Source organism: Acidilutibacter cellobiosedens (assembly GCF_004103715.1).
GTDB lineage: Bacteria > Bacillota > Clostridia > Tissierellales > Acidilutibacteraceae > Acidilutibacter > Acidilutibacter cellobiosedens.
In genome coordinates, this window is sequence record NZ_CP035282.1 from 865,074 (window position 1) to 922,744 (window position 57,671).

Genomic DNA, 57,671 nt, shown 5'->3' on the forward strand with positions numbered 1-57,671 from the left:
AGGCAGTAAACGGAGGATTTGGATTGGTACTTGATGGAAGTTATAGAGTAGATGAAGTGATCAAGTCAGCTATATTGTGGGATGTTATGAGCGGAGTTGCAAGACGATCTTGGGCAAGAAATGAACATTCCATGGAAACAGCCGCTAAATTTAATAAAGATAATGAAGGTAAAGGCCATATTACAATTCCTTATTTGACAGATGAAAAAATGATTAAAAATGCTGTAGAAGATATATTTGAAAAGTTAAAATAATGAATAGGACTTTACATCATACTTAATGTATGGTGTAAGGTCCTATTTTAAACTATAATTGGTAGGTGAAAAGATGAAAAAAGGAAATATTTTGATAAAAAATGCTTCCCAAATTGTTACATGCAGTGGGAACAAGGCTAAATTCGGGAAGGACATGTCCGATATTCACATAATTGAGAACGGAAGCGTGGTAATAGAAGAAGGGCTAATTAAAGCAGCAGGAAAGACAGAGGACATTCTGAGCAAATATGATGAAAATAATTATGAGGTTTTAAATCTGGAAAACAAATGTGTATTGCCGGGTTTTGTGGATTCCCATACCCATTTTGTATTCGGAGGATACAGAGAAGAAGAATTCTCCTGGAGGCTTAAGGGTGACAGCTATATGGATATAATGAACAGAGGAGGAGGCATTGCCAATACTGTCAAAGCTACAAGAGAAGCTTCAAGAGGAGAACTTATAGGCTTAGGAAAGAAAAGATTGGATTCCATGCTGCATTTTGGAGTAACGACGGTGGAAGGGAAAAGCGGATACGGATTGGATTATGATACGGAAATAAAACAGTTGGAAGTTATGAAGGAACTTAATGATATCCATCCGGTGGATGTAGTATCAACGTTTTTGGGTGCCCATGCTGTTCCCGCTGAATATAAAGGAAAGCAGAATGATTATATAGATTTTATGATAGAGAAAGTAATGCCCTATGTAGCGGAAAACGAATTAGCGGAATTCTGTGATGTTTTCTGTGAAGAAGGAGTTTTCTCCGTAGAAGAATCAAGAAAAATTCTTTTAGAGGCAAAAGAGTTGGGAATGAAATTAAAAATTCATGCAGATGAAATAGCTTCTCTTGGAGGAGCAGAGCTGGGTGCAGAATTGGGAACCGTCTCTGCAGATCATCTTCTCCATGCTTCCGATAAGGGAATAAAAGATATGGCTGAAAGAAAAGTTGTAAGTACACTGCTTCCGACGACGGCTTTTTGTTTAAGGGAGCCGTTTGCCAAGGGTAGATATATGATAGATAATGGCTGTGGAGTAGCATTGGCAACTGATTTCAACCCGGGAAGCGGTTTTACCAATTCGATACCCCTTATCTTTGCTTTATCTGCCATATACATGAATATGACAATAGAAGAAACAATTACAGCCATGACTATAAACGGAGCGGCAGCCTTAGACAGGGCAGATACCATAGGCAGCATAGATGTTGGCAAAAAAGGAGATTTGGTTGTATTGGAATATCCTTCTTATAAATTTCTTCCTTATAACACAGGAGTTAATATAGTGGAGAAAGTTATAAAGAATGGAGTATTGGTTTATAGTAATGGAATAAAGTAATATAAAAAGATATTATTAGTTTATTTACCATAATGTTTATTTTTATCCTTTAAAATGATATAATTATTTTAAGGGATAAAATTTTTTGTTAGAAGGAGAATGAAAATGAAAGCGTTAATTGTTTATTCATCTTTTCATCATTTTAACACAAAAAAGGTTGCCGAAAGGATATCCGCCGCATTGGATGGAAAGCTGATAAAGGATGTTGATTTTGACAACGGTATGATAGGGGATTACGATTTAATCGGCTTTGGCTCAGGAATATATGCGGGAAAATATCATAAAAACATGAGAAATATAATTGAGAATGCGGACTTGAAGGGCAAAAATGTTTTTGTATTTTCCACGAGAGGAGGAGGAAATACTAACTGCAACGATCCTGCTATAAAATCTTTAAAGGAAAAGGGAGCAAATGTCTTAGGCGAATTTAGCTGTACCGGGTATGATACATTTTTTATATTTAAATTGTGGGGAGGATTTGCCAAGGGACATCCTGATGAAGAAGATTTAAAAAACGCAGAAAAATTTGCTCATACCATTTCAGACAAATTCAATAATATAAACTAATTTTAAAAAGGGATTTTCAATAAGGAAAATCCCTTTTTCCTATGGAAAAGTCTTTTTTAACTAATATGTTAAGAAAGATAATATATGATATAATAATTTAGAAAAATAATTTCCGAGATATTTTAGGGAAAGGTGGAAATGATGTGGATTATCTACAGGGACTTAATGAAAAACAAAAGGAAGGGGTTCTTCACACGGAAGGCCCATTGTTAATATTGGCGGGAGCCGGTTCCGGGAAAACCAGAGTTATCACTCATAAAATTGCTTATCTGATTGAGGAAAAGAGAGTATTTCCGAGCAATATCCTGGCCATAACCTTTACGAATAAAGCAGCAAAAGAGATGAAAGAAAGGGTGGAGGGTTTGCTTAAGGGGAGAGTGGAAGATATATGGATGGGAACTTTTCATTCCATGTGTGTAAGAATATTGAGGAGAGAAATTGAATCAATTGGTTATAAAAGAAACTTTTCCATATATGACTCTCTTGATCAAAAGACTTTAGTAAAGGAATGTATAACAGAAAAAAATTTAAATAAGGAAACTTTTCAGGAAAAGCCTATAATTAACATTATCAGTTCTCTAAAGGATGACATGATTGATCCCGATGACTACATAAATGAAAATTATAAGGATTATTATAGGAGAAATGTGGGAGAAATATATGGCCTTTATGAGGAAAAACTTAAGAAGAACAATGCATTGGATTTTGACGATTTGATCTTGAAAACTGTTTTTCTTCTTAAATCCGATGAAAGAATTCGTGAGAAATATCAAAGCAAATTTGAGTATATATTTGTTGATGAATATCAGGATACTAATAAATCCCAATATGAACTTATAAAATATCTTTCAGGGAAGCACGGAAATATTTGTGTCGTTGGAGATGAAGATCAATCTGTATATGGCTGGAGAGGTGCCGATATAAGAAATATTTTAAACTTTGAAAGAGATTTCAAAGGCGCGGAAGTAATCAAACTTGAACAAAATTATCGTTCCACGGGAAATATTCTTGATGTTGCCAATTCCATCATTAAGAACAATACGGAGAGAAAAGGCAAAAAACTGTGGACTGCCAAAGAAAGAGGGCAATATGCTACTCTTAAAATTAATTTCGATGAAAAGGAAGAAGCAAATTTTGTTACTCAAAAGGTTATTGATCTGATAGAGGAAGGGAAATATAAATATGGTGATTTTGTTATACTATATAGGACTAATGCTCAATCCCGAAGTTTTGAAGAAACATTTATAAGAAACAACATACCTTACAAAATTGTAGGAGGATTAAAGTTTTATGATAGAAAGGAAGTAAAGGATTTAATTGCTTATTTGAGGCTTATTCAAAACCCTTTAGATGATATTTCTCTCAGAAGGATTATAAATGTGCCTAAAAGAGGGATAGGGGCGTCTACGCTGGGGAAAATAGAAAAGTATACTTCTCAAACCGGAGAAAGCATATATGGTGCTTTACTTGATTTAGATAAAATACAAGGATTAAGTGGGAGAGCAAGAAATGTCATTAAATCTTTTACTGCTATGATAAACAAATTTTTGGCTATGAAGGAGATAATGGGAGTAAGAGATTTTATAGAAGAAGTTGTATATTCGACGGGTTATATAAAAGAATTGGAAGAAGAAAATTCTGTTGAATCCCAAAGCAGAATAGAAAATTTAAAAGAATTTATATCTGTGGCAGTGGATTTTGAGACTAATTATGAAGGGGGAACTTTAGAGGACTTTCTTGCAAATGTGTCATTGCTCTCCGACGTTGATAAGACGGATGAAAGAAAAGACGTGGTAACCATGATGACCGTCCATGGTGCAAAAGGACTGGAGTTTCCGGTGGTATTTTTAGTCGGAATGGAAGAAGGGCTTTTTCCGATAAGCAGAGCTTTGGATAGTATTCATGATATGGAAGAGGAAAGAAGGCTTTGCTATGTAGCAGTGACAAGAGCTGAAGAACTTTTATATATTTCCTATGCAAACTTAAGAACTATATATGGAAATACGACCTACAGCTTGCCTTCCAGGTTCTTAAAAGAGATTCCCGATGATATGCTAAAAATATGCAAGAATGATCAGAGAAAAGAAAAACAGGAAGATGAAATTGAATATGAGGAAAGGACAGATATTAAAAATAGATTTGAAAAGAAAGTGAATCTTAAAGAGGACATTCAAATCGGAAGTAAGGTTAATCACAAAATGTGGGGAATGGGTACTGTAGTGCAGATAAAAAAAGTAGGTGAAGATAAAGAAATAGTTGTTGCTTTTGAAAATAAGGGATTAAAAAAATTGCTTCTTTCAATTGCTCCTATAGAGTTTGTAAGGGAGGTTAGATAATGGAAAGCATAGATAGAATGAGAGAATTAATAGATATAATAGATGATTTGGATTATTATTATTATACTTTGGATAATCCTAAAGTAAGCGATAAGGAATATGACGAATATTATAGTCAATTGATAAAACTCGAGAAGGAAACGGGAATTACACTTCCATCATCACCTACTCAAAGAGTAGGCGGAGAAATACTTGAAAAATTTGAAAAGCATGTTCATCTTGGAAAACTGTGGAGTTTGGACAAAAGCCGCAGTACAGGGGAACTGATAAATTGGGATGAAAGGATTAGAAGGATAATCAACGACTACAATGAAAAAAATAACGAAAAATTGCCTCCCTTAGAATATGTTACAGAATATAAATTTGACGGACTTACAATTAACCTTACTTATAACAACGGAGAATTGGTTCAAGGGGCTACAAGGGGAAACGGCTCTGTAGGAGAGGCCATACTTCCTCAATTGAAAACTATAAAATCGATTCCACTGAAAATTCCCTTCAAAGGACTGGTCGAAATTCAAGGGGAAGGGCTTATGCCTTTATCTGCTTTAGAGGAATATAACAAGACAGCCTTAGAACCCTTGAAAAATGCGAGAAATGCTGCGGCAGGAGCATTAAGAAACTTAGATCCCAATGAAACGAGGAAGAGAAAGCTAATAGGTTATTTTTACAATGTAGGATATATTGAAGGGAAAACATTCCATGACTATGTGGAAATGATTGATTTTTTAAAGGAAAACAGGCTTCCCGTAAGTAATTATTTGAAGGTATTTACAAGTATAGATCAGGTTATTGAAGAAATAGAAAGAGTGAAAAGCGAAAGGGAAAGATTAGATATTCTTACGGATGGAGTTGTAATAAAAATTAATGATACAAAGACAAAGGATATCTTGGGATATACTTTAAAATTTCCCAGATGGGCAATTGCATATAAGTATGAAGCGGAAGAGACTACGACTAAATTGCTGGAGGTCAAATGGAATGTCGGAAGAACGGGGAAGGTAACCCCTACGGCAATATTGGAACCTGTTGAAATCGGCGGAGTGACGGTTAAGAGAGCTACGCTTAATAATTGGGATGATATTCAGAGAAAAAAGGTTAAAATAGGTTCGAAAGTACTTATAAGGAGATCCAATGATGTAATTCCCGAAATAATGGGAGTCATGGAGCCTAACGAGGAAGAGATAACAATTGAAAAACCTGTTAAATGCCCTTACTGTGGAAGTGAGTTGATTCAAATGGGGGTTCATATGTTTTGCCCTAATTCATTGACCTGTAAGCCTCAACTTGTTTCCAGAATAGTCCATTTTTCCGGAAGAGACGGTATGAATATTGAGGGCTTTAATGATAAAACTGCGGAAAAGCTCTTTGAAGTATTGAACCTAAAAGATATCCCTCAGATATACGAATTGAAATATGAGGATTTAATAAAACTGGACGGATTTAAAGACAAAAGGGTAAACAACCTTCTTCAGTCAATAAAAAGCAGTAAAAAAGCAAACTTAAGTTCATTTATTTTTGCTTTGGGAATTCCTAATGTGGGAAAAAGAACGGCAAGCGATTTGGCAAATCATTTTAAATCCTTAGACGGAGTGATGAATGCATCCTATGAAGAATTAATATCCATACCTGATATAGGAGATATAGTGGCCAAAAGCATAATAGAATTTTTCCATGATGAAAAAATCCGTCAGGGAATCGAAAAATTATTAAGAGAAGGGATAGTTCTTTCATTTGAGGAAAGGAAGGAAAAAGAGTCTATATTCAATGGGAAAACTGTGGTAATAACCGGAGCTTTGAAAAAATACACGCGAAGAGAGGCACAAGATATGGTTGAAAGCCTAGGGGGTAAGGTATCAAGCAGTGTAAGCAAAAAGACGGATTATGTAATAGCGGGAGAAAATCCGGGTTCTAAATATGAGAAGGCAGTTGAACTGGGAATAAAAATATTGAATGAAGAGGAATTATATAAATGATTAATACGGATGAATTATTGATTTTTTGTATAATATAATATATAGTTATATTTAGTTATAACACATATAAAAGTCAAAATTGGGAGGAATAAAAATGAAGAAAGCAGTTGTTTTAGTTATGGTATTGGTGCTGGCCTTGTCATTTACCGGCTGCACGGGAGCCGAGAAAAATCTTTATAATGCTTTACAAAAATCTAACGAAGTATCATCGATGGAAGGTGACACAAAACTTGTATTCAGCTTAGAAGGAGAAAATTTACCAAAAGAGCAGCAAGAAGAAATTCAGCAGGCGATCAATATGATGAATGGTGCGGAAATCAATATGTACCAGAAAACAATTCAAAATGAAGAAAAGACAGCATCAAAATCATATGTAAAGACAGACATTAAGATGGGGAACATACTAAACACAAATACAGAAGTGTGGGCTGAAGCGGATTTATCCTCCGATACACCTAAATTGAAGGAAATTATAAAAATGCCGTCTGAGGTTATGAATTCAATAGCCCAGGGAAATAAGGACAAGAAATTTATAGTTTATGATATCGGAGATGTGTTAAATACAGGAGATGAAAATGTAGATCTTAATAAATTAATAAATTTCGGTAAAGAAATTCAGCCTGAATTATTGAATTCATTACAGAAATACTATGATGAATTTGATCCTGATGTTGAATTGGCAACTTTTAAAGGGACAAGAACTGTTAACGGAAAATCTTTATATATTTATAATGTAAAATTAGACGATGCATCATTTAAAAAACTTGTAAGATATATAGGAAACAGCTATTTGGACAATGAAGAGATGGTAGAATTTACCCAAAAATATATTGAAGGAATAAATAAAGCCGTAGGCGTACAGGATAAGGCATTAAGCAAAGAAAAACTTAATATGGAGGTTATTGGGAAAGCAGATGGCCCCACTGAAATAACTGTTAAAGAGAATGTTCCTGAGATAAAAAAACAATTTAATGATTTTATGGATAAAATTGAGAATCTGAAGATCTTAGGCGATAATGGATTAGTTGTTGAATATGGCGTAAACAGCCAAGGTTATATTGTACATCAGGTTGGAAAATTGGATTTGAATATTGACATAGGGGCTATAGAGAAAATTGCAAATAATGGTGAAGCTTCACAAGCTATTCCTTCCGACCAAAATTCACCTGTATTAAAATTAAGAGTTGATTTTAGTACAAAGACATATAATATCAATAAGGATATGGAAATTAATATTCCTGATGTCAATAGTGACAATTCTTTAACCTTCAAGGATTTAATTCAAAACAGCACAACGGTTGAGACTGTTCCTGCTAAAGAAGTTCCCGTTCAGAACAGTACAGTTGAAGTCAAGGAGGTTCCCGCTGAGGAAACCACTAAAGTTCCGGAAAGTGAAGCACCGGGGAAATAAGGTTAAGTAATTATGATGGGTCAATCAAGAAAGCCTTGATTGACCCATTAACATTATCTTACGTTGGAGTATATTGATTTTTCGAGTATTTTAGTGGTAAAATAGTTACAAGTTTAAGATTTAAACAGAGGAGGAGTATTATGATTTCGAAAGAGGAAGTGAAGCACATAGCGGAGCTTTCCAGGCTTAAATTTAATGAAGAAGAGATAGAGGATTTTACAAGAAAATTTTCTGAGGTATTGGAATATGTGGAAAAACTGAAAGAGGTAGATACAGAAAAGGCGGAGCCTATGTATGAAGTTAATTCTTTAATTCAATTGATGAGAGAAGATAAAGTTAAAGAAAGTATTCCAAAAGAAGATGCTCTTCTAAATGCTCCGGATAAAGAATTCGGCTATTTTAAATTGCCGAAGGTAGTTGAGTAGAGAGAGGTGAAACAGTTGAAAATAGTTGAAATTTCCGCAAAGGAATTGGCTGAAAGAATAAAATCCAAAGAAATATCAAGTGAAGAAGTTATAAAAGCATATTTTGAGAGAATAGAAGAAGCAGAAGAAAAAGTGGATGCCTTTATTACTTTGACTAAGGAAGATGCTTTAAAGTCAGCAAAAAAAACAGATGAGAAGATATCAAGAGGAGAAAAACTTGGAGCCATTGAAGGAATACCTGTTGCAATTAAGGATAATATTGTGACTAAGGGAATTAAAACCACCTGTGCATCTAAAATATTGGAAAACTTTATTCCTCCCTATAATGCAACGGTTGTGGATAAAATAAAAAATGAGGGAGGAATAATTATAGGAAAGACCAATATGGACGAATTCGCCATGGGGTCTTCTACGGAAAATTCCCGATTTAAGAATACAAAAAATCCCTATGATTTAAGCAGAGTGCCGGGAGGTTCCAGCGGAGGATCTGCGGCAGCCGTGGCTTCTCTTGAAGCACCCCTTGCATTGGGCTCGGAAACCGGTGGTTCCGTAAGACAGCCGGCAAGTTTTTGTGGGGTTGTCGGGATTAAACCTACATATGGATTGGTTTCCAGATATGGCCTTATAGCCTTTGCTTCCTCTTTGGATCAAATAGGTACCCTTGGAAGGAATGTAGAGGATTGTGCTTTTATGCTTAATGTAATTTCAGGGTATGATGATAAAGATTCCACATCTGTTAATATGGTGAAGAAAGATTATATGAAATATTTGTCTGAAGATATAAAGGGAATGAAAATAGCCCTTCCGAAAGAATATTTCGGAGAAGGAGTAGACAAAAACATAAGTGAAAGGATACGTGAAAGCGCAAGGGCCTTTGAAAAATTGGGGGCGACGATAGAAGAAGTATCTTTACCTTATACTCAGTATGCATTGCCCTGCTATTATTTAATTGCAACTTCTGAAGCAAGTTCTAATTTGGCTCGTTTTGATGGAATAAGATATGGTTATAGAGCAAAAGATTATTCTGACATAAATGAATTATATATAAATACAAGATCACAGGGATTTGGAGAAGAGGTAAAAAGAAGAATAATGCTTGGAACTTATTCTTTAAGCAGCGGATATTATGATGCATATTATAAAAAAGCTCAAAAAGTGAGAGGATTGCTTAAGAAGGATTTTGATAAAATTTTTGAGAAATATGATTTGATTCTGTCCCCTACATCTCCTACTCTTCCGTTCAGGATAGGAGAAAGATCGGATGATCCGGTATCGATGTATATGGCAGATGTTCTTACGGTTTCCGTAAACTTGACTGGTTGCTGTGCTATATCAGTTCCTTGCGGTTATATAGAAAATTTACCTGTAGGACTTCAACTAATCGGTAATAGGTTCAATGAGGAAAAGATATTGAGAGCTGCCTATGCTTTTGAAAAGAATAGCGGAACAGAAAAAATATTACCGGATTTAAGAGGTGAAGAAAATGAAATATAAAACCTTAATAGGTCTTGAAATACATGTGGAGCTTATGACTAAGTCAAAATTGTTTTGTGGCTGCAGTACGGAATTTGGCGGAGAAGCAAATACCCATTGCTGTCCTGTCTGCTTGGGACTTCCGGGAGCGCTTCCTGTAATAAATAAAAAAGCAGTGGAATATTGTATAAAAGCAGGCCTTGCCTTTAACTGCAATATAGCAAAGATTACGAAGATGGACAGAAAGAATTATTTTTATCCTGATTTGGTTAAGGGATACCAGATTTCTCAATATGATGTTCCTATTTGCAGCGGGGGATACGTGGAAATAGAAAGGGAAGGCAAACCGAAAAAGATAAGACTTATAAGAATTCATGTGGAAGAGGATACGGGAAAGTCCATTCATTCGGAAAAAGGGGAAACTCTCATGGATTTTAACAGAAGCGGAGTTCCTTTAATAGAAATAGTTACTGAACCTGATATGAATTCTCCTGAAGAAGCAAGGAGTTTTTTGGAAAAGCTCAAGGCCACCTTAAGATATATTGAAGTATCTGATTGCAAAATGGAGGAAGGTTCTTTAAGATGCGATGTCAATATAAATGTAGTTGAAGAATCCACAGGGAAGAAAAGCAAGATAATCGAGATGAAAAATATCAATTCCTTTAAAGGAGTAGTAAAAGCGCTGGAGTATGAGGAAAAAAGGCATAGGGATCTTTTGTCTCAGGGTAAGGATACTGTAAGGGAAACCAGAAGATGGGATGAGATCAGAAATGAAACTGTTGTTATGAGGAGAAAAGAAGGAGTTTCAGATTATAGATATTTTCCGGAACCGGATCTTGTCAAAATGGAAATTAAAGGAGAATGGATTGAAAATATACGAAAAAATTTTCCTGAACTTCCTCAAGAAAAAAAGGAAAGATTTATGCGGGAGTATGGTTTACCTGAATATGATTCGGAAGTACTTACAGGGACAAAAGAATTAGCCGATTTCTTTGAGAAGACATCCAAATATGTTGATGATTATAAGCAGGTAAGCAATTGGATAATGGGAGATATCTTAAGAAGACTAAAAGATGAGGATATGCAGATAGAAGATATCAGATTTAATCCTATGGAATTTGCAGAATTATTGAATATGGTAAATAAAGGTGAAATCGGAAATAACATAGGCAAAAAGGTTTTAAAGGAAATGTTTGAAACCGGTCAATCACCGAAGGATATTGTTAGGGACAAAGGATTGATCCAAATGAATGATGAGGAAGAAATAAAGGATATTGTCAACACGGTGATAACCGAAAATCCTCAATCTGTGGCAGATTTCAAAAATGGTAAGAATAGAGCCATAGGATTTTTGGTAGGCCAGGTTATGAAAAAAACTAAAGGAAAAGCAAATCCTCAAATCGTTAATAAGTTAATACTTGAAATTATTAAAGCAAAATGATACTATATATTTTAATATTAAATTTTATTAATATAATGTTAAAATATTTTTAATTGAAAAAATATTTAAAATCTCCTAATATTATAGTAAGGAACATTTAAACTATTTAAATATTTGAACAATTAATTTTTATGAGGGAGAATGGTTTATTTGACTAAATAGTATAATAGAATGAATTATAAGGGTTTCACTTAACTTTATTAAGAATAATAGGTGTGTGAACCCTTTAATTTAATTCTTTTATGGATGAGAGGAGGAATTAATCTAATTTATTAAATAAAAAAATAGTGGGGGTGTGATGTTATTTATGTTAAGGTATACTGTGAAAAGAACTTTAATGGCTATCTTGACTCTGTGGGTAATAATTACAATAACGTTTTTTCTAATGCATTCCATTCCGGGAGATCCTTTTACGGACCAGAAAAAAATTCCCGCGGAAATAATGGAAAAGCTGAAGATGAAATATGGGTTAGATAAGCCTTTAATAGTTCAGTATGGAACTTATTTAAAAAATATTTTGAAGGGTGATCTTGGAGATTCTATGAAGTACAAAAACAGATCGGTAAATGACATGCTCAGAGACGGTTTTCCCGCATCGTTTAAAATAGGAATATATGCATTGGCTCTGGGAGCGGGACTGGGAATTTTATTTGGAATAGCTGCGGCACTTCATAGAGGGAAAGCCATCGATTATTTTGTTATTGTTTTAGCAGTAATAGGGGTTTCCGTTCCGAGTTTTGTATTTGCGGCACTTTTTCAATGGATATTCGGGGTTTGGCTTGAAGTTCTTCCCGTTGCCAGATGGGGGACTCCGGCTCACTATATAATGCCTGTCTGTGCATTGGGAGCAAGTTATATTGCTTATATTGCAAGAATGATGAGGACAAGTATGCTTGACGTTTTAAACCAGGATTATATCAGGACTGCCAGGGCAAAGGGACTTTCAAGCTTTGCGGTTACGTGGAAACATACAATCAGAAACGCCATTCTTCCGATAGTTACGATTCTTGGAGTTTCCTTTGCAGGAATTGTTGTCGGATCCTTTGTTATAGAGAGTATATTTGCCGTTCCCGGAATAGGTAAATATTTTGTTCAGAGTATTACTCAGCAGGATTATACTCTTATCATGGGAACAACTATATTTTATGCGGCAATACTGATACTGATGATGTATATAGTTGATTTGTTCTATGGTGTAGTAGATCCCAGAATAAGATTGGAATAGGGGGGAAAAAGATGGCAGATACAAATAATGTAGCTAAAACGGATAAAATGAATCTTTCCAAAGATATGTTTGAAGTAGTGGGAAAAGATGTTGCAGATTATGAAAAAATAGTCAGACCGAGTTTGACCTACTGGGCTGATGCTTGGAGAAGACTTAAAGAAAATAAATTGGCAATTTTCAGTTTAATATTGTTGATTATTATTGTGGTTATGGCTTTTGTGGGACCTAAGATGAGACCATGGGAATATGATTATCAGGATTTTACCGTTATAAACAAAGGACCTAACAGTGTTCATTGGTTTGGAACCGATGAATTAGGAAGGGATATATTTGTAAGATGTTGGGAAGGCGCTAAGGTTTCCTTATTCATAGCTTTGATTTCTACGGTTATTAATGTAACCATAGGAATACTTTACGGTGGAATTTCAGGCTATGTAGGAGGGTATGCAGACCTCATAATGATGCGTATTATTGAAATTATATATTCCATACCTACTCTGTTATGGGTAATACTTCTTATGGTTGTATTGGGGCAAGGTTTGGGAACGATTATTATAGCCATATCCATAACAGGATGGGGAGGCATGGCGAGAATAGTAAGAGGTCAGGTTTTACAGTTAAAACAGATGGAGTTTGTCCTTGCAGCCAAAACTCTTGGTGCAGATTCGTCCAGAATAATAACCAGGCACTTAGTTCCAAATACAATGGGACCAATAATAATTAACTTAACTTTTCAAGTACCGGGTGCCATATTTACAGAAGCTATGTTATCCTATATAGGGTTAGGTCTTCCGGAACCGTATGCAAGCTGGGGAACTCTTGCTCAGAGAGGCGCAAGATTATTCCTGATCTATCCTTATCAGTTGGCGTTTCCGGCTGTATTAATATGTGTAACCATGCTTGCATTTAACTTACTTGGAGATGGTTTGAGAGATTCACTTGATCCAAGGTTAAGGACGTAAGGGGGATATAAAAATGGAAAATATAGAAAACAAAGAAAGACTTTTATTAGATGTAAAGGATTTGTATGTATCTTTTGATACCTATGCAGGTGAAGTGCAAGCAGTCAGAGGAGTAACCTTTCATGTAAACAGAGGAGAAACTTTGGCCATTGTAGGAGAATCAGGTTGCGGAAAATCCGTTACAGCCCAAACCGTTATGCAGTTAATTCCTATGCCACCGGGGAGAATTAAAGGCGGGAATATATTTTTTGAGGGAAAAGATTTATCTAAATACAGTGATAAACAGATGGAAAAAGTCAGAGGCAAGGATATAAGTATGATATTTCAGGACCCTATGACTTCACTTAATCCTACTATGAAGATAGGTAAACAAATAATGGAAGGATTAATGAAGCATCAAAAATTGCCTAAAGATGAAGCAAAAAAAAGAGCCATTGAAATGCTCAAACTTGTGGGGCTTCCAAATCCGGGAAAAAGAGCGGATCAATATCCCCATGAGTTCAGCGGCGGAATGAGACAGCGTGCCATGATAGCCATAGCTTTGGCTTGCAATCCTAAACTTTTAATAGCCGATGAGCCTACTACGGCTCTTGACGTTACTATACAGGCACAGATAATGGAACTTATGAAGGATTTGCAGGTAAAACTTGATACGGCGATAATATTGATTACCCATGATCTGGGAGTTGTAGCCAAAGTTGCGGATAGAATAGCCGTTATGTACGCGGGGGTTATTATAGAAAGCGGAACAAGTGAGGAAATATTCCATCATCCTCAGCATCCTTATACCTGGGGACTATTGAAGTCGGTTCCGAGGCTTGACATGGAGACAAAGGGAAGGCTTGTGCCGATATATGGAACTCCTCCGGATCTGTTCGCTCCTCCTAAGGGATGTCCCTTTGCACCAAGATGTGATTATGCAATGAAGGTCTGCAAAACTTATGGCCCTGTAAGAACCAATTTGACAGAAAGCCATTATACTCATTGTTGGTTGCAACATGAATGGGCTCCTAAGGTTGACGACAAATTTGCTAAAGGAGGTGCGGTATAAGAATGACTAATAATAACAAAGTTCTTATAGAAGTGAGAGATTTGAAGAAATATTTTGCAGTAGGAAGAGGTCTCACATTAAAAGCAGTAGACGGCGTAAGTTTTTTTATACGAGAAGGAGAAACTTTAGGACTTGTAGGTGAGTCGGGCTGTGGTAAATCAACTGTAGGAAGAACTATAATCGGATTATATCAGGCGACAGACGGAGAGGTAATATTTGAAGGCATGAATGTAGCTCAGCTTGACAAAAATGAAAGAAAGAATTTTACCAGAAAGGCTCAGATGATATTTCAGGATCCCTATGCATCTTTAAATCCGAGGATGACTGTTACTGATATTATCGGAGAAGGAATAGATATTCACGGATTGTATCATGGACATGAAAGACAAAAAAGGATATATGAACTTTTGGAATTGGTAGGACTCAGCAGAGAACATGCCAGCAGATTTCCTCATGAATTCAGCGGAGGTCAGAGGCAGAGAATCGGAGTGGCGAGAGCTTTGGCAATAGAACCGGAATTTATAGTGTGTGATGAGCCTATATCTGCTTTGGACGTATCAATTCAGGCTCAGGTAGTAAATCTTCTTGAAGACCTCCAATCGAATTTAGGGTTGACTTATTTATTCATAGCTCATGATTTGAGTATGGTTAAGCATATATCCGACAGAATTGCCGTAATGTATCTGGGGGCAATAGTGGAACTTGCGGAAAGCCATGAATTATATGAAAGACCGTATCATCCTTATACTCAGGCTCTACTTTCGGCAGTGCCAATACCTGATCCTGAGATAGAAGCTAAAAAGAAAAGAATAATATTGGAAGGAGAAGTACCAAGTCCTGTAAATCCTTTACCAGGCTGTAAATTTCAGGAGAGATGCAGATTTGTTGAAGATATATGTAAAAAAGAAGCACCCCAACTGAAAGAATTGAGACCGGATCATTTTGTGGCTTGTCATATGGTAAACAAGGTAAATAATATTAAATAATTAAATAATTAAATAATTAAAATAATTAAATAAAATTTCTCGTAATTTGTACAAAAAAGTAGTATTATAAAAATAAGATTACTTTTTAGAAAGTAATCTGGACATTTAAATATTTCATTATATTAAGGGGGAAAATTTTAAAATGAGAAAACACAAATGGCTTCTGCTTCTTTTAGTAGTGGTAATGGCATTGTCTACAGTATTAGTCGGTTGCGGCAAGAGTGAAACGCCGGCAAAAGACAGTGAGAAAAAAGAAGAAAAAGATGAGAATGCAGAAGAAAAGTTAGCGGCAGAACAAGTTTTAAGGATAAACTGGGGTTCAGAACCACCGGATATGGATCCTCAGACTACGACAGACCAGGTATCCATGGAAGTTCTTAACGCATGTATGGAAGGCCTTGTAAGGCTTAATCCCGATGGGACAGTCGGAAAAGGTCTTGCCGAAAGCTATGAGAAGAAGGATACGGAATCCGGCGGAGAAATTTGGACTTTCAAGTTGAGAGATGCAAAATGGTCCGACGGAACACCGATAACCGCTAAGGATTTTGAAGACGCATGGTTCAGAGCAATAAGTCCTGATGTAGCTTCTCAATATTCCTATCAGTTGACTGATACGGCAGGAATTAAAAATGCCGACAAGTATTTTGCAGGAGAGATAACAGACAAATCTCAGGTAGGAATAAAAGCAGTAGATGATAAGACGTTTCAAGTTGAATTGACGAGAAAAGTGCCTTTCTTCTTGAGCTTGACATCATTTACCACATTTGTTCCGGCTCAATCTGCAGCCGTTACAAAATTTGGTGATACTTACGCTTCCGCTCCAGATAAGATGGTTTACAGCGGCCCATATGTAATAAGCGAATGGAATCATGAACAGAATTTGAATTTAAAGAAAAACGACAGCTATTGGGATGCTGAAACAGTTAAGCTTCAGGAGATAAAAGGAGATATGATTACGGACAGCAATACTTTTATAAATCTTTATGATACCGATGAACTTGATCTGACAGGAGTTCCGGGAGATTTCCTTGAAAAATACAAAGACAGTCCTGAGTTCGGATCTGCTGCCCAAGCTTCTACTTGGTATGTCCAGTATAATTGCGAAGATGAATATTTAAAGAATTTAAATATCAGAAAAGGCCTTAGTTTAGCAATAGATGCAAAATCCTTTGTTGACAATGTATTGGCTAACGGTTCTATACTTGCCGATGGTCTTACACCAACTCTTCTTCCGGGTAAAGGCGGAAAGGAATTTGCTGAGAACAGAAAAGAAATGTTAGATAAGAAAGAATACACTTATCCTACATTTGATAAGGCAAAAGCAAAGGAATACTTTGATAAAGGTCTTAAAGAATTAGGTATTACGTCAGCAGAATTTGAAAAACACGTAACATTCCTCAGTGATGAGTCAGATGTCGCTAAGAAATATGCGGCAGCAATTCAGAGCATGTGGAAACAGAATTTAGGAATCAATATTAAAATAGAAGCGGTTTCATTTAAACTGAGAATTGACAGGTATGACAGAAAAGATTATACGACGACATTGGCAGGCTGGATGGCAGACTACAACGATCCGTTGACATTTATGGACCTTTGGGTAACCGGTTCAGGAAACAATACGGCTTTCTGGTCGAATGCAAAATATGATGAGGATATTAAGAAGGCAGTAAACGGTGAAGGCGACGAAAGAATAGATGCAATGCTCGATGGTGAAAAGATATTGGCTGAAGAGCTTCCAATATTCCCAATATGGTACAATGCGAGAAACTTCTTAACAAAACCGTATGTTAAAGATGTTGTAAGATTCCCTGTTGGTGCTGACCTTGAATTTAAGTGGACATATATATTAGAACATTAATAAAGAGTGGGGCTTTGCCCCACTTTTTTTTTGCTCCCAAATGGATTTCATATTATAAATAAACATATGAAAAGTGATGCTATTATTGAAAGATTGTATAATATTCATACTTTTTCTGTTTTTCTATTTAAAATTCAAATTTTAAAATTAAATAGTATTTTTTAAAAGTTGTTTCTTGACAGAATATTAAAATTTATTTATAATTTTGTTAGTGGAATGCTGTTGTTTAATTTTTCTAATAATTTTAAATTATTGTTCAAAATGTTTTTAAATAAAAAGGATTTTTTTAAAAGATATCGAATAAGTTAAATAATAAAGTATATATTAGGGGGTGATTATTTAAGCTAAAGACAGATGAATCAAAATATTCAAAATATATTATATTTAAGGGGGAAAGCTTTAATGAGAAAACACAAATGGTTACTGCTTCTTTTAGTGGTGGTAATGGTATTATCCGCAGTATTAACAGGTTGCGGTAAATCAGAAGAGCCTGCAACCAATGGCGAAAATGAAGAAGAGAAAAAGGAAGAAAAAACTGAAAAATTGGCGGCAGAACAGGTTTTAAGGATAAACTGGGGTTCGGAACCACCGGATTTGGATCCTCAGACTACGACAGACCAGGTATCCATGGAAATTCTCAATGCATGTATGGAAGGCCTTGTAAGGCTTAATCCCGATGGGACAGTCGGAAAAGGTCTTGCCGAAAGCTATGAGAAGAAGGATACGGAATCCGGCGGAGAAATTTGGACTTTCAAGTTGAGAGATGCAAAATGGTCCGACGGAACACCGATAACCGCTAAGGATTTTGAAGACGCATGGTTCAGAGCAATAGACCCAGAAGTAGCTGCTCAATATTCCTATCAGCTTACCGATACGGCAGGAATTAAAAATGCCGACAAGTTCTTTGCAGGAGAGATAACCGATAGATCTCAGGTAGGAATAAAAGCAGTTGACGATAAGACGTTCCAAGTTGAATTGACGAGAAAAGTGCCTTTCTTCCTGAGTTTGACATCATTTGTAACATTTGTTCCTGCGCAATCCGCAGCTGTTACGAATTTCGGAGATACTTACGCTTCCGCTGCCGACAAGATGGTTTACAGCGGCCCGTATGTAATAAGCGAATGGAATCATGAACAGAATCTGAATTTAAAGAAAAACGACAGCTATTGGGATGCTGAAACAGTTAAGCTTCAGGAGATAAAAGGAGATATGATTACAGACAGCAATACTTATATAAATCTTTATGATACCGATGAACTTGATGTAACGGCAGTTCCTTCAGATTTCCTTGAAAAATACAAAGGCAGTTCGGAATATGGATCTGTTGCCGAAGCTACTACTTGGTACATCCAATATAATTGCGAAGATGAATATTTAAAGAATTTAAATATCAGAAAAGGTCTTAGTTTTGCAATAGATGCAAAATCCTTTGTTGACAATGTATTGGCTAATGGTTCTATACTTGCTGATGGACTTACCCCGACACTTCTTCCGGGTAAAGGGGGAAAGGAATTTGCCGAGAACAGAAAAGAACTGTTGGATAACAAAGAATATACTTTCCCGGCATTTGATGCGGCAAAGGCAAAGGAATATTTTGAAGCAGGCCTTAAGGAATTGGGAATCACTGCTCAGCAGTTCCAAGAACATACGACATTCCTTACGGGAGAGTCCGATACCGCTAAGAAGCAAGCGGCAGCAATTCAGAGCATGTGGAAGCAGAATTTAGGAATTGATGTTAAAATAGAAACAGTATCATTTAAGATTAGAGTTGACAGGTATGACAGAAAAGATTATACAACGACATTTGCAGGCTGGGGCGCAGACTACAACGATCCGCTGACCTTTATGGACCTTTGGGTAACCGGCGCAGGAAACAATACGGCTTTCTGGTCGAATGCAGCATATGACGAGGATATCAAGAAGGCAGTAAACGGTGAAGGCGACGAAAGAATAGATGCAATGCTCGATGCCGAAAAGATATTGGCCGAAGAACTTCCTGTATTCCCAATATGGTATAATGCAAGAAACTTTGTTCAAAAGCCGTATGTTAAAGATGTTATAAGATTCCCTGTTGGTGCTGACCTTGAGTTTAAGTGGACATATATAATAGAACATTAAAAAAAGAAGAAAAAAATAAAGACGGAATTTAAATTCCGTCTTTATTTTTTTCTTCTTTTTTCTTTTCCTTAAAATATGGGCAGGTTCCGAGAGGGGTTCCGGAGGAAAAAGTAGCATAATTTAGTTTACATACTCCTTCTTCTTGATATATGCAATTTTCGTTACATGCAATGATCAAAAATACTACCTCCCTTATTTAATGCTAAATGTTATCTTATCCAATATTTGTATTAATTATAATAGAATCTTTATTTATTAGGCAGATTATAGGTTTTAATGGTTTTTAAATAAATTTAATGATATGATAAAAATAAAGATTAAAATTAATAAATACACGAACGAGGAGGATTTATAATAAATGGAAATAGGAAAGCTGCCGAATGACGTACTTGAAAAGATAGTATTTTCAAATATAAAGAAAAAAAGAGATGAAGTTATTGTGAGAGCCGGAGTAGGAAGGGACAATGCAATAATTGACTTTAATAGAGATTTATGCATAATTTCAACAGATCCTATTACGGGAACTGATAAGAATATAGGTAAGTTAGCTATAAATATATCATGTAATGATATAGCAGTAAGCGGAGGTGAACCGTTGGGAGTACTTTTAACTATTATGGCTCCTCCGGACACTACTGTGAAAGATATTGAAAATATAATGATAGAAGCAGGCAGAGCCGCTTGTGAATTGAATGTGGAAATAATAGGAGGCCATACAGAAATAACCGCCGCAGTAAACAGAATGGTATTATCTGCTACTGTTATCGGAAAGCAGAACAGAAATAAAATAATTGATCCTTCTAAAGTTAAAGTGGGAGATAAAATAATAATGACTAAATGGGCAGGAATAGAAGGGACTTCTATTATAGTAAAGGAAATGGGAGAAAAATGGAAAGAGAAACTTTCCATAGATGAATATGAAGATGCTTTGAATATGGACAATTTACTAAGTGTTCTTAAAGAAGGAGTAATATTGGGAAAATTGGGAGCAAATTATATGCATGATATAACTGAAGGAGGGGTATACGGAGCAGTGTGGGAAGCTTCCAAGGTTATAGAAAAAGGAGTAAAGATATGGAAGGAAAATATTCCTGTTAAAGAAGTTACTAAAAGAATTTGCGAGTCTTTCGATATAAATCCTTACAGACTTATTTCCAGTGGGAGTATGCTTGCAGTAGTACCGTCGGGTAATATTGAAGAGATAAAAGAGAATTTTATAAAAGAAGGAATTAAATTGTCTGTTATTGGAGAGATAATAGAGGAAGGAATATTTGTCGAGGAAATGGGGAAAAAGGAAAATATTTCAGAACCAGGAAGTGATGAGCTTTATAAAGCCCTATCTAAATTAAGTTAATGTTACATTATGATTACAAAACTTACATTTCGTTGACATACAAAGTTGATAAATGATATAAATAAATTATGAAACTATTATAGACTGATTTAGAAAGGGGAAATTAGTAATGAAGAAATTAAAAGTTGTCCTGTTTGTTCTTATAATGTTTTTTGCGTTATCTTCTGTAAGCTATGGAGAAAATAAAATTAATATGGTTACATTAAATATCGGCGGTAAAAACCAGAAGGTAAGGGAAGTATCGGTTCTTATGGATGGACAACCTATAGTTTCGGATATTCCATCTTTTATCTATAATGACAGAACTTTAGTTCCTATAAGATTTGTAGCTGACGGACTTGGGGCGAAAACAGAATGGAATCAGGAAAACAAAACGGTTACAATTACCTTAAATGGAAAGAAAATAGTGCTGAAAATTAACAGCCGAGATATATACATAGATGAGAAGAAAGGAACTCTCTCCGGTGATAATCCGCCTCCTATGTTGGTAAATGATTCAAGGACTATGGTACCTTTGAGATTTGTATCGGAAAATTTGGGATATAAGGTAGGCTGGGATGACCAAAAAAGTACCGTAATAATTGATAGCCAAAGCGTAAAACCTCAGGGGTCTTCAATTACGGATATATCAGTCAACACAGAAAACATTTCTTCACCTGTGATAACGATTAAAGGTACGTCTTCGATGAGTTATGAAACCACTATATTACAAAATCCCTATAGAATAGTGATAGATATCCCAAATTCCAAATTGGAATTGAAAGATAAAAAGGATTATACATGGGAAAACGGAGTACTTAATAAGATCAGTTTTTCTCAATTTTCCACTAATCCGGATGTGACAAGAATTGTTCTTCAGCTGTCCCAGGAATCAGGGTTTAATGTTATAAAGTCCGGTGACGGAAAATCTTTAGAAGTATCCTTGCTTAACAACGTAACTAAGGTATCTATGGAGAAGGTCAATGGAAAAGACGGAATAGTTATTTATAATACCGGAACTCCAAAAACAAATATAATAAAGCTTACGAATCCGACGAGAATAGTGGTCGACTTGCTCAATTCACATTTAGCTGATAATAAATACAGCTACGATTATCAGTTAGGGTTCATAAAGGGTGTGAGAGTATCTCAGTTTGAACCGGACAGCCTTTATGATAAAAATAGTAAAATTGTAAGAGTTGTTTTAGATGTAAAAGAAGGAATTAGTGATCCTAACGTAAAAATAGAAAATGACGGTAATAAAATGATAATCTATCCGGAAAAGCAGGCATTGGATGAGATTAGTTATACGGGAACAGGCAATGAACGTTCCTTTAGTGTAGAAGCGCTAAAGAGTACAAAATATGATGTGAAATACGAAGAAAACAGTAAAGAGATAACTATTTCCATACCAAAGGATGACATTCAATTAGAGAATGGTTCCATTTCACCAAAAGATGGAATAGTAGACAGCATACAAGTAACAGAAGATAAGGAATATAAAAATATAAAAATCAGCTTCCAGAGAGATATTTCTTATGAAGTATTATCTGCTGCAACATCTAAGGTAATAAGTTTAAAGTTTAAAAAGAATGTTTCAACCAATCCTAACAGTAAACTTATAGTTATAGACCCGGGACACGGAGGAAAGGATCCGGGAACTGTTCCAAAGGATGTAAAAGAAAAAGATGTGGCTTTAGCGATATCGTCAAAGTTAGACGAAAAGTTAACGGAAAAAGGCTATAATACCATTATGACAAGGGATACGGATGTTTTTGTTGATTTATATGAAAGAGCGGATATTGCCAATAGAAACAATGCCGATTTGTTTATAAGTATCCATTGTAATTATAATGATAATAAAGATATTTCAGGGATTCAGGTGCTGTATTGCCCTGCAAGTGCTCCCAAAGGGGCGGGAAGAAACAGCTATGAATTTGCAAAGGCAATGAAGGAAGAGTTAATTAAAGACCTTGGAGCAGTAGATAAGGGAGTAATTGAAAGACCTAATCTTGTAGTCACAAGAGAGACCAAGATGGACGCCATACTTATAGAAACAGGATTTTTGTCGAATGCGGAAGATGAAAAATTGTTGACTGATGAAGAATATCAGTATAAGATGGTAGATGCGATAATTAAGGGCATAGAAAATTTTTTGAGTGAATAATTAACTAAAAGCGAAGGTAAATCCTTCGCTTTTGAAAGGATTGGGGAAATTATATGTCTGTATTTATAGGATATCTTTTGATATTTTTGGCGAGAGTAACAGACGTTTCTATGGCTACAGTCAGAACACTGATGGTAGTTCAAGGAAGAAAAATTCAAGCAGCTTTCATAGGTTTTTTTGAAGTAATGGTATATGTGGCAGCTCTAAGCAAGGTGGTAAACGGACTTAATGACCCGAGAAATCTTATTGCTTATGCTTTAGGATTTGCTACGGGAAATTATATGGGAATATTAATTGAAAGTAAGATTGCACTGGGAAATTTAACTGCTCAGATAATACTTAAAAGAGAAGATAATGCGGATTTAATTCAATCATTGAGGGAAAATGGGTTTGGAGTAACCGTATTAGAGGGATACGGTAAAGAAGGAATGAGAGAAGTATTACATATTGTTTTAAAGAGAAAAGATTTAAAGGTGCTTGAAAATATATTACATGAGCATGATGAAGAAGCATTTATCACCGTGAATCCAATAACTCCCATAATGGGAGGATATTTTGCAGGAAGTAAAAAGAAATAATCATAGTATTCTCTGCCAGCTAATATAATGTATTAGAAATGGCAAGGGGGGCAGAGAATGAAGATTAAAAAAACCTTATTAATAACAATTATATTTGTATTATGCATTAATTTAGCAGGTTGCAGTCTTAAAGATGGATTTTTAAAGCTTTTTTCTAAGGAAGAAGAAGAAATAATAAGAAGCGATGAAGAAAATTTATTGACAGAAGAAGATGAAGGGTTAAGAAAAACAGTCTTGTATTTTCAAAATAGTGAAGGACTTCTCGTGCCCTTAATGAGAAAGATCCCTTGGGAAGAGGGCATAGCAAAATTAGCACTGAGAAATATGATTGATAGTCCTTCATTGAGAGAAACATTAAGCCCTATAGGATTAATGCCTATTATTCCTGTAGGGACAGAGATAACGGGAATGTCTATTGATGAAGAAACGGGAATATGTAAGGTGGATTTTACGGAGAACTTATTAAATTGCGAAACTGAAAAAAGTGAAGAAAATTTAGTCAAAGGAATAGTATACACTTTGACAGAATTTCCTGCAATTAAAAAAGTACAAATAGTAGTTGGAGGGAAGATACTGCCTTCTCTTAAACATGGGATCGGAATAGGAGAACCTTTGGAAAGAGAGGATATTAACCTTGTAGAAGGTGAGGAAAATGCCAGGTCCAAAGTTGTAGTATATTATAAGGAAAACTACAATCAAGAATATGAATACTACATACCTGTTACTGTACCTACTTTAGCACCTACACCTAATATTTATACCGCCATTGAGCAATTATTTGAGGGCTCTCCTTCCGAAACATTAGGGTTGTATACAGATATTCCGGATGGATTAACGCTTCAAGGTGTGGAGGTAAGAGATGGAACAGCTTATGTAGATGTTTTTGCAGATAAATTAGATGCATTGAAAGAACAATTTGTAATCGATGGTATTACAAAGAATATTGGACTTACCTTAAAGCAATTTGATGACATTGAAAAAGTGGAGTTGTTAATAGACGGTAAAACCTTGGAGGAAGCGGGCATAGATATTGAGCATTATGAAAGTATTCCTGCTTTTGCCAATGAATATTAATAATGTTTGAGTTTATATAAGCTGTTCTTGTAGCAGCTTATATTTTTTTTTAATAGATACTTATACCATTACAATTGTTATGGAAAAATAGTATTAATTCTGTTATTATTAGAATGTAATAATATAGTTGGGAGATGTTTTTATGCAAAGGATAGATAGAAGAAAATATGATGAATTAAGAGAAGTTAATATTACAAGAAATTATTTGAAACATCCCCAAGGCTCAGCACTCATAGAGATCGGGGAAACAAAGGTAATTTGTACAGCTATGATAGATGACAAGGTACCAACTTTTTTAAAAGGGACAAATACAGGATGGATTACAGCAGAATATTCTATGTTGCCCGGTTCAACTATGAATAGGAAAGTCAGAGATTCTTCTCGGGGGAAAATCGAAGGCAGATCTCAAGAAATTCAAAGGTTTATCGGAAGAGCTTTGAGGAATTCGGTTAAGTTAGATAAGATTGGAGAAAGAACTATTTGGATAGATTGTGATGTAATACAGGCTGATGGGGGTACAAGAACTGCATCAATTACGGGAGCATATGTAGCCTTAGTAGAGGCTATGAATAAACTTTATGTTCAGGGGGAATTGCCTTATATCCCTATAACTCATTATGTATCAGCAATAAGTGTAGGAATTTTTGGTGGAGTACCAATATTGGATTTGTGCTATATAGAAGATTATAAAGCAAGAGTTGATATGAATATTGCTATGAATGATAGGGGAGAGTTTATAGAAATACAAGGAACAGGAGAAAAGGGAACATTTACTTATGGAGAATTAAATGAAATGTTGAATTTAGCCAAAAAAGGGAACGAAGAACTCATAAGAATTCAAAAAAGATCTTTAGGAGATATAGGCAAATTAATAGGACAAATTCCGCAATCAGAAGGTGAATAAAATGGAGAGAAGAAAGTTGATCCTTTCTACAGGAAATATTCATAAGGTAGAAGAAATAAAGGATATTCTTGATGGATTCAACATTGAAATTTTATCTAAAGATGAAATAGGATTAAAAGAATTTAGTATAGAGGAAAATGGTACTACTTTGGAAGAAAATGCCATCAAAAAGGCAACAGAAATTCAACAAATAGCCGGAGGAATAGTTATTGCTGACGATACGGGACTTTTTGTAGATAAATTAAATGGAGAACCGGGCTTATATTCTGCAAGATATTCGGGAGAAGGCTCTACATACAGAAAAAATAATAAAAAACTTCTTAACAATCTTAAGGGGGTACCACTAAAAGAAAGAAATGCAGTATTTAAGACAGTTATAGCAATAACAGACGGAAAAAGAACGAAAACTGTAACAGGAGAATGCAGGGGGAAAATAGGATTTGAAGAAAGAGGTACAGAAGGATTTGGATATGATCCTCTGTTTATAGTAGACGGATATGATAGGACTTTTGCAGAATTAGGAGAAGAAATTAAAAATAAAATAAGCCACAGGAGTAGAGCTTTGAAAAAATTAAAAGAAGAGCTAAAAATTTTTTTGAATGAAATATAAACGAAAATTAGGAAACATATGTGAAGGTGATAAGCAGTGAGAATATTTGTAGTGAGTGATACCCATGGAAGAATAAATGAATTTATTAAAAAGGTCGAATACTTAGAAAAACCTGATATGATTATTCATTTAGGAGATTATATCGAAGATGGAATTGAAATTGAAAAGAGATTAAATATTAATACTATAAAAATAAGAGGGAATTGTGATTTTTATACGGAGAAGAAAAATGAGGAGACTATATTGAATATTGGAGATAAGAGAATATTTCTAACCCATGGGCATAAATATAATGTAAAAATGGGTATTCTAAATTTATATTATGCAGGAAAAGAAGAAAATGCAGATTTGATACTATATGGTCATACTCATATACCATCTATTGAAAAGAAGGATGGCATGATTTTTCTAAATCCCGGAAGTCCCTCAATGCCGAGAGGAAGGCATAAGAGGACCTTTGCAATTGTAGAAATCGGAGATAAAATAAAGGCAGATATTATAGAAATTTGATTTTGACGTATTGACAAGGATATTTTTATCTGTTATAATCATATAATGTTAGCAGAAAGGGTCACAGTGTGACAGTGAATTGTGTCAGCGAGAAAGGATTTATGAGTCCTTGCGGGTGTAGCTCAATGGTAGAGTACTGGCTTCCCAAGCCAGTTACGAGGGTTCGATTCCCTTCACCCGCTCCAAATGTTAATTTTGCACCTATAGCTCAGGTGGATAGAGCAACGGACTTCTAATCCGTGTGCCGGGGGTTCGAATCCTCCTAGGTGCACCATTTTTTTGTTGTGGTGGGTATAGCCTAGCTGGTTAGGGCGCCAGATTGTGGCTCTGGAGGCCATGGGTTCGAATCCCATTACCCACCCCAAGATAATTATAATAATAAAAATGACTCATTAGCTCAGGTGGTAGAGCACCTGACTTTTAATCAGGGTGTCCGGAGTTCGAGTCTCCGATGGGTCACTACTTTTATGCGGGAATGGCGGAATTGGCAGACGCGCTAGACTTAGGATCTAGTGTCATTGACGTGGGGGTTCAAGTCCTCTTTCCCGCACCAAACAATTGCAGATTATATTGCGGGGGAACTATATGGGCTGCGGTCCACATGAGTTGAGAAGGTTAAAACCTGACCCTTTGAACCTGTCAGTTAATACTGGCGAAGGGAAGCAAATTGTTACATGAAATGATTAAGGTGCTTTTCTTATAGAAGGAGGCACTTTTTTATTATATAAAACCGAATATGTTGCGGGGGGACTAAGCGGGCTGAAGTCCGTATTAAGTTGAGAAGGTTAAAACCTGACCCTTTGAACCTGTTAGTTAATACTGACGTAGGGAAGCGGAATTTGATAAGAAAGATGTTTGCTGAAATCGGTGAACGTCTTTTTTTATGACTCCTACCGCAACGACGGACTAAAGAAAGGAGTCTATTCAGAATGAATTATAAAACACAGATGGAAGCGGCCAGAAAAGGTATTGTCACAAAGGAACTTTCGCGAGTTGCTAAAGATGAAGGTTTTACAGAGCAGGAACTTTTAGCTCTTGTAGCATCGGGTCGGATTGTGATTCCGGCGAACATCCGCCATAAATCGCTACACCCTTACGGGATCGGCGAAGGTCTGCGGACGAAAGTCAACGTTAATCTCGGTATATCAGGTGATTGCGCAGATTATCATGCGGAAATGGAGAAGGTAAGGCTGGCAGAGAAATTCGGTGCGGAATCAATTATGGATTTGAGTAATTATGGAAAGACACGGGAATTCCGTAAAAAATTGATTGAAATTTCTCTGGCGATGATCGGTACCGTCCCTATTTACGATGCCATTGGGTATCTCGAAAAAGATCTGAAGGAAATCACAGCACAGGATTTTCTGAGAGTCATACGTTCCCATGCGGAGGAAGGGGTGGATTTTATGACCATTCATGCGGGTATCAACCGTCGGGTCATGGAAATTTTCCTGCGCGAAAGGCGGCAGATGAATATTGTTTCACGCGGTGGTTCTCTGATTTTTGCGTGGATGAAGATGACGGGGAATGAAAACCCTTTTTATGAGTATTATGACGAACTGCTCGATATCCTGCGGGAACACGACGTAACCGTTAGCCTTGGCGACGCGCTCCGCCCTGGAAGTATTGCGGATTCGACGGATGCTTCTCAGATTGCCGAGCTCACGGAAATAGGAAATTTGACAGAACGTGCCTGGAAGCAGGATGTGCAGGTTTTGGTTGAAGGTCCGGGCCACATGGCTATGGATGAAATTGCGGCCAACATGAAGATTGAAAAACGGATTTGCCACGGCGCACCTTTTTATGTGTTGGGGCCCCTTGTCACCGATATAGCGCCCGGCTATGACCATATTACGTCGGCTATCGGCGGGGCCATCGCGGCGGCAAACGGTGCAGATTTTTTGTGCTACGTGACCCCAGCAGAACATTTGCGCCTTCCAGACCTCAGTGATGTTAAAGAGGGAATTATTGCTTCCAAAATTGCAGCACATGCGGCGGATATTGCCAAGGGCGTGAAGAATGCACGGATGGCGGATTTCCAGATCAGTGAAGCTCGTCGGAAACTGGAATGGGAGGATATTTTTAAACTCTCTCTGGACGGAGAGAAGGCGAAAGAATATTACGAAAGCATTCCGCCGGAAGACCGGCATAGTTGTTCCATGTGCGGCAAAATGTGTGCAGTACGCACCATGAACCGAATACTGGACGGACTGGATACGAAGCTGAGATGATATCATTAGACTTGATTTGGGGAATACCAGTGGAAGGAGGAATATAAAAATGATTAGTAAGGAAGATATTAAAAACCGAATGATTCAAGCAGTTGAAACCGTAAAGCGGACAAATCCTATGGCAGGATCCATCACGAATTCAGTAACTATTAATTTTGTGGCTAATGCTCAGCTCGCTGTCGGAGGGTCCGCCGCTATGGTTTACCTGCCTGATGAGGGAGAATTTTTGGCGGAAGCCGGCGGCGCCACCTATATAAATGTCGGTACTCTCTTGCCGATTTATGAGCAGACTCTGCCATGTACAGTCAAAGCCCTGTATGATGCTGGAAAACCATGGGTTCTGGATCCGGTCGCAATCGGAATCGGATTACTTAGGACTCAACTGTTACGGCAGTTTAAGGAGTATAAACCAAATGTAATCAGAGGGAATGCTTCGGAAATTATTGCGTTGGCCGGTTTATGGGGATTAGAGGGCGGTACAGCTCAATCCAATGTCCGCGGCGTTGATTCTACGGATTCGGTAACCGACGCAGAGATTGCTGCTGTTGCACTGGCGAAGTGGACAGGCGGGGCTGTGGCCGTATCCGGTAAAACGGATTTGATAACGGATGGTTCCATTGCAGCCTTTTCCTATGGAGGATCTTACTTTATGGAGAAAATTACCGGGTCAGGTTGTTCATTGGGTGGCGTCGTCGCAGTATATGCAACATCTGCTTCACCATTTATTGCAGCACTTACTGCCACTGCGGCGTACAATTTGGCGGCGAGCCGTGCTGAAAGTAAAGCGGATGGTCCAGGAAGTTTTCAGATTGCGTTCATCGACGAATTATATAAAGCCACTGCGGCTGATATTGCAAATAACCCATTTGAAATTAAGGAGGTTTAATCGATGAATGTACTGATTGCAGTAGCCATTGCACCATGCGGTGTAGGTAATGAGCTCGCGCCGGAAGTAGCCGAAGTCGTGAAAGTGATTCGTGAATCGGGTTTACCTAATCGCACAACTTCCATGTTTACGGAAATTGAAGGTGAGTGGGATGAAGTGATGAAGGTCATAAAAGATGCGACATTTGTACTCGCAGGCAAAGGTATCCGCACAGAAGTCGTTCTGAAGGCCGATATACGCCCAGGCTGTACAAACATGATAAATACAAAAGTTGATAAAATAAACGGTATTTTGGGAGGTAAAAATGAGCATTAGAGAAAAATTAGACATTTCAGCATATCTGGTAGTGGGACCGGAGAACACAAAAGGTCGAGACGTTGCAGAAATTATTAAAGATGCAGTAGAGGTTGGGTTCTCCTGTGTACAAATTCGTTCAAAGATTGCTTCGGCACGTGAACTGATTGAATTAACCCGTCAGGCTTCTAATGTAATTGCGCAAGCCGGTAAATCGGACAAAGTTGCACTGCTCGTGGACGACCGCCTTGACGTTGTACTGGCAGCGAGAAAGCAGGGGATAAAAGTGGATGGAATCCATGTCGGACAATCGGATATCCCGGTGGAAGTCTGCCGGGAATATTTAGGCGGCAATTCCATCGTTGGTCTATCAGCCAGAACACATGAATTATTTGAGTATATTAAAACTGCAGATGTCAGTCAAATCGACTATTTTGGTGCTGGACCGTTGCATGAAACAAAAACAAAACCGGACTGTGGGCTTGATTTAGATGGGAAAGTAATTACCAGAAGTTTTGACGATATTGCGGAACTTGCCAGACTCAGCCCGATTCCGGTTGTAGTGGGCGGAGGTGTCAAGCTTGCCGATATACCTGAGCTTGCTGGAACCGGAATCGACGGTTTCTTTGTGGTGTCTGCGGTGTGTGGAGCCGATAACCCTAAGTCAGAAGCTGCCAAGCTGGTTGAGACTTGGAATTCCGAAAGGTTTAAATTGAGCAGATAACATATAAAAAAACAAACCTATTTTTATGTTATTAAAAGTAGGTTTGTTTTTTTATGTCTACAAATTTTTATTTTATATGGGATTTTATTGAGGATCGGTTTCGTTGACGTATGATGGTCCTTCCTATATATAGATAAAAAACTAATTGCAAAATACATATCACCGGAGGAGGCTGCTTTGTGTTTCTGTCATTTTGAATGGGCAAAGAGCGGAGATTTATTTTTTTATAGATTTATGATATGCTAATATAGGAAAAACAGGATTATTATGCAGTTTTTGTTCGATAAACATATTTCGATTATTTATATAATGAGGAGATGAAAGAGATGAAAAATTATGTATTTGGATTTTCACTAACAGGCCTTATATTGTATGTATTGCAATTGTTCCCCAACATTATATGGATGCTCATACCGCCGGCTAACAATGTGCTTGTGAAGAATTCTTCACTGTATCCAATATTTAATATTATAGAGCAGGTTTTTGGAATCATGACAGTTGCTCTATTGATTTTGATATTAAATAAAAAGGGTGAGAAAAACAGTGGCATTTATATTGGATTGGCGATTATATTTTTGGCAGGGTATTATATCTCATGGATTTTTTACTATCAGGGGGTAGTATCTCCTTGGCTTCTTATCATAGGGCTTGCCGCCATGCCGCCTTTGTATTTTTTATTTGTTGGACTCTGGATGAAAAATTACATTGTCATACTTCCATGTATTATTTTTGAAATTGCACATATTGCAATCACATGTTCTAATTATTTAAATCTGTACAGATAATAATGGCAATTATATTTATGTTACGGTGGAAAGATACTACGAACAAAAGGGAAAATAAAAATTTTTGTGGTTAATGTTGACAATAATATATTTAAATCATATAATATTTAATATAAATATGATTTAAAAAACATATAAATTTAATGAGGAGGATTATTGTGCTCGAAGAAGAGTTTAAAGATGAAATATGGGATATTCTTCACGTTGTTAAGGTTGGAGCAGAGAAAGTACTGCATCCTATTGTGCAACCTGAAGGACTAACGGTGATCCAGACATATGTCCTTTTTGCTGTCCAAAAATATGAAATTATAACTGTAGGAAATTTATCAAAAATTTTTGAAATCAATCAGGGAAATGTTTCTACCACATGTAAAAAGCTTGAAAGATTAGGATTTATATATCGAGTTCGGCAGAGTGAAGATGAACGTATAGTTTCTTTATCTTTGACAGAGCATGGAAGACAAGCACTGAAAAATATAAGAGAAAGAGCAAAAAAATATGATCCTATTTTACGAACCATACCAAAGGAAAAATTCCAAGTGATTTTAAATGGTTTTTCTGAGCTTAATGAACTTTTTAAACTTTTAGGTACTGTTGAGGTGAAATGATGTTTTTATGTAGTATGAAATATAAATCAAAGATTTGAGGGGGCGAGAAATGAAAAGAAATCTGAAAGCAAAAGTAAAAGAAGCATTGTTATCTGTGCTACCTATAACTATAATTGTTCTTTTTTTAAGTATTACAATTATTCCTATGCCAGTTGGTACCACATTGTTGTTTTTATCCGGTGCTGTATTGCTTATTATTGGAATGGGATTTTTTTCATTGGGTGCAGATATGGCTATGATTCCAATGGGTGATGGCCTTGGAATTGAACTGGGTAAATCTCAAAAAATTTTTCTTATGACAATAGTTAGCTTTATTCTGGGTTTTTTAATTACTGTTGCCGAACCTGATTTACAGGTTTTAGCTCACCAGGTTCCTTCCATTCCTGATAATGTACTGATCTTTACAATAGCCTTTGGCGTGGGAATCTTTTTAGCGATTGCGGTATTACGCACATTTTATAAAATTAGTTTCTCATATATGCTTATCTTTTTTTATTCTCTTGTTTTTATTCTATCGATATTTGTGCCTAAAGATTTTATTGCTATGGCTTTTGATAGCGGTGGAGTTACTACGGGCCCGATTACCGTTCCTTTTATTATGACATTTGGAGTGGGAATGGCTTCAATACGAAGTTATAGAGATTCACAGGACGATAGTTTCGGCATGGTTGCTCTTTGTAGCATCGGACCAATTTTAGCTGTCCTTATCTTAGGTATATGTTATAATCCAACCACTACCGATTATACATCTGCTGTAATTCCTGATGTTTTTACAATGCAAGATGTAGCACGGCAGTTCTTGATTGGTATTCCTATATACTTCAGAGAAGTCTCAATTGCCCTTTTTCCTATCATTTTGTTCTTTGCTGTTTTTCAATTAATTTCCAGAAGATATAAGAAACGTCAGTTGATAAAAATTGGAGTAGGACTGATTTATACCCTTGTTGGTCTGGTTTTATTTTTGACCGGAGTAAATGTAGGATTCTTGCCTGCAGGTCATTACATAGGTTCGGAGATTGCTGCATCTGCATATAAATTGCTGCTGATTCCTTTAGGAATGATAATAGGATATTTTATTGTATCGGCAGAACCGGCTGTACATGTTCTTAATAAACAAGTTGAGATGGTTTCACAGGGAACGATTTCCCAAAAGCTAATGCAACGAAGTCTATCTATAGGAACGTCTATTTCCTTAGCTTTTGCTATGATTAGGGTATTGAGCGGTATATCCATTTTCTGGTTTTTGGTTCCTGGTTATTTCATTGCCATAATATTGACTTTTTGGGTACCAAAAATATTTACGGGAATTGCCTTTGATAGTGGAGGCGTTGCCAGCGGGCCTATGACTGCTACTTTTTTACTTCCTTTTGCCATAGGAGTATGTAAAAGCCTTGGAGGTAACATTATGACAGATGCTTTTGGTATTGTAGCCATGGTTGCTATGACTCCTCTCATTACTATTCAGGTTATGGGCCTTATATATAAAATTAAAATGGAATCATATGATGAGACAAAAAGTGTCGCTATATTAGATACTGAGGATAGCATAATAGACTATGAGGAGGAGTAAAAATATGAATAGAGATGTAAGTAAGGGGATTGTTAAACTTGTCGTGACAATTGTTGATCGTGGTAATGGACAAAAGATTACTGAAATTTGTAATAGAGAACAGCTTCATTTTCATTTTATTTGCTTTGGATGTGGTACAGCGGATTCGGAGATGTTGGATTATTTGGGAATAGGTGAGACTGAAAAAGATGTTGTCATAAGCATGGTACCGGATTCTAAAATACCATTGTTGCTTTCAACTCTTTTAGAAGAGATGCAATTGAAAAGTCCCGGTAAAGGCATATCTTTTACGATGCCGATATCAGGAATTGGTAGCTTGATTTCGAAATTGTTAATGCGGGAAGAACGTATAAAAATAGAAAGTGAAGTGAGAAAAATGGAATGTAATGTAAAATATGCGCTTGTTATAATTGTCGTTAATCGCGGATACAGCGATGTAGTTATGACTGCCGCTAAATCTGTCGGAGTAACTGGAGGGACTATGCTTGATGCGAGAGGGATAGGATATGAGGAAGCAGAAAAGTTTTTAGGAATTTCTATACAATCTGAGAAAAATATTTTAGCTATTCTTTGCAGTCAAAAAGATAAGCATACTATTATGGAAACGATTAATCAAGTTGCCGGTATGAGAACAGAAGCTGGAGGAATTGTGCTTTCTTTGCCTGTAGACAATATAATAGGAATTAATGGCCTTGAGTAATGAATAAACTGAAATCCCATGTAATAGTAAGTTTTAATATCCCCTTTTGTATGTTGATAAGAAATGTGATATAGATGCTCCTTCTATTTGTTGATGATATAAAACTTTTGTGAAAGAAAAAAAGCCGCAATTTACTATCTGTGAGTTGCGGCTTTTTGTTATTGCGTTATTTATTATGACGAGTTTTAACAAAATCTTTAAGAACGAATATATTATAATAGATATACGCATTTGATAATTAATAAGGAGGATTGAACAGTTATGTCAACTAACTGTGATGATTTTATAAAGGTAAAAATTCCCAAAAGTAATTATTGTCATTGGCAATACTATAAGAAATGCTGCTGTAAAGGTCCAACAGGAGCGACCGGCCCAACAGGCCCGACTGGGCCAACGGGACCTGGAGCTGGTAGTACAGGAGCAACAGGAGCAACGGGACCAGTGGGAGCAACAGGAGCAACGGGGCCAGTAGGAGCAACAGGATCAACAGGGGCAACAGGAGCAACAGGATCAACAGGGGCAACAGGAGCGACGGGAGCAACAGGAGCAACGGGAGCGACGGGGGCAACTGGAACAACGGGAGCGACAGGAGCAACGGGTCCAATTGGGGCAACAGGAGCAACGGGTCCAATTGGAGCGACAGGTCCAACAGGAGCAACGGGACCGATAGGTCCAACGGGAAATGATAGTGGAGGCGCCATTATTCCTTTTGCTTCAGGATTTCCTATTTCATTGGAAAGCATAGCCGGAGGGCTTGCAGGAGTACCTACTTTTTTAGGATTCGGGTCATTTGGAAATGGTTTTGGTCCTTTGAGTCCTACAATTGATCTAAGTGGTGCCATAGGGCAGGAAGTAAATTATGCATTTTCTATACCTCGGGATGGATTCATTACATCTGTCGCTGCTTTTTATAGTTCAGCGCTGGGATTAGATATTCCTGGTTCGACGATTACCATTCATGCACAGGTTTATACTTCTATTGTTCCAAATAATGTTTTTAATGCTGTTGCAGGAACTGAGGTGATCTTATCTCCTTCTTTAGGGCCAAATGTTTCTGTTGGAGATATCAGCAGCGGCATAGTTGATGGACTGATGATCCCTGTAACTGCAGAGACTCGATTAATTTTAGTATTCTTTATGACTGCAGAAGGAGAAATACTTGAAAATTTAGTGTTAGGGTATGCAAGCGGAGGGATAGGAATACTATAAACAAAATTACTAAAACAAGTAAATAAAACTTGCCTTATTCAAGTAATGGCAAGTTTTATTTTATTAACTATAAAATAGTTTATAATAGAAGACGATTTCTGACATTACCAATTCATCTTTTGTTGTTTTTTAAGCTGTTTCACTACAATTTAAGTAACGAATGGTATGGACAACAATTTTAATCCATATAATGTGGTTCACGATCTTTCTTTTAAATAATTTTTTTGCTGTAAGTGGGGTTATCTGGATATTTCGGTATCTAAATATATTCTTGACCCTGTTACCCCACGCTGTCCCTGATATTTGCCTCTGTACGGATTAAGAGCATCCTTGTCTAATTGTGCGAAGACCAATTGTCCAATACGGCGTCCGTATTTCAACTCAATTGCACACTTATTGGCATTAAAAAGCTCTAAGGTTATTTCTCCTTCAAAACCGGGGTCAACCCATCCGGCATTTTGAATAAACAATCCCAATCTTCCGATAGAGCTTCTCCCTTCAACAAATGCAGTCATATTATTAGGCAGACGAATATATTCCATGGTTGTTGCTAAAACAAACTGTCCGGGGAGAAGTAAATATTTTTCGGTCTGAATTATCTTATACTGTATTTCTTTTTCTAACTGGAGGATGCCGTCACAGTTGTCTTCTACTATTCCAAATGTGTTTCCTAATCGTATATAAATGCTTGCAGGTTGAATTTGTCGTTCCTCAATCGGAGAAATGTAAAGTTCGCCTGATGCGAGTTGTTTTTTTAAGGTGAAATCGGATATTATCATTATTTCAATACTCCTTTCAGGTATAGGGCCTACTGATATTATGATTTTTTGATCACTATATCACATTTTCAATTATGAATAAAGATATAGCTTCCTGTTGACAGGAAGCTATATCTTTATAGTGCGCCCTGAGGGATTCGAACCCCCGACCAACTGATTCGAAGTCAGTGACTCTATCCACTGAGCTAAGGGCGCAAATATTTCTAATTTCATTATAATATTTTTTGCATGACTCGTCAATTTAGAACTACAAATTAAATTCCATTATTTTTACTACTACTCCATTTATTTTATCGAGTTTTTCTTTTAATTCCTTTATTTTTTCATCTTTTCCTAATATTAAGTCCAAAATTATGATACCTATAGGACTACAAGTTTCACTTTTTGATTCTACATCATGAACTCCTATTCTGGTCTTTATGTAGCAGCCATACTCAGTCAACAATCTCTGTACCTCTAATGCCTCTTCTTCTCTATCTCCCAGTTGAATTCCCATAATAGTTTTTTTCATATTTATAACCACTCCTTTCATTTTGCTTAAAACAAAACATCTATGAAATATATTATCTTAAGCAATTATTTTTTTTATTTATTTTTGTAAAATTAACATAGTTAGCTATAAATTACATAAAGAAATGAATAAAATATACAAAATTTTTTAGAGTTAAAATGTAAAAATTTATTAGTTTTATTATAACAATTTTATCACAAAATATGAATTATTAAAATACTTTTGATAAATTGTAAAATTCGAAGATTTGTATACTAAATCTTCGGACTTTTCCTTTGTCAGCAACAGGAAAATGATATAATATAAAACAGATAAATAGATCAAATTGCAGGCATATCGGGAAGGGGGCAATTGGTATGAAGATATCAGAGTTCAACATAGCCCGTGATCTGAACAGAGTATTAAAATTGTTAAAAGGCGAAGATGAAATTTCAGAGTGCTTCCGAAACGCAGCAGAATCCGATCATGCATCCATATATATTGCTGAAGAGATTCCGAGACATAGGTAGCAGATATGGTTATATAAAATTCAATAAAACTGACAGCAGGCCAAAGGCACCAAAAGGCTATTCAAATGAGAAAGAAATTATGGAAGCGTTCCGCCTTCATGGTATGCTGGAAGAAGAAATGACTCTGTGACGGACTGTTGAGGAACCTACATCTAAACCGAGCAATTGACACATTCTAAAACATTGTACGAATGGTTTGAATCCCATTGGTTTAAGTCGTTTGTACAATGTTTTGGGTTTTATCTAAAGAAGTTGATTTTATTTAACCAACATCTTTGTCTTTATGATAAAATGCTAAAAACAGTTCGAATTATTGATATTTTACGGTGGTGCAACTGTTGGTTGACAAAAAAGAAAGGGCAATTGGTGGAATGGCAACCAGTACTTTTGTTAAAATGACATTACTATAAAGGAGGGAGTGTCAGTTATGAATATAGCAGACAGAATACAATATTTGCGAAAAACAAAAGGTCTTTCACAAGAAGAACTTGCTGAAAAAGTCGGAGTTTCTCGTCAGGCAGTATCAAAGTGGGAAAGTGAACAAAGCATTCCGGATATTGATAAAGTGATAATTATGAGTGAATTCTTTGATGTCACAACGGATTATATTCTTAAGGGAATAGAGACTGAAAAACAGACTGATAAAAAGGCAGTAAATGCAAATGTATTTGTGATTGTTGGAACGGTTTTGAATTTTATTGGACTGCTTGTGGCTAGCGCAGTTTGGTATGAGGAACAAGTGCCGATGGCTGTTGTTATTGGACTTGTTTTTATGGCACTTGGATGTATGGTATTTGGAATAGGCTTATATGGATCTGCCCAGAATACTAAGATGAACGCAAAGCGTAATTTTTGGATGATAAATATCTGGATTATAATATTTATTCCATTGTCATTTGTTTATAATATTTTATTTACAGGTTCAACAGCTCCATACCCACTACTATCAAATCCTTTGATTGCGTTTCCGATTTTTTGGTTAGTTTATTTTACAATTAGTTTAACAGTGGTGTTTACTCAGATAAAAATTAATAGGAGAAAATGAGTATAACAAAAAGTCTTCTATCTGGTATTTAGATCGAGCAAATGAGACAGGATAGAGTCAGAATATCAGCACATAAAGGGTGTTGAGAGTTCTGGCTTTTTTGTTGTACTCTAATATAGAGTATAAAATAGGGCAGGAAGGTTCATTATTTAAATAATAAAACAACCCAGAGGAGAATATAAATAGATTATACTTATAAAAAAATTAAATAATGTTTTTTAAAATGTTTTTGGAAAGAACAATATGTAAATTAGTATGAAGGTATTTGTATCATATAAGAAATAGTAAAAATTTACATATTGTTTATATAAGCAGTTTTACTCAAAAAAGGGGGGAAAAATGTGTATAATGACTTTTTGACAGCAGAGACTTTAGCAACATTTGTTGGGTTAGTAGCAGCAGTAACAATTATTGTCCAGTTTACAAAGAGTATAGTAAAGAAAAAATTTGATGATTCATACGTAAGATTATATAATTTTATAATTTCTCTTATACTTACCTTTGTATTTGCCAGATCCGGTTCTGGATTGGGAGGTATAGTATTAACAGTAATAAATGCCATTCTTATTTCGGTAGCAAGTGCGGGAACCTATGAAATTGTATCAGACCCAAAAGCAGAAAAGGTAAAGATGAGCAAAGGATAATAAAAGAAAGTGAACAAAGGAATATTGAATTATTAGGTAACAGCATAGCCAAAATGGCTATGCTGTTTTGTAGTTGTATCTGGCTAAGCCCTTATTTTATCCAGTATATTGTATTTTTTTAATTTATAATATAAGGTTTGTCTGGGAATACCTAATGCTTTAGCTGTTTGAACTATATTATATTTTTTCATCTTGATTGTTTTGATAAGAATATTTTTTTCATATTCATCTACCAACTGAGAAAGGGGTTTGTTGTCTGAACTGATTAGGTTATTTTTATTTGTATTTGAATATAAAATATATTCAGGAATATGTGATGCCTTTATATATTCTCCTTCGACTAAATTGAATGCACTTTCCAGACAATTTTTCAGTTCCCTTACATTTCCCGGCCAATCATATTCCATAAAGAGAAATTTTACATCTGATTCCAAATCCTTAACATTTTTATTGAATATATGATTAAAGTGTTTGATGAAGTGTTGACAAAGCAATTCTATGTCCTCTTTTCTTTCTCTTAAAGGAAATATTTCCATGCTTACTACGCTTATTCTGTAGAACAGGTCCTGACGAAACTTATTAGACTTTACTAATTTAGATAGTTTTTCATTAGTGGACGATATAATTCTTACATCTATATTTATTTCTTTGTTATCTCCTACTCTTCTTATAGCCCTATTTTCAATTGTTCTTAATAATTTTGATTGCATACTTTGGGGCATTGAATTTATTTCATCCAAATATATTGTACCTCCATTGGCGATTTCAAATAAACCTGCTCTGTTTTCAGAACCGGTAAAACTTCCTTTGACTGACCCGAATAGTATACTTTCTATAAGGGTAGACGGTATTGCGGCACAATTTTGAGTTACAAAAGGTTTCGATGCTCTGTTACTGCAGTTATGAATAGAGTGAGCTATTATTTCCTTTCCAGTTCCTGTTTCTCCGTAGATGAGAATAGTAGAATCGTTTTTCGAAATTTTTTTCATATTTTCAATAGCAGCTTTCATTTGACTATTACCAGTAATAAAATTGTCAAAATTGTATTTTGCGCTGTAATTTAAATACATTTTTTTCTTTTTGGGAGAATCTTTTTCCGGGGAAATATTTGTGGATATTTCTATTGCCCCGATTATTCCCTTGCCGTTTATAAGAGGAAATGCTGAATTTATTGATGAAACTGTGACTTTGTCATCTATTTTAATAAACTGAAACTGGTTTATCAGAGGTTCACCAGAATCTATGACTTTAAATATGGTACTATTTTCTTTAGTTAGCCAAGGATATAATTCAAATATTGATTTTCCGATATTATCTTGATTTCCCGATTCATTATATATGTCGTTAAAATTATTGTAATACATTATTTTACCTGATTCATCGGTTACAATTATTAGGTCTGTATTTTTTAGTGAATTTTTCATATCATCTAAAAATTTTTCGTACATTTTTTCACTCCCAAGTGACCAATTATTATACATATTGTATTATTATATATAATAACATTAAAAATTAAATAGTCAACTAATTTTAAGCATTTTTCCCGTTAATTTTGTAATGGAATGCGGAAACTATTGTTATGGTCAAAAATTATGTCAGATAATTGTACATATTGTTGTTATTAATAAAGGATATATTGCTGAAATACCCAAAACCATATTTGGCATTATAATTGCTAATAAATAATGAAGAGATCTCAATTAAGTTATGAAACCGTTATTATAATAGTTTAAAAACTGTAATTATTTTGATGAATTAAAATTAAGATATGGGAGGAAAACATATGGGCGATAATGGTATAAATAAAAAAGAGAAAGTGGAATTAAAAAAAGAAATAGGGATTGCAGGAGCCGTTTCAATAATTGTGGGGAATATGATAGGTTCAGGCATATATATGACACCTCAGACATTAGCATCGGCATCTAACCCTAAATCAACTATGATAGCTTGGGTTATAACTGCCGTCGGTTCAATACTGGTAGCACTGGTTTTTGCAAGGTTAGGGGAGAAATATCCTGTTAACGGAGGGCCTGTTGTTTATACAAGAGATGCATTTGGAGATTTTGCGGCATTTTTAACTGTGTGGACTTATTGGATTGGAGCATGGATTTGTGATGCAGCCGTAATAACGGGATTTTTAAGTTATTTGTCATTTTTTATACCCATATTAAATCAAAGCAGATTATTGGCATTTTTGGCATCTACTTTAACTTTATGGCTTTTTACCGGCATTAATATAAAAGGTTCAAAGGAAGTAGGAATTGTAGCAGTAATAACTACGGTCTGTAAGATCGTTCCTCTGCTTATATTTATAATAATTGCAGCAATGCATTTTGAACCATCCAATCTATCTACGGTATCAAGTGAAGCTCTTCGCGGGACCAATACAGTTTCTGTTGCTGTGGGAATTACATTATGGGCATTTTTAGGTCTTGATTCTGTTAGTGTTGCAGCAGGAGATATTAAAAATCCGAAGAAAAATGTTAAGAAAGCAACTATTTTAGGTATTATAGGAACTTCAATAATATATATGGGAATTAATTTCTTTGCTATGGGTGCGGTTTCTCAAGGATATCTTGCAAAATCGACGGCTCCTCTTGCTGATGTTATAAATAAGGCAACAGGTTCTTCCTGGGGAGGCGGTTTTGTGGCAGTAGGAGCAATAATAGCAACTCTCGGAGCTACGTCAGGATGGATTTTGATAACGGCAAGGGTAGCGTTGTCTGCCGGAGAAGATAATTTATTTCCTGAAGTATTTGGGAAGATAAGCCCTAAAACTCATACGCCGATCAACGCATTAGTAATTAGCGCAATAGCTGCTAATATATTGTTGTTGTTAAACTTTGTAGGAAGTCTTCAGATGGCATACAATTTTATGGTTCTGATAGGAACTTTGGCCTTTCTTCCTGCTTATGCTTTTAGTGCTGTAGGAGAAATAGTGCTTTTGGCAAATAAATCAGATAAATTTAATTTCGGGATATTCTTAAAAAACAGTTTTATGTCATTGATTGCTTTCATATATGTACTTTATGCAATATACGGAATAGGAGCTAATGCAGTTATGTGGGGCTTTATTTTGATGCTTGCCGGAATTCCTTTCTTTGTATATATGAAAGTCCAAAAAATAAACGAAGCAGATAAAAATTAAGTTAATTATTATTCTATATTTATAGAATTTAAATTATAAAAATCATCTAAGGAGGAAAATATTATGGACAAGAAGAAGAGAAATAAATTTGGAATATTGGGATTGAATTATGACACAGAGGCAGGCTTGGGATGGCCGGGAGCAAGATATGCGCCTGATCAAATAAGAGAATCATTAAAATGGATTTTGAACAGAATAAGAGATAATGAGTTGTTTGATACTGAAAACAATAGACTTATAGATATGTCCAAAGTGGAAATCAAAGATTTCGGAAATCTTTCAAAAATAAGCAGGTATAACCATGAGAAGAGTATGAACGAAACAAAGTTAGAAGTAGATAAGGTTTTTGATCAAGGCTATGTTCCCATACTTTTGGGAGGAGATCATTCCGTAGCTTGGCCGGGAATAAAATCTTTGTACGATCATACTAAAGGAAATATGGGTCTGATTCATTTAGATACTCATCTTGACTTAGTGGAAGATTCTCCGATACAAGGAAAGTATTCGGGAAGCAGCGAGATAAGAAGGACAGCCGAATTGGAGAGAGTCAAAGGGGAAAATATAGTTCAAGTGGGAATCAGAGGTTATAACTATGCAGAACATTACCATTTTATAAAAGACAATAATATCAACGTAATTAATCCCGAATTATTTTTTACTAAAGGAGCAAAATATGTAGCACAAAAATCATTGGAATTGGCTTCAAAGGGAGTTGAAAAGATATACTTTACTTTGGATATAGATGTACTTGATTCAGCCTTTGCGCCTGGTTCGGGAGCTAATGAACCCGGAGGAATCAGCACTTATCAGTTGTTTAAGTTCGTAAAAGAAGTTGCTCCATATGTGGATGCCATTGATATAGTTGAAGTCAATCCTATGACTGATTATCGAAATATGACAAGTACTGTGGCTTCTAAAATAATAATGGATTTTATTGTAGCTAACTATTATGCGCTAATTGAATAAAAAGAAAATCGTTGTAAAATATGCTTAAAATGCCTGAAAGAATGTTTTTTAACATTCTTTCAGGCATTTTTTGGCGACAAACTATGCCAATCCCAATAATCGAATTGTATTGGCAACCAGGAAGCAGACGATAATTCCTGTCACCGTTGGAATGGCAAAGCCAAGGACGGTCCATTTTGCACTCTGGGTTTCTTTCTGAATTGTAAGACATGTCGTACCGCAGGGCCAGTGCAGCAGGGAGAATAGCATGACGCACATGGCGGTAAGCCAAGTCCAGCCGTGAGCGACAAAAAGAGCGTGGAGTTGCGCAAGGTTTTGGTAATCCGTCAGAGTGCCTGTTGCCATATAGCTCATGATGATAATCGGCACCACGATTTCATTTGCGGGAAATCCTAGGATGAATGCCATCAGAATGTAACCGTCAAGCCCCAGAAGTCTGGCGAACGGGTCCAGAAATCCTGCGCACTGTGCGAGAAGACTCATGCCTCCGACATGAAGATTAGCAAGAAGCCAAATTAGCAGACCGGCCGGTGCAGCGACGACAACAGCCCGGCGCAGCACGAACAACGTCCGATCGAAGATGGAACGCACAATCACGCGGCCAATCTGCGGACGGCGGTATGGGGGAAGTTCCAGATTAAAGGAGGACGGCATTCCTTTTAAAATTGTTTTAGAAAGTAGTTTGGAAATCAGCATAGTCATGAAGACCCCGAAAATGATTACTGCAGTCAAAGTCACGGCAGATACGGCGGACTGGAATGGACCAGCCACTGCTGCTGCAAAAAACATTGTGATAACGGCGATCAGGGTTGGAAACCTTCCATTGCAGGGAACGAAGTTGTTGGTCAGGATTGCAATCAGGCGTTCCCTTGGGGAATCGATAATACGGCATCCGATCACGCCGCAGGCGTTGCAGCCGAAGCCCATGCACATGGTCAGGGACTGTTTTCCGTGAGCGCCTGCCTTGCGGAAGAAATTGTCGAGATTGAAGGCGACACGCGGCAGATATCCCAAATCCTCCAATAAAGTAAATAAAGGAAAAAAGATTGCCATAGGCGGCAGCATGACGGAAACAACCCAAGCCAAGGTACGGTAGACTCCTTCAACCAGCAGACCCGTGACCCATTCGGGAGCGGAAATCCAATGAAAGAACTCCATCAGCCGATCCTGTACCCAAAACAACCCATCGGCAATCAAGGCGGATGGTACATTTGCCCCTACGATCGTAATCCAGAAGATTCCGAGGAGCATCAGAATCATGATGGGAATACCAGTTGCCTTTGATGTCAGTATCTTATCGATTTTTCGGTCCCGTTCGAAGTACTCCTCCTTTTCATAGACGACTGTTTCCCGGCTGATGTTCTCACAGAGATCGATGATTCGGGTGACGACCCGGTCGCGAAAGGAGTTGCCGGGAATTTCTGATTGTTCCAGAAATTTTGTTGCCTCCAGTAAGCGGGCAGCAACAGCTTCATCCGACAGAAGGTCTTTTCCCAGATAATTCTGCATGGATTCCAGCAGGCTCTTGTCGCCGTCCAGTAGTTTGAGCGAGACCCACCGGCCGTTCAGTTTTCCGTCCAGCGCTTGCTCCACGGCGGGCTGCAGGATGGAAATCACCTGTTCTATTTCCTTGCCGTAAGTAATTTTTAACGGCTCTGTTTGGAGACCGTCCCGTGTTACGGCTTTGACTGCGTCCATCAGGCTTTCGAGTCCTTTTCCGTTCCGTGCGCTTGTGCCGACAACGGGGATTCTTAATTTTTGGGATAGCGTACCGATATCGATTCGTATTTTTTTCTTTTCCGCTTCGTCCAGTAGATTGACGCACAGTACGACGCGTCTGGAGATTTCCATGGCCTGAAGGACCAGATTCAAATTGCGTTCCAGGCAGGTTGCGTCTGCCACGACCACAACGGCGTCCGGATCTCCGAAGCAGATAAAATCACGCGCGATTTCTTCCTCTTCGGAATTTGCCATCAGGGAATAGGTTCCCGGAATATCCACCAGAATGAAATTAGTGTCCTTATAGCGGTATTTTCCCTGAGCATTGGCCACGGTCTTGCCGGGCCAGTTCCCCGTATGCTGGTTCATTCCGGTTAAACTATTAAAAACCGTACTTTTTCCTACATTAGGATTTCCGGCCAATGCTATCACTTTATCGTCTTCTGTTTCTTTTTTAATTTGTAATATACCACTGCTGTTGCAGCTCAATACTTCTGCCCCAGTGGATTCACTTGATAGTCCCATAAAATTTCCTCCTAAACTATTGTATTTGAATTATGTTGTTACCATGATTTTGGAAGAAACATCTGATCGCAAAGCAATTACAGCGCCGCGGATCAAATAGGCCACTGGATTACCAGACGGACTTTTATAAAGGGGTTCTATTTCTGTTCCCTTAATTATTCCAAGATCCAACATACGCCTTCTTGTTGTACCATCTGACGTTAACATAGTGACATTTGCTTTTGTGCCAATCGGAAGTTGATCCAAAGAAATTTCCTTATTATTCAAAGTAAAAACCCCCTTTAAATTTATATAAAGTAAATTGTTTTAATATATAGATTTTATTATCACACTGTATTACTTAATTAAGAAATACTATTAAAAAAAGAGTCTTGTAATATACTATTGTGTATGCATTTGTTACGTATTTTCTATATCATCTACATCGATATGACATGCAGCTTTGTAACTTAACTGTATTTGCCTATCCTCAAGGTCAATAGTAATTGGCCCTTCATAAGGTCCTATAGATACAATAGTAAAATGACTCCCGATTTTGATACCTAAATCCTGTAAATAATCCAAGAGTTCCTTTTCTTCCGTTACCCTCCGAATAGTAGAACTTTCTCCAACAGTCATCTGACTTAGTTTTCGAAGGGGTATTATTTTAATTTCACCGTCAGGATGTGGTATGAAGAAACCGTGAGGACAGTAATCAGGATGATTTAAGAACTCATCAAGCCGCTGCGCCAGTCGTGGAGATGTCACGTGCTCTAAAAGTTCCGCATCCTCATGGGTTTCGCTCCATGAGTAGCCTAAATACTGCATTAGAAATACTTCCCACAGCCTATGGCTTCTAAGAAGCAATACTGATTGTTTCATTCCGTACTCTGTCAGACGGATGCCATGATATGGTTCATATTCAATAAAGCCATCCTTTTGTAGTTTCACCAGCATTTCACTGACAGAGGCAGGAGATACATGTAATACGTCCGCAATTTGTTTATTTCCGATAAGGTTGCCGTTTCCACCTAATTTACAAATTTCTTTTAAATAATCTTCTTTGTTTGGTGTCATTATATCCTCCTATTTTTAGGTATACCTAATTTATTTTTATTATATACCTAATTTGCGATTATTGCAACCTCTTTTTGTTAGGACTGGCTAAATATTTTTCCTTAAGCTAATATATGGTTCTTAATTTAAAAATGTTACGAATATATTGTAATAATTTTAAAGTAAAGGACTGATTCTATGAGTGATAAGATGAACTCTGAATTCCGGACTTCGAGGGGATACCAAATTTTAAACCGACAGGAAAAAAAGCTTACTTCGGCAATGGAAGATTATCTTGAAATGATCTATAGACTTTGTCTTAAGAATGGCTATACTCGAGTGGGTAGGTTATCTGAATTACTTCATGTGAGACCATCTTCTGCATCTAAAATGATTTCTAAATTGGCGGATATGGATTGTATTAAATATGAACGTCATGAAATCATTCTTCTGACAGATTCAGGTAAAAAAATTGGGTCTTATCTTCTTTGCAGACATAATATTGTGGAAGAGTTTTTACAATTAATCGGAAGTAATAACGTACTTGAGGAAACTGAATTGATCGAACATTCCTTAAGCCCTTCTACTGTTGAGAATTTAAATACTTTTTTAGAGTTTTTTAAATCTGATCTTTATGCAGACAAAAATTTTCGCGATTTTAAGAAAAGCAAGGAAAGGATGAATACTTAACTCAGTATGTCAAGAAAGAAATTTAATGTATAAAAAACAACAGATCGGACTTATTATTAGTCTAATCTGTTGCTTATAGTTTAGCATCTATTGTTAAACATTGGCCCGCAAAATAATATTATGAGTAGAAGAAAGAAAAACAACAGAGAATCATTATTACAACCACTACCGCCAAACAAACCTCCCAATATTCCATTATTTTGATTTTCAACCATAGGAACACCTCCTTTACAGGTTTAAGATTTATTCTTCATTATAGATTATGTAGATAACAAAAATGTGTTACTGTTAATAAAAAAGTTTTGTATCGAAGAATTAAGAAATTAAAGGAAATGAAATTTTCCCATGGGTTATAAAAAATTAATGTGACAGAGGTATGAATTCTGTCACATTAGTGAAATCCAATGTTTCCTATTTTCTTACAGTAATTTATTACTTTATTTAAAATTTGTATTCCGACTGTAATTCCGAAACACATAAATATCAGAAGTATTAACCTTTCCGTATTTAACGGAAGAATAGTGTGTGTATCCAATAGTATTCCCCTGATTGCATCAAAACCATAGGTCAAAGGGAGAGCAAAGGATATGGCCATTAAATATTTTGGAAGAACGGTTATAGGAAAGTTCTGGCCGGATAATGTAGTTAACAGATAATTACTTATATCAATTATATTATTGGCATTATTTGTAATTAGAACTAATGAAGCTATACCAAATCCCAGACCGTATAATGCTATTAAAAACGGAATAAGAGTTATTATAGATGATAGTATTCCTCTGCCTATATTAAATCCAAACAAAATCCATATTAAAAAAGCGGTAGTGACAGAATTTATAGTTGTGATTACCAATGAAAATAGAGATCTTCCTATAAGTTGTATCCATATGGGGATTGGGGTAAGCCAATTTGATTCAATCACTCCCGTATCCATTTCCTCTTTGAGGGAGAATCCCATTCCCCACATCACGGAACTTATAAAACTCCCTATTATGCTGCCTATTACTATATATGCCATATAATCATTTGTACCTGCATACTGTTCAAATCCTATATTTTTACCGCCTATTTGAAATGATTTAGCAAGAAAATAAACGGGAGCGATCCATATGACAGGTTCTAATATGCTGAATATTGCGTTTATAGGATATCTGAAGAAAATTTTCATATCCCTTTTAATAATTGCTCCTATTGAAATTAAGTATAACTTTAAATTTTTCATTTTCATACTCCTTCCTTTATCTGTTTAATATTGACCTAAGGAACCTAATTCCTTTACTTTTTTCTGCGTATAGTTAAATGCTAAAATACCTGCAAACATCAGTATTATTCCGGAGATTATCAGAAATATCAAATCATTTTTTATATAGGACAAATTTTTCCCTTCCGCAATTACCTTTCTTAAGGCATTGATACTATAAGTAACCGGGATGACATTTGAGATATTTTTCATCCAGCCGGGAAGAACGGCTAAAGGATAACTGATGCCGCAGAAAACCATTATTATGCCTCTTACAAGGAACACCATGGAATTTGTTTCTTTTGCCCACATCACCAGGCTTGCAAATATGAATCCCAGTCCGTAAACAGAAGGAATTGAAATCAGCATTACAAGTAAAGCCAAAAAGGGATTCCCGACTATCTCAAATCCGTATATGATTTTAAATTCTATTAAGGATACTGCTATATAAACTGTATTCATCAGTAACTGAGAAAGGGAATATCCAAAGAGCAAACTTATTTTGGATATGGGACATAACCAATTGGATTCCAATGTTCCTTCCACCTGTTCAGATCTTAGACTTGTTCCTAAGCTCCACAGCATTAAGTTCACCCACATCCACATAGTTGTTCCTATTAACATATAAGTAACATAATCATTAGTTCCTGCCAGTGCTTTAAAAGAAGCTAATGATTCTGAATTTGTTCCGGCAAGGGCTTTGGCCGTGAACAAATAAATAAACGGGAAAATTATAGGCCATATAATTAGAGAAATAAACCAAGAAGGATATCTTAACATTATGGTGACTCTTCTTTTAAAAATGACTAACATGGCAGTGATATTTGAAGGTTTTTTATAATCCTTATTGACTTTAGGCTTAAGATTGACAGTTTCCATTTTAATTCCCCCTATTCTCTTAATGATTTTCCTGTAAGGTTGATAAATACGTCTTCCAATGTAGGTTCTTCTGATCTGAAATTACTTATTTTAATATTGGAAGCAGTAATGGTGGAGATAATATTGCTTACGGTGTTTGAACCGTTAGTGATATGAATCTTAACTTCATATTCTCGAGCATTATCATTAAATTTTGAATTTACACTTTTAACAAAAGGAATTTCTTTGACTTTATGGGCAATTCCTTCATCCCAATTATTTAATTCCACAGTTACCGTATTTGTTTTATTTAGACCTTCTTTTAAATTTTGAGGAGTATTCAAAGCAATTATTTTTCCGTGATCTATTATTGCAATTCTATCACTAAGTAAGTCCGCCTCTTCCATATAATGAGTTGTGAGGAGTATTGTTCTTCCTTCTTTTTTTATTTCCAGTATGACTTCTCTTAAATTTCTTGCAGATTGAGGGTCTAACCCGGAGGTCGGCTCGTCCAATATGATTATTTCCGGTTCCGAAATCAATGCTTTAGCGAGAGCAATTCTCTGTTTCATTCCGGTTGAATATTTTTCCACAGTTTCATCAGCTCTTTTATAAAGACTAAATCTTTTTAGCAGATAGTCCGTTTTATCTTTGGCTACTTGCCCTGTTATACCGTTCATAGCGGCGAAATAAAGAAGATTTTCTCTGCCTGTGAGTTTCCAATATACACTTCTTTCTCCGGCAAGAACTGTTCCCAAATTTTTCAATACATCAATAGGATTTTTAACGGCATCAATTCCATTTACCATTACTGTTCCGGAAGTGGGGCGGAGCAGAGTAGAAATCATTTTTATAGTAGTTGTCTTTCCTGCCCCGTTAGGGCCTAAGAATCCGAATATTTCACCTTTATTTACGTTAAAATTTATGCCGTCAACTGCTGTGAATATTTTTTTCTCCCTATTTTTTATCTTTGCAAAAAATCCTTTTTTCTTTTTGACTACAAAATTCTTTTTTAAATTTATTACTTCTATAGCATAACTGCTCATAAAAGCACCTCCTTAGAAAAATTATGAGTATGTATTATTGCTGTTATTAAGATAATAGTATATTATTTTAGAAATGTCAATATAAATATTAATAATTTTAATTTTTATATTAAAATTATTAATCAATTAATTTAAATTAATAAGAAATATATAAAAAAGGACCATATTAAAGCATTGACATACTTAAGGTCAAGTATAGATAAAAAAAATTAGAAACAAAAACTGTTGACATAAGGTGTATATTAGTGTACTATTTAAATAGTACACTAATATACACCTTATTCAGGGGGTGAAAAAATGGAATTTAAAGATGATTTGCCCATATATGTTCAAATAATGAGTTTAATTAAGAAAAGAATAATTTCCGGAGAGTTAAATGGAGGTGACAAGATGCCATCTGTAAGGGAATTTTCAACTGAACTGAAAGTAAACCCTAATACCGTACAAAGAGCGTATCAGGAGTTGGAAAGAGAAAATTTGGTTTTTACCCAAAGAGGAATGGGAACTTTTGTTTCAAAAGACGAAGAAATAATTATGAAATTAAAAAAAAACATGGCAGACGAAATAGTTGACGGTTTTATAAATGATATGAAGTTTTTAGGGTATAGTTCAAATGAAATAATTAATTTAATTACTATAAAAATAAAGAAGGAGGAGTAGAATATGGAAAGTATTGTAAAAATAAAAGATCTTTCTAAATCCTATTTTAATAAAAAGGCATTGGATAATATAAATTTAGATATAGAAGAGGGGAAAATAATAGGTATATTGGGGCCTAACGGAAGCGGAAAGACTACATTATTGAAGATTATCAGTGGGATATTGAGACAATCCAAAGGAGAAATATTTATAGAAGGGCAAAAGCCGGGACCTTATACTAAATCCGTCGTATCTTATCTTCCGGACAGAAATTATCTTTATAAATGGATGAAAATAAAGGATGCAATAGAATTTTTTAAGGATTTTTATAAGGATTTTGATGAGAAAAGAGCTGATGAGCTGTTAGATTTCATGAAACTTGATAAAGAAATGAAATTGACTTCTCTTTCAAAAGGAATGGTTGAAAAATTGAATTTGACTTTGGTGTTGTCAAGGAAAGCCAAATTATATGTTCTTGACGAACCTATAGCGGGAGTTGACCCTGTCGCAAGGGATAAAATACTTGACAGCATAATTAACAGCTATGATGAAAACAGTTCAATGATTGTAACAACCCATCTGGTAAGGGATATTGAGAAGATATTTAACAGGGTAATATTTTTAAAATCCGGAAAAATCGAGCTTTCAGGAGATGTGGAGGAATTAAGGGAAAAAAATCAAAGTTCAATAGATGAATTATATAAAAAGGTATTTGAAGAATAGGAGGAATTATTATGGGAAGATATATGAAATATGAAATTAAAGGTAGCTATAAATTTATTTTAGGGGTTATTGCCATATTTTTAATATTAAATACGATTTCTTATATTAAAATTTCAAGTGATTATATACGATTTATTGCTTATATGATATTATTCGGAACATCCTTGGCGGCATTTCTGTATATAGTGGGTTCATTTAAAAATGAACTTTATGAGGATAGAGGGTATTTGACCTTTACTTTGCCCTTAACGGGAAGGGAAATACTTGGAAGTAAACTGATAGTTGCCATGATGTGGTTTGCTATACTCGGAACAATTGTATTTTTACACAATCTTTTCATGATGAGCTGGATAAGCAGAGTAAGCTTAAGTGAAATTTTAGAGTATTTTTCATCTGTGGATATAAATATAATAAAAATGTTTTTATATTGTATGATGCTTTTGATAATAGGGGTGATAATCACTTTACTGTTAATATATTTTTCTATGGCTTTAAGCAGGGTATCATTAAAGAATAAAAAAATAGGTGGAATATGGTTTGTAGTATTTTTAGTTTTAAGCATTGTGTTCTTTTATTTTTTAGCAAAGATAACTTCATGGATACCTTACAGTATTGATATGAGTACATTTAAAGTAGTCGTTCCGCTGAATGGTTCAATATTCAATTTAAATATTGCGGGATTTATATATACTATTGCTGTAGGAGTAGGTGCTTTTTTGACTACAGGATATATAATAGACAATAAAATAGATCTGTAAGATTTTAATAATAATCTTTAAAATATTCCCTACCAATAAAAAGTAGGGAATATTTTTATTCTAAGGGTATTAAAATTACATAAATATGATAGTATAAATGTATGAAGGAAGGGATTATATGAATAGAAAATTAAAATTTGTTTTTCTGATATTTTTTGTATTGCTTATTAGTTTTATATTCATAATTCTGTATAGCGAGAAAAAAAATATGGATGAATTGAGGACAGAATATCCTGATATTTCAGAAAAGGCCTATTCTTATAGAAATACTAATTTGAAGATTTGGGGATTGAGTTTATTTTTGAAATTTCTTATTCCCATATTATTTTTGACTACGGGATTTTCTTCTTATATACAAAGATACGCTAAAGGTAACGGACGAGGGCTGTTCTTAACTGCTGCCATATATATATTGATATTTTCCATAGTAGATTTTATTATAGATATTCCGTTGAATTATTATGGCAATTTTGTTATACAACATAGATATGGTCTTTCGGCCCAGGGCATATACAGATGGCTTGAGATGGAATTAAAGGGATTTGGATTGAATTTAATAATTTCTATAATAGTAGGATGGTTCCCCTTTTATTTAATAAAGATGAGTCCTTCAAGATGGTGGCTGTATTTGGGAATAATTGCAATACCAATATTTATATTTGTCAATATTATATCTCCTATGTACATAGATCCTATATTTAACAAATATACTGAATTGAAGGATAAAGAGCTGGAAGCTGATATAAAAAAGCTTCTGGAAAAAGCGGGAATAGAAAATGCTCAAATATATGAGGTGGATAAGAGCAAGGACACCAATACCATGAACGCTTATATGACAGGTATTTTAAAATCCAAGAGAATAGTTTTGTGGGATACTACTATTAATAAGCTTACTCGGCAAGAAACAGTAAATGTTACTGCTCATGAAATGGGTCATTATGTAAATAACCATATAATCAAAAGTACCATAGTGGGAGGTATATCCACCATACTGTTATTGTTCTTGGTGAATAAGACATCCCTTTGGATTTTAAAAAATTCAAGAGGAATATTTGGATTTAAAAATTTATATGAGGTAGCTGCTATTCCTTTGCTGATTCTTTGTTTGAATTTCTATTTGTTTTTGTCTTCTCCTGTTTCAAACTGGTATTCAAGAAAGATGGAATGGGAAGCCGATAAATACGAATTAGATATTACAAAGAACAAGGGAGCTACCGTATCTTCTCTTGAAAAAATATATGAAGAAAGTTTATCCATACCGAGACCAAGCAATATATATAAGATCTGGTATTATAGTCATCCATCCTTAGAGGAAAGAGTTAAATTTGCAGAAAACTATAAATTTGAGAATAAGCTCCCATAAAAATTCCCTAATTTAAAAATAGGGAATTCTTTGTAATTTATATATAGTTTAAATACTCTTTAAGTCTTTCATTTTGACTGGATTTCCTGATTTTTTTTAATGCATTTTCCTCAATTTGCCGTATTCTTTCCCTTGTAAGGTTAAATTTTCTCCCTATTGCTTCTAAAGTCATGGGTTTTTCACCTTTCAGTCCAAACCGAAGTTTTAATACCTCTCTTTCTCTTAAAGAAAGGGAGTTTAAAATTTCGCAGATGTCTTCCTTCAAATGCTTATTTAAAATGATTTCTTCTATAGTAATTTTTTTATCAGGAATAAAATCCTGGAGTTCAATGAATATATCGTCACTGTCTATGTGAATAACTGTATTTAAAGAGACAGGATTATAATAATATGTTTTGTAAAAGTTAATATGTTCATATTCTCTTTCTGTAATATTTATTTTTTCACATAATATTTTGGAACTAATATCGGAGTCATATTTAAGGTAACTGTTTTCTTCTTTACTAACTTGATTCATTTTTTCATATATATGAGCAGGAAGTCTTATTAAATAACCGTCATTCATTATGGCTCTGCTTATTTGCTGTGAAATCCAATAGTAAACGTAAGTGGAAAAATTCGTATTTTTAGAAATGTCAAACTTTTCTATACCTTTTATCATTCCTATAATTCCTTCCTGAATCAGATCTTCAAAGGTAAAAGAAGTATGTAGATTTACTTTTTTCCTGGCAGCAGTATATACAAGACCTATATTATTTATAATGAGTTCATTTCTTGCATTGATATCATTATTCATCTTGTATAGAAGAATAAGCTCTTCATTGGATTTTATGGATTTTTTTTCTTTTTTCATTTTCATCACCTATTAAATATATTATTCTCTAAATAGTGAATAAATCCTTTAATTATTGAAAAAATATTGATTTTTTTATGGGTTGTTGTACAATGTTATGTAACAAATGTAAAGTAAGAGGAATAAATATAATTTAATGATCAGATAAAAAATTTTAAAAAAAAAATTTTTTTGATAAACAAGGGGTATAAATTTAAAATAGAAAATATTTTTAATATATCTGATTAAAATATAGGAATAGGGAGGATTTTTATGGTATCTAAATTTTTAGTTTCACATTTTATTAAGGATTATAATAATACTACTGATGAGAAAATAAGAGAAAGGTACGGTTATCTTGGAGGAATAGTTGGAATTCTTATCAACTCCCTATTGTTTTTAATAAAACTTTTTACAGGTATTACAACAAAAAGTATATCTATAATTGCAGACGGATTTAATAACCTTTCCGATTTAATTTCTTCAATTATTACAATGGTAGGATTTAAATTAGCAGGTAAGCCTGCAGATGAAGAGCACCCTTTTGGACATGGCAGAGTGGAATATTTGTCTGCTCTTATAGTATCCGTTATAGTGATATTGGTAGGACTCCAATTTATAAAGGTGTCTTTTAACAGAATAGTTAACCCTAAACCTGTCATATTTAATATGGTTGCATTTATTTTGATTTTAATATCAATATTTGCCAAAATATGGCTCAGTCAATTTAATAAATATTTGGGGAAATCAATAAATTCAAATGCGTTGGTAGCAAGTTCATTAGATGCAAGGGGAGATGTTTTTACATCCTTTTGTGTTGCAATATCATTGATTTTATCTAAATGGACATCTTTTCCTATTGATGGGTATATAGGAATTTTGATTTCTTTGTTCATAGTATATTCGGGATTTTCTCTTATTAAAGACACGCTCAACCCTCTATTGGGAGAACCGCCGGATCCTCAACTTGTAGAGAAAATAAAAAAAGGAGTTTTAAAATATGAATATATAAGCGGTGTTCATGATTTGATTATTCATAATTATGGTCCGGGAAAATGTATGGCATCTATCCATGCGGAGATTCCCCAGGATATTTCGGTTGTTACAATTCATGAAGTTATAGATAAAGCCGAGCGGGAACTTTCCAGTGAACTTAACATTTACCTGGTTATTCATATGGATCCTATAGATACGGACTGCAAATTTACGAAGGCAGTAAAAATGGAAGTGGAAAACATTATCAGTGAAATTCCGGAAGTTAAATCAATGCATGATTTTAGAATTACGGGAGAAGGGGAAAATAGAATAGTTATATTTGATTTGATAATAGAAGGCAAGGGAAATTTTAAACAGGATGATGAAAAAATATTAAAAGAGAAAATTAATTTTGAAATTCAAAAACTTCATCCTAACTATACTACAGTTATAACCTTAGATAAAAGTTTTACGGTGTTATAATATTTTTTAATATTGTTGAACATTATATTATCTTGTTATATTATATGGCTAAGAGGAGGTGTTTTTTTGTTAAGACTGGAAAATGTGACAAAGACTTATAGCAAGAACAGTATAAAAGCTGTAGATAATATTAATCTTGAGATAGAAAGGGGAGAAGTATTTGGATTTCTTGGGCCTAATGGAGCAGGAAAAACTACAACTATTAAGATGATAGTCGGGCTTTTAAAGCCGGATAATGGGAAAATAACAGTCAATGGTATAGATGTATGGCAAAATCCTATAGAAGCTAAAAAGCTTATGAGTTATGTTCCTGATGATCCCGAACTATATAATAAGCTAAAGGGAATAGAATATTTGAATTTTGTAGGAGATATTTACGAAATTTTCAAAGAGGAAAGAATTGAAAGAATAGAGAAATATTTGGACATATTTGAGTTAAAAGGAGCAATAAAAGATACGATAGGGAGTTATTCTCATGGAATGAAACAGAAACTCGCATTGATATCCGCATTGATTCATGAACCGGAAATACTTATATTGGATGAGCCTATGGTGGGCCTGGATCCCAAGTCAGCATTTAATCTTAAAGAGATAATGAGGGATATGTGTAATAAAGGGAAAACAGTGTTTTTTTCAACTCATATATTGGAAGTAGCAGAAAAGATTTGCGACAGGATCGGAATTATAAAGGAAGGAAATATTATAGCTTTGGGGACAATGGAAGAACTGAGGCACCATTCGGCTAAAGAAGAATCCCTTGAAGAAATATTTTTGGAGCTGACAGAATGATGGATAAATTGATATCTTTGTTAAAAACGGATTTAAATATTACCTTTGGATTATCCTCACTAAAATATGATTTAAAAAACAGGAAGGATAAATGGAAGATAGGGCTTGTAATTCTTTTTATTGTTTCCGTAGTTCCGGCTTACGGTATTTTTATAAAATTTTTACTTAACTTATATGAAGGATATAAAATTGTCGGAATAGAGAGAGCTTTTATTCTTTCGGGTTTTTTAATTACCCAGATATTGATATTTTTATTTGGAATAATATTTGTAATGTCCAAATATTATTTTTCCAATGATTTGAATATACTTCTTCCCTTGCCTTTAAAAGCCGGTACTATAGTTGGAGCTAAATTTTTATCCATGGTTGTTAATGAATATATCGTATCCTTCCCAATAATAATTCCTTATATGGTAATATATGGGCTTAAAAGCCAAGTTAATTTTATTTATTGGATATATGCTTTATTTCTTATATTGCTGCTTCCGTTTATTCCTTTAGCATTGGATTCTGTGATAGTGATGTTCTTCATGAGATGGACCAATATCAAAGGTAAAAAGGACTTTATGAGAATAATAGGGTATGTCCTGATGATGGTGTTGATATTGTTTTTTCAATTTAAGCTTCAAAATATGGGAAATGATTTGTTGGCACAAGGCAATACCGATGCTATTATGAAATATATAGATCAAAAAAATGATTTAATACGTAATTTGGGAATGTCCTTTCCACCAAGTTCATGGGCAACATTGGCATTAACCGAAAGCAATAAAATTTTGGGATTTGTTTATT

The 57,671-nt window shown here is 35.3% G+C and carries 56 protein-coding genes, 6 tRNA genes and 2 riboswitches (2 of these 64 cut by a window edge); of the genes, 49 read left to right on the top strand and 13 right to left on the bottom strand.

The annotated features are described in order from the left end of the window. The 15 genes from EQM13_RS04105 to EQM13_RS04175 form a co-directional block, all read left to right on the top strand. On the top strand, nucleotides 1-254 hold the 3' portion of the coding sequence (locus tag EQM13_RS04105; RefSeq protein WP_071139712.1) for a urocanate hydratase. The gene continues 1,753 nt to the left of window position 1, outside the view; 254 of the gene's 2,007 nt are visible here — the last part of the coding sequence; its start codon lies beyond the left edge, outside the window; the stop codon is at nucleotides 252-254. A 73-nt stretch (nucleotides 255-327) separates the two neighbouring features. Further along, nucleotides 328-1,590, top strand: a complete 1,263-nt coding sequence (gene hutI / locus EQM13_RS04110) for an imidazolonepropionase (RefSeq protein ID WP_128752026.1) — start codon at nucleotides 328-330, stop codon at nucleotides 1,588-1,590. 105 nt (nucleotides 1,591-1,695) lie between these two features. Beyond that, a complete protein-coding gene (locus tag EQM13_RS04115) occupies nucleotides 1,696-2,157 on the top strand; it encodes a flavodoxin family protein (RefSeq protein ID WP_128752027.1) in 462 nt (153 codons plus the stop codon). Between the two features lie 143 nt (nucleotides 2,158-2,300). Then, nucleotides 2,301-4,493 (top strand): DNA helicase PcrA, encoded by a 2,193-nt coding sequence (pcrA, locus tag EQM13_RS04120; protein ID WP_128752028.1) that lies wholly within the window; start codon nucleotides 2,301-2,303, stop codon nucleotides 4,491-4,493. Next, a complete protein-coding gene (ligA, locus tag EQM13_RS04125; RefSeq protein ID WP_128752029.1) occupies nucleotides 4,493-6,469 on the top strand; it encodes an NAD-dependent DNA ligase LigA in 1,977 nt (658 codons plus the stop codon). The genes pcrA and ligA overlap by 1 nt, the downstream gene beginning before the upstream one ends. A 94-nt stretch (nucleotides 6,470-6,563) precedes the next feature. Beyond that, nucleotides 6,564-7,880 (top strand): hypothetical protein, encoded by a 1,317-nt coding sequence (locus EQM13_RS04130; protein ID WP_128752030.1) that lies wholly within the window; start codon nucleotides 6,564-6,566, stop codon nucleotides 7,878-7,880. A gap of 140 nt (nucleotides 7,881-8,020) precedes the next feature. After that, nucleotides 8,021-8,305 carry an Asp-tRNA(Asn)/Glu-tRNA(Gln) amidotransferase subunit GatC gene (gene gatC / locus EQM13_RS04135; RefSeq protein ID WP_206172803.1) on the top strand — a complete coding sequence of 95 codons (285 nt, stop codon included), beginning with the start codon at nucleotides 8,021-8,023 and terminating at the stop codon, nucleotides 8,303-8,305. A 15-nt stretch (nucleotides 8,306-8,320) separates the two neighbouring features. After that, entirely contained in the window at nucleotides 8,321-9,799 is a 1,479-nt protein-coding gene (gene gatA / locus EQM13_RS04140; RefSeq protein ID WP_128752031.1) for an Asp-tRNA(Asn)/Glu-tRNA(Gln) amidotransferase subunit GatA, read from the top strand. Continuing rightward, nucleotides 9,789-11,219 carry an Asp-tRNA(Asn)/Glu-tRNA(Gln) amidotransferase subunit GatB gene (gene gatB, locus EQM13_RS04145; protein WP_128752032.1) on the top strand — a complete coding sequence of 477 codons (1,431 nt, stop codon included), beginning with the start codon at nucleotides 9,789-9,791 and terminating at the stop codon, nucleotides 11,217-11,219. Before gatA ends, gatB begins: the two co-directional genes overlap by 11 nt. A gap of 307 nt (nucleotides 11,220-11,526) precedes the next feature. Then, a complete protein-coding gene (locus EQM13_RS04150; protein WP_128752033.1) occupies nucleotides 11,527-12,444 on the top strand; it encodes an ABC transporter permease in 918 nt (305 codons plus the stop codon). Nucleotides 12,445-12,455: 11 nt separating this feature from the next. Beyond that, complete coding sequence (locus tag EQM13_RS04155; RefSeq protein ID WP_240662993.1) at nucleotides 12,456-13,406, top strand: ABC transporter permease; 951 nt, start codon at nucleotides 12,456-12,458, stop codon at nucleotides 13,404-13,406. Nucleotides 13,407-13,419: 13 nt separating this feature from the next. After that, nucleotides 13,420-14,457 (top strand): ABC transporter ATP-binding protein, encoded by a 1,038-nt coding sequence (locus tag EQM13_RS04160; protein ID WP_128752034.1) that lies wholly within the window; start codon nucleotides 13,420-13,422, stop codon nucleotides 14,455-14,457. Between the two features lie 2 nt (nucleotides 14,458-14,459). Next, a complete protein-coding gene (locus EQM13_RS04165) occupies nucleotides 14,460-15,443 on the top strand; it encodes an ABC transporter ATP-binding protein (protein WP_128752035.1) in 984 nt (327 codons plus the stop codon). Between the two features lie 142 nt (nucleotides 15,444-15,585). Next, nucleotides 15,586-17,301, top strand: coding sequence for a peptide ABC transporter substrate-binding protein (locus EQM13_RS04170; RefSeq protein ID WP_114217971.1), 1,716 nt, complete (start codon nucleotides 15,586-15,588; stop codon nucleotides 17,299-17,301). Nucleotides 17,302-17,703: 402 nt separating this feature from the next. After that, complete coding sequence (locus tag EQM13_RS04175; RefSeq protein WP_128752036.1) at nucleotides 17,704-19,419, top strand: peptide ABC transporter substrate-binding protein; 1,716 nt, start codon at nucleotides 17,704-17,706, stop codon at nucleotides 19,417-19,419. A 28-nt stretch (nucleotides 19,420-19,447) separates the two neighbouring features. On the opposite strand, the gene EQM13_RS04180 is transcribed toward EQM13_RS04175, so the two are convergent. After that, nucleotides 19,448-19,597, bottom strand: coding sequence for a hydroxymyristoyl-ACP dehydratase (locus EQM13_RS04180; protein WP_114217969.1), 150 nt, complete (start codon nucleotides 19,595-19,597; stop codon nucleotides 19,448-19,450). Between the two features lie 180 nt (nucleotides 19,598-19,777). Here EQM13_RS04180 and EQM13_RS04185 point away from each other — a divergent pair, with 180 nt between their 5' ends. The 21 genes from EQM13_RS04185 to EQM13_RS04285 all read left to right on the top strand — a co-directional run bounded on the left by EQM13_RS04185 (nucleotide 19,778) and on the right by EQM13_RS04285 (nucleotide 35,602). Then, on the top strand, nucleotides 19,778-20,773 hold the full coding sequence (locus EQM13_RS04185) for an AIR synthase family protein (protein ID WP_128752037.1): 996 nt from the start codon (nucleotides 19,778-19,780) through the stop codon (nucleotides 20,771-20,773). A 109-nt stretch (nucleotides 20,774-20,882) separates the two neighbouring features. Further along, nucleotides 20,883-22,919: an N-acetylmuramoyl-L-alanine amidase family protein gene (locus EQM13_RS04190; protein ID WP_071139726.1), complete on the top strand. Its 2,037-nt coding sequence runs from the start codon at nucleotides 20,883-20,885 to the stop codon at nucleotides 22,917-22,919. Nucleotides 22,920-22,972: 53 nt separating this feature from the next. Then, nucleotides 22,973-23,497 (top strand): DUF2179 domain-containing protein, encoded by a 525-nt coding sequence (locus EQM13_RS04195; protein ID WP_071139727.1) that lies wholly within the window; start codon nucleotides 22,973-22,975, stop codon nucleotides 23,495-23,497. A gap of 57 nt (nucleotides 23,498-23,554) precedes the next feature. Beyond that, nucleotides 23,555-24,571 carry a GerMN domain-containing protein gene (locus EQM13_RS04200; RefSeq protein ID WP_128752038.1) on the top strand — a complete coding sequence of 339 codons (1,017 nt, stop codon included), beginning with the start codon at nucleotides 23,555-23,557 and terminating at the stop codon, nucleotides 24,569-24,571. A gap of 142 nt (nucleotides 24,572-24,713) precedes the next feature. Then, nucleotides 24,714-25,475 carry a ribonuclease PH gene (gene rph / locus EQM13_RS04205; RefSeq protein ID WP_071139784.1) on the top strand — a complete coding sequence of 254 codons (762 nt, stop codon included), beginning with the start codon at nucleotides 24,714-24,716 and terminating at the stop codon, nucleotides 25,473-25,475. Between the two features lies 1 nt (nucleotide 25,476). After that, nucleotides 25,477-26,085 carry an RdgB/HAM1 family non-canonical purine NTP pyrophosphatase gene (gene rdgB / locus EQM13_RS04210; RefSeq protein WP_071139785.1) on the top strand — a complete coding sequence of 203 codons (609 nt, stop codon included), beginning with the start codon at nucleotides 25,477-25,479 and terminating at the stop codon, nucleotides 26,083-26,085. Nucleotides 26,086-26,121: 36 nt separating this feature from the next. Beyond that, entirely contained in the window at nucleotides 26,122-26,595 is a 474-nt protein-coding gene (locus EQM13_RS04215; protein WP_071139786.1) for a metallophosphoesterase, read from the top strand. Nucleotides 26,596-26,706: 111 nt separating this feature from the next. Further along, a tRNA-Gly gene (locus EQM13_RS04220) sits at nucleotides 26,707-26,780 on the top strand. A 12-nt stretch (nucleotides 26,781-26,792) separates the two neighbouring features. Further along, a tRNA-Arg gene (locus EQM13_RS04225) sits at nucleotides 26,793-26,869 on the top strand. Between the two features lie 13 nt (nucleotides 26,870-26,882). Beyond that, nucleotides 26,883-26,959 (top strand) — tRNA-His (locus EQM13_RS04230). Between the two features lie 22 nt (nucleotides 26,960-26,981). Continuing rightward, nucleotides 26,982-27,054 (top strand) — tRNA-Lys (locus tag EQM13_RS04235). Nucleotides 27,055-27,064: 10 nt separating this feature from the next. Next, nucleotides 27,065-27,148, top strand: a tRNA-Leu gene (locus tag EQM13_RS04240). An 11-nt stretch (nucleotides 27,149-27,159) separates the two neighbouring features. After that, nucleotides 27,160-27,274: riboswitch (TPP riboswitch) on the top strand. A gap of 54 nt (nucleotides 27,275-27,328) precedes the next feature. Then, nucleotides 27,329-27,444: riboswitch (TPP riboswitch) on the top strand. An 80-nt stretch (nucleotides 27,445-27,524) separates the two neighbouring features. Then, nucleotides 27,525-28,826 (top strand): phosphomethylpyrimidine synthase ThiC, encoded by a 1,302-nt coding sequence (gene thiC / locus EQM13_RS04245; protein WP_071140262.1) that lies wholly within the window; start codon nucleotides 27,525-27,527, stop codon nucleotides 28,824-28,826. Nucleotides 28,827-28,875: 49 nt separating this feature from the next. Continuing rightward, complete coding sequence (thiM, locus tag EQM13_RS04250; RefSeq protein WP_071140263.1) at nucleotides 28,876-29,712, top strand: hydroxyethylthiazole kinase; 837 nt, start codon at nucleotides 28,876-28,878, stop codon at nucleotides 29,710-29,712. A gap of 3 nt (nucleotides 29,713-29,715) precedes the next feature. After that, nucleotides 29,716-30,027 (top strand): thiamine-binding protein, encoded by a 312-nt coding sequence (locus tag EQM13_RS04255; protein WP_071140264.1) that lies wholly within the window; start codon nucleotides 29,716-29,718, stop codon nucleotides 30,025-30,027. Continuing rightward, nucleotides 30,017-30,730, top strand: a complete 714-nt coding sequence (locus EQM13_RS04260) for a thiamine phosphate synthase (protein WP_071140265.1) — start codon at nucleotides 30,017-30,019, stop codon at nucleotides 30,728-30,730. The genes EQM13_RS04255 and EQM13_RS04260 overlap by 11 nt, the downstream gene beginning before the upstream one ends. A 326-nt stretch (nucleotides 30,731-31,056) precedes the next feature. Further along, complete coding sequence (locus EQM13_RS04265) at nucleotides 31,057-31,515, top strand: hypothetical protein (RefSeq protein WP_071140266.1); 459 nt, start codon at nucleotides 31,057-31,059, stop codon at nucleotides 31,513-31,515. 158 nt (nucleotides 31,516-31,673) lie between these two features. Then, on the top strand, nucleotides 31,674-32,123 hold the full coding sequence (locus tag EQM13_RS04270; RefSeq protein ID WP_071140267.1) for a MarR family winged helix-turn-helix transcriptional regulator: 450 nt from the start codon (nucleotides 31,674-31,676) through the stop codon (nucleotides 32,121-32,123). A gap of 49 nt (nucleotides 32,124-32,172) precedes the next feature. Next, nucleotides 32,173-33,693: a DUF1538 domain-containing protein gene (locus EQM13_RS04275; protein ID WP_071140268.1), complete on the top strand. Its 1,521-nt coding sequence runs from the start codon at nucleotides 32,173-32,175 to the stop codon at nucleotides 33,691-33,693. 4 nt (nucleotides 33,694-33,697) lie between these two features. Next, nucleotides 33,698-34,393: a P-II family nitrogen regulator gene (locus tag EQM13_RS04280; RefSeq protein WP_071140269.1), complete on the top strand. Its 696-nt coding sequence runs from the start codon at nucleotides 33,698-33,700 to the stop codon at nucleotides 34,391-34,393. A gap of 261 nt (nucleotides 34,394-34,654) precedes the next feature. After that, entirely contained in the window at nucleotides 34,655-35,602 is a 948-nt protein-coding gene (locus EQM13_RS04285; protein ID WP_071140270.1) for an exosporium glycoprotein BclB-related protein, read from the top strand. 239 nt (nucleotides 35,603-35,841) lie between these two features. Here the strand turns inward: EQM13_RS04285 and dcd are convergent, their stop codons facing one another. From dcd to EQM13_RS04300, 3 genes are all read right to left on the bottom strand, one after another. Further along, nucleotides 35,842-36,381 carry a dCTP deaminase gene (gene dcd, locus EQM13_RS04290; protein WP_114217959.1) on the bottom strand — a complete coding sequence of 180 codons (540 nt, stop codon included), beginning with the start codon at nucleotides 36,379-36,381 and terminating at the stop codon, nucleotides 35,842-35,844. A 122-nt stretch (nucleotides 36,382-36,503) separates the two neighbouring features. Next, nucleotides 36,504-36,576: transfer RNA gene (locus EQM13_RS04295), tRNA-Arg, on the bottom strand. Between the two features lie 52 nt (nucleotides 36,577-36,628). Further along, nucleotides 36,629-36,892: a hypothetical protein gene (locus tag EQM13_RS04300; RefSeq protein WP_200796117.1), complete on the bottom strand. Its 264-nt coding sequence runs from the start codon at nucleotides 36,890-36,892 to the stop codon at nucleotides 36,629-36,631. A gap of 356 nt (nucleotides 36,893-37,248) precedes the next feature. Here EQM13_RS04300 and EQM13_RS18160 point away from each other — a divergent pair, with 356 nt between their 5' ends. The 3 genes from EQM13_RS18160 (at nucleotide 37,249) to EQM13_RS04310 (ending at nucleotide 39,090) form a co-directional block, all read left to right on the top strand. Beyond that, entirely contained in the window at nucleotides 37,249-37,401 is a 153-nt protein-coding gene (locus tag EQM13_RS18160) for a hypothetical protein (RefSeq protein ID WP_159429057.1), read from the top strand. A gap of 427 nt (nucleotides 37,402-37,828) precedes the next feature. Next, a complete protein-coding gene (locus tag EQM13_RS18685; protein ID WP_071140274.1) occupies nucleotides 37,829-38,446 on the top strand; it encodes a helix-turn-helix domain-containing protein in 618 nt (205 codons plus the stop codon). Nucleotides 38,447-38,787: 341 nt separating this feature from the next. Then, nucleotides 38,788-39,090 (top strand): hypothetical protein, encoded by a 303-nt coding sequence (locus tag EQM13_RS04310; RefSeq protein ID WP_071140275.1) that lies wholly within the window; start codon nucleotides 38,788-38,790, stop codon nucleotides 39,088-39,090. Between the two features lie 83 nt (nucleotides 39,091-39,173). Here EQM13_RS04310 and EQM13_RS04315 read toward each other — a convergent pair whose 3' ends face one another. After that, nucleotides 39,174-40,538, bottom strand: a complete 1,365-nt coding sequence (locus EQM13_RS04315) for a sigma-54 interaction domain-containing protein (protein ID WP_071140276.1) — start codon at nucleotides 40,536-40,538, stop codon at nucleotides 39,174-39,176. Between the two features lie 335 nt (nucleotides 40,539-40,873). Between EQM13_RS04315 and EQM13_RS04320 the strand changes: the two genes are divergently transcribed. Next, nucleotides 40,874-42,238, top strand: coding sequence for an amino acid permease (locus EQM13_RS04320; protein ID WP_114217958.1), 1,365 nt, complete (start codon nucleotides 40,874-40,876; stop codon nucleotides 42,236-42,238). Nucleotides 42,239-42,301: 63 nt separating this feature from the next. Continuing rightward, nucleotides 42,302-43,204 (top strand): agmatinase family protein, encoded by a 903-nt coding sequence (locus tag EQM13_RS04325; RefSeq protein WP_071140278.1) that lies wholly within the window; start codon nucleotides 42,302-42,304, stop codon nucleotides 43,202-43,204. Nucleotides 43,205-43,285: 81 nt separating this feature from the next. Here EQM13_RS04325 and feoB read toward each other — a convergent pair whose 3' ends face one another. From feoB to EQM13_RS04340, 3 genes are all read right to left on the bottom strand, one after another. Then, the gene (gene feoB / locus EQM13_RS04330; protein WP_128752039.1) at nucleotides 43,286-45,448 is read right to left on the bottom strand and encodes a ferrous iron transport protein B; all 2,163 of its coding nucleotides are present in this window, start codon (nucleotides 45,446-45,448) and stop codon (nucleotides 43,286-43,288) included. 30 nt (nucleotides 45,449-45,478) lie between these two features. Then, complete coding sequence (locus EQM13_RS04335) at nucleotides 45,479-45,715, bottom strand: FeoA family protein (protein WP_071140280.1); 237 nt, start codon at nucleotides 45,713-45,715, stop codon at nucleotides 45,479-45,481. A 132-nt stretch (nucleotides 45,716-45,847) separates the two neighbouring features. Then, a complete protein-coding gene (locus tag EQM13_RS04340) occupies nucleotides 45,848-46,504 on the bottom strand; it encodes a metal-dependent transcriptional regulator (protein ID WP_071140281.1) in 657 nt (218 codons plus the stop codon). A gap of 177 nt (nucleotides 46,505-46,681) precedes the next feature. On the opposite strand from EQM13_RS04340, the gene EQM13_RS04345 reads away from it, so the two are divergent. Further along, nucleotides 46,682-47,173, top strand: coding sequence for a metal-dependent transcriptional regulator (locus EQM13_RS04345; RefSeq protein ID WP_071140282.1), 492 nt, complete (start codon nucleotides 46,682-46,684; stop codon nucleotides 47,171-47,173). Nucleotides 47,174-47,253: 80 nt separating this feature from the next. On the opposite strand, the gene EQM13_RS18815 is transcribed toward EQM13_RS04345, so the two are convergent. The 4 genes from EQM13_RS18815 to EQM13_RS04360 all read right to left on the bottom strand — a co-directional run bounded on the left by EQM13_RS18815 (nucleotide 47,254) and on the right by EQM13_RS04360 (nucleotide 50,317). Next, nucleotides 47,254-47,388 (bottom strand): hypothetical protein, encoded by a 135-nt coding sequence (locus EQM13_RS18815; RefSeq protein ID WP_255401677.1) that lies wholly within the window; start codon nucleotides 47,386-47,388, stop codon nucleotides 47,254-47,256. Nucleotides 47,389-47,564: 176 nt separating this feature from the next. Then, nucleotides 47,565-48,395, bottom strand: coding sequence for an ABC transporter permease (locus tag EQM13_RS04350; RefSeq protein ID WP_159429058.1), 831 nt, complete (start codon nucleotides 48,393-48,395; stop codon nucleotides 47,565-47,567). Nucleotides 48,396-48,419: 24 nt separating this feature from the next. Next, nucleotides 48,420-49,292, bottom strand: a complete 873-nt coding sequence (locus EQM13_RS04355) for an ABC transporter permease (RefSeq protein WP_114217956.1) — start codon at nucleotides 49,290-49,292, stop codon at nucleotides 48,420-48,422. Nucleotides 49,293-49,303: 11 nt separating this feature from the next. Next, nucleotides 49,304-50,317: an ABC transporter ATP-binding protein gene (locus EQM13_RS04360; protein WP_114217955.1), complete on the bottom strand. Its 1,014-nt coding sequence runs from the start codon at nucleotides 50,315-50,317 to the stop codon at nucleotides 49,304-49,306. 297 nt (nucleotides 50,318-50,614) lie between these two features. Between EQM13_RS04360 and EQM13_RS04365 the strand changes: the two genes are divergently transcribed. The 4 genes from EQM13_RS04365 to EQM13_RS04380 all read left to right on the top strand — a co-directional run bounded on the left by EQM13_RS04365 (nucleotide 50,615) and on the right by EQM13_RS04380 (nucleotide 53,800). Next, entirely contained in the window at nucleotides 50,615-50,977 is a 363-nt protein-coding gene (locus EQM13_RS04365) for a GntR family transcriptional regulator (protein ID WP_071140284.1), read from the top strand. Between the two features lie 3 nt (nucleotides 50,978-50,980). Beyond that, on the top strand, nucleotides 50,981-51,679 hold the full coding sequence (locus EQM13_RS04370) for an ABC transporter ATP-binding protein (RefSeq protein ID WP_114217954.1): 699 nt from the start codon (nucleotides 50,981-50,983) through the stop codon (nucleotides 51,677-51,679). Nucleotides 51,680-51,690: 11 nt separating this feature from the next. Next, nucleotides 51,691-52,437, top strand: coding sequence for a hypothetical protein (locus EQM13_RS04375; protein ID WP_114217953.1), 747 nt, complete (start codon nucleotides 51,691-51,693; stop codon nucleotides 52,435-52,437). 118 nt (nucleotides 52,438-52,555) lie between these two features. Next, nucleotides 52,556-53,800: a M48 family metallopeptidase gene (locus tag EQM13_RS04380; protein ID WP_161567168.1), complete on the top strand. Its 1,245-nt coding sequence runs from the start codon at nucleotides 52,556-52,558 to the stop codon at nucleotides 53,798-53,800. A 37-nt stretch (nucleotides 53,801-53,837) separates the two neighbouring features. Here the strand turns inward: EQM13_RS04380 and EQM13_RS04385 are convergent, their stop codons facing one another. Next, nucleotides 53,838-54,653, bottom strand: a complete 816-nt coding sequence (locus tag EQM13_RS04385) for a sigma-70 family RNA polymerase sigma factor (protein WP_161567169.1) — start codon at nucleotides 54,651-54,653, stop codon at nucleotides 53,838-53,840. A gap of 252 nt (nucleotides 54,654-54,905) precedes the next feature. Between EQM13_RS04385 and EQM13_RS04390 the strand changes: the two genes are divergently transcribed. The 3 genes from EQM13_RS04390 to EQM13_RS04400 all read left to right on the top strand — a co-directional run. Beyond that, complete coding sequence (locus EQM13_RS04390) at nucleotides 54,906-56,090, top strand: cation diffusion facilitator family transporter (RefSeq protein ID WP_114217950.1); 1,185 nt, start codon at nucleotides 54,906-54,908, stop codon at nucleotides 56,088-56,090. Nucleotides 56,091-56,156: 66 nt separating this feature from the next. Further along, nucleotides 56,157-56,879, top strand: a complete 723-nt coding sequence (locus EQM13_RS04395) for an ABC transporter ATP-binding protein (RefSeq protein ID WP_114217949.1) — start codon at nucleotides 56,157-56,159, stop codon at nucleotides 56,877-56,879. Beyond that, nucleotides 56,876-57,671 carry the start of a putative ABC transporter permease subunit gene (locus tag EQM13_RS04400; protein ID WP_128752040.1) on the top strand. The gene runs 887 nt beyond the window's last position, so only the first 796 of its 1,683 coding nucleotides appear in the window; its start codon is at nucleotides 56,876-56,878; its stop codon lies beyond the right edge, outside the window. The genes EQM13_RS04395 and EQM13_RS04400 overlap by 4 nt, the downstream gene beginning before the upstream one ends.

Excerpts from the sequence above, each read along its gene's own strand:
- EQM13_RS18160 (WP_159429057.1), top strand. The coding sequence starts at position 37,249 with ATGAAGATATCAGAGTTCAACATAGCCCGTGATCTGAACAGAGTATTA.
- EQM13_RS04190 (WP_071139726.1), top strand. The coding sequence starts at position 20,883 with ATGAAGAAATTAAAAGTTGTCCTGTTTGTTCTTATAATGTTTTTTGCG.
- EQM13_RS04155 (WP_240662993.1), top strand. The coding sequence starts at position 12,456 with ATGGCAGATACAAATAATGTAGCTAAAACGGATAAAATGAATCTTTCC.
- EQM13_RS04355 (WP_114217956.1), bottom strand. The coding sequence starts at position 49,292 with ATGGAAACTGTCAATCTTAAGCCTAAAGTCAATAAGGATTATAAAAAA.
- EQM13_RS04200 (WP_128752038.1), top strand. The coding sequence starts at position 23,555 with ATGAAGATTAAAAAAACCTTATTAATAACAATTATATTTGTATTATGC.
- rph (WP_071139784.1), top strand. The coding sequence starts at position 24,714 with ATGCAAAGGATAGATAGAAGAAAATATGATGAATTAAGAGAAGTTAAT.
- EQM13_RS04345 (WP_071140282.1), top strand. The coding sequence starts at position 46,682 with ATGAGTGATAAGATGAACTCTGAATTCCGGACTTCGAGGGGATACCAA.
- feoB (WP_128752039.1), bottom strand. The coding sequence starts at position 45,448 with ATGGGACTATCAAGTGAATCCACTGGGGCAGAAGTATTGAGCTGCAAC.
- EQM13_RS04150 (WP_128752033.1), top strand. The coding sequence starts at position 11,527 with ATGTTAAGGTATACTGTGAAAAGAACTTTAATGGCTATCTTGACTCTG.
- EQM13_RS04280 (WP_071140269.1), top strand. The coding sequence starts at position 33,698 with ATGAATAGAGATGTAAGTAAGGGGATTGTTAAACTTGTCGTGACAATT.
- EQM13_RS04340 (WP_071140281.1), bottom strand. The coding sequence starts at position 46,504 with ATGACACCAAACAAAGAAGATTATTTAAAAGAAATTTGTAAATTAGGT.
- ligA (WP_128752029.1), top strand. The coding sequence starts at position 4,493 with ATGGAAAGCATAGATAGAATGAGAGAATTAATAGATATAATAGATGAT.
- thiM (WP_071140263.1), top strand. The coding sequence starts at position 28,876 with ATGATTAGTAAGGAAGATATTAAAAACCGAATGATTCAAGCAGTTGAA.
- EQM13_RS04165 (WP_128752035.1), top strand. The coding sequence starts at position 14,460 with ATGACTAATAATAACAAAGTTCTTATAGAAGTGAGAGATTTGAAGAAA.
- EQM13_RS04320 (WP_114217958.1), top strand. The coding sequence starts at position 40,874 with ATGGGCGATAATGGTATAAATAAAAAAGAGAAAGTGGAATTAAAAAAA.
- EQM13_RS04390 (WP_114217950.1), top strand. The coding sequence starts at position 54,906 with ATGGTATCTAAATTTTTAGTTTCACATTTTATTAAGGATTATAATAAT.
- rdgB (WP_071139785.1), top strand. The coding sequence starts at position 25,477 with ATGGAGAGAAGAAAGTTGATCCTTTCTACAGGAAATATTCATAAGGTA.
- EQM13_RS04175 (WP_128752036.1), top strand. The coding sequence starts at position 17,704 with ATGAGAAAACACAAATGGTTACTGCTTCTTTTAGTGGTGGTAATGGTA.
- EQM13_RS04265 (WP_071140266.1), top strand. The coding sequence starts at position 31,057 with ATGAAAAATTATGTATTTGGATTTTCACTAACAGGCCTTATATTGTAT.
- EQM13_RS04255 (WP_071140264.1), top strand. The coding sequence starts at position 29,716 with ATGAATGTACTGATTGCAGTAGCCATTGCACCATGCGGTGTAGGTAAT.
- EQM13_RS04365 (WP_071140284.1), top strand. The coding sequence starts at position 50,615 with ATGGAATTTAAAGATGATTTGCCCATATATGTTCAAATAATGAGTTTA.
- EQM13_RS04315 (WP_071140276.1), bottom strand. The coding sequence starts at position 40,538 with ATGTACGAAAAATTTTTAGATGATATGAAAAATTCACTAAAAAATACA.
- thiC (WP_071140262.1), top strand. The coding sequence starts at position 27,525 with ATGAATTATAAAACACAGATGGAAGCGGCCAGAAAAGGTATTGTCACA.
- EQM13_RS04370 (WP_114217954.1), top strand. The coding sequence starts at position 50,981 with ATGGAAAGTATTGTAAAAATAAAAGATCTTTCTAAATCCTATTTTAAT.
- EQM13_RS18815 (WP_255401677.1), bottom strand. The coding sequence starts at position 47,388 with ATGGTTGAAAATCAAAATAATGGAATATTGGGAGGTTTGTTTGGCGGT.
- EQM13_RS04385 (WP_161567169.1), bottom strand. The coding sequence starts at position 54,653 with ATGAAAAAAGAAAAAAAATCCATAAAATCCAATGAAGAGCTTATTCTT.
- EQM13_RS04275 (WP_071140268.1), top strand. The coding sequence starts at position 32,173 with ATGAAAAGAAATCTGAAAGCAAAAGTAAAAGAAGCATTGTTATCTGTG.
- EQM13_RS04300 (WP_200796117.1), bottom strand. The coding sequence starts at position 36,892 with ATGAAAAAAACTATTATGGGAATTCAACTGGGAGATAGAGAAGAAGAG.
- EQM13_RS04350 (WP_159429058.1), bottom strand. The coding sequence starts at position 48,395 with ATGAAAAATTTAAAGTTATACTTAATTTCAATAGGAGCAATTATTAAA.
- EQM13_RS04115 (WP_128752027.1), top strand. The coding sequence starts at position 1,696 with ATGAAAGCGTTAATTGTTTATTCATCTTTTCATCATTTTAACACAAAA.
- EQM13_RS04260 (WP_071140265.1), top strand. The coding sequence starts at position 30,017 with ATGAGCATTAGAGAAAAATTAGACATTTCAGCATATCTGGTAGTGGGA.
- EQM13_RS04185 (WP_128752037.1), top strand. The coding sequence starts at position 19,778 with ATGGAAATAGGAAAGCTGCCGAATGACGTACTTGAAAAGATAGTATTT.
- EQM13_RS04380 (WP_161567168.1), top strand. The coding sequence starts at position 52,556 with ATGAATAGAAAATTAAAATTTGTTTTTCTGATATTTTTTGTATTGCTT.
- EQM13_RS18685 (WP_071140274.1), top strand. The coding sequence starts at position 37,829 with ATGAATATAGCAGACAGAATACAATATTTGCGAAAAACAAAAGGTCTT.
- EQM13_RS04195 (WP_071139727.1), top strand. The coding sequence starts at position 22,973 with ATGTCTGTATTTATAGGATATCTTTTGATATTTTTGGCGAGAGTAACA.
- EQM13_RS04130 (WP_128752030.1), top strand. The coding sequence starts at position 6,564 with ATGAAGAAAGCAGTTGTTTTAGTTATGGTATTGGTGCTGGCCTTGTCA.
- EQM13_RS04325 (WP_071140278.1), top strand. The coding sequence starts at position 42,302 with ATGGACAAGAAGAAGAGAAATAAATTTGGAATATTGGGATTGAATTAT.
- EQM13_RS04360 (WP_114217955.1), bottom strand. The coding sequence starts at position 50,317 with ATGAGCAGTTATGCTATAGAAGTAATAAATTTAAAAAAGAATTTTGTA.
- dcd (WP_114217959.1), bottom strand. The coding sequence starts at position 36,381 with ATGATAATATCCGATTTCACCTTAAAAAAACAACTCGCATCAGGCGAA.
- EQM13_RS04375 (WP_114217953.1), top strand. The coding sequence starts at position 51,691 with ATGGGAAGATATATGAAATATGAAATTAAAGGTAGCTATAAATTTATT.
- gatB (WP_128752032.1), top strand. The coding sequence starts at position 9,789 with ATGAAATATAAAACCTTAATAGGTCTTGAAATACATGTGGAGCTTATG.
- gatC (WP_206172803.1), top strand. The coding sequence starts at position 8,021 with ATGATTTCGAAAGAGGAAGTGAAGCACATAGCGGAGCTTTCCAGGCTT.
- EQM13_RS04170 (WP_114217971.1), top strand. The coding sequence starts at position 15,586 with ATGAGAAAACACAAATGGCTTCTGCTTCTTTTAGTAGTGGTAATGGCA.
- EQM13_RS04160 (WP_128752034.1), top strand. The coding sequence starts at position 13,420 with ATGGAAAATATAGAAAACAAAGAAAGACTTTTATTAGATGTAAAGGAT.
- hutI (WP_128752026.1), top strand. The coding sequence starts at position 328 with ATGAAAAAAGGAAATATTTTGATAAAAAATGCTTCCCAAATTGTTACA.
- EQM13_RS04285 (WP_071140270.1), top strand. The coding sequence starts at position 34,655 with ATGTCAACTAACTGTGATGATTTTATAAAGGTAAAAATTCCCAAAAGT.